The sequence below is a fragment of the Polyangium fumosum genome, from assembly GCF_005144585.1.
GTDB lineage: Bacteria > Myxococcota_A > Polyangia > Polyangiales > Polyangiaceae > Polyangium > Polyangium fumosum.
In genome coordinates this window covers 114981-171523 of record NZ_SSMQ01000020.1, presented here as the reverse complement: position 1 = coordinate 171523, position 56543 = coordinate 114981, and the positions used below count along the sequence as shown (strand labels likewise).

The following is a 56543-nucleotide window of genomic DNA, read 5'->3' as shown; positions in this document are numbered from 1 at the left end:
TTCGAGCGTCGTCTGCGCCGCGGCGCGCGCGGTCACGCCGACGAGGCCGGCTTCCTGCCGGTCGGTGGCGAGGCGCAGCTCTGGGTACGCGAGGTCGAGCGTGGTGAAGATGTCGCGCACGCCCGGCACGGTCCGGGCGACCTCGGCGACGGCGCGGGCCTGCTCGTCGAGCTCTTCGAGGTTCTCGCCGCGCACCTCGACGACGAGCGGGGCCATGTATCCATTCGAGAAGACGCTCGACACGAGCCCGCCGGGCGCCTGCAAGAACTCCACGCCGGGGAAACGGCGCGCGAGGATGGCGCGCATCTTGTCGGCGATCTCGCGCTGCGAATGCGAGCGTTTCTCGGGTGGCACGAGCGCGACGCGGAGAAACCCCATGTGCGGGCCGGCGTTCGGGCTGTTCATCTTCGCGCGGGCCTTGCTCGGGGCCCCGACGTTCATGAGCACGAGCTCGACCTCTTCCTTGGGCAATTCGTCCCGCAAGGCCTGCCCGATTTCCTGGAAGATGCGCGTCGATTCTTCGAGCGAGGTCCCGGGCGCGAGGCGCACGTAGACGCGCTCCATCGATTCGTCGATCTCCGGGAAAAATGTGCTCGGGAGGCGGGAGGCGCCGTAGGCGCTGGCCACGACGAGCACGAGGGTCGCGAGGACGACGGCGCCCCGGTGTTCGAGCGCCGCCCGGAGCGCCGCTGCATACGCCCCCGCGAGCCTGTCGACGACGCGTTCGAACGCGCGCGCGAGTTTCCCCGGCTCGCTGTGGCCGAGCAGATAACGGCAGGCGACGGGCGTCACCAGCATGCTCACGAAGTATCCGGCGACCATCGCCGAGGCGACGGTGAGCGCGAGCGGGGAAAAGAGCTTTTTCGCGAGTCCGGTCAAGAGGACGACCGGCAGGAGCACCGCGATCGTGCAGAGCGACGCGGCGAGCGCGGGCCCGGCGACGAGGTTTGCGCCTCGGAGCGCGGCCGTCGCGTCGTCCTCGCCGGCGAGCCGCCTGCGGTGGATCGATTCGAGCACGACGACCGAGATGTCGACGAGTGGCCCCATGGCGAGCGTCAGCCCGCCCAGCGTGAAGGCATTGAGGGATTGGCCGGTCGCGTAGAGGACGAGCAGGATGACCGCGAAGCTGAGCGGCACGGAGATGGCCGCGATGAGCACCGAGCGCCCGCTCTGGAGGAAGATCAGGATGACGCCCGCGATGAGGAAAAGGGCCTGCACGATCTCGCGCTTGAGCCCCTTCATCGCGCCCTCGACGAACGTCGATTGATCGAAGATGGGCTGCACGACCATCCCGGGCGGCAGCTCCGGCAGGTGCGCGAGCGCCTCGCGGATCGATTCGACGATCTGCACCGTGTTCCCGCCGGGGATCCGCAGCACGTTGAGGTAGACGGCCGGTTTTCCGTCGATGGAGACGAACTGCGTGGGGAGCGTCCCGCCGTCCTCGACCGTGGCCACGTCGCGCACGAGCACCGGGTGGCCGCCCACGAGCCTCACGACGGCCTCGCCGATGTCGGACACGCGCGGCGCGACCGCGTTCGTGTACACGTTCGCCTCGAAGCCCGCGCCCATGAAGCGGCCCGAGGGCAAGAGCGCGTTGGCCTTGTCCACCGCGGCGGCGATCTCGCCTGCGGTCACGCCACGCGCCTCGGCGCGCACGGGGTCGACGACGACGTTGATCTGGCGCTCGCGGCCGCCGTTCGGCGAGGCGCTGGCCACGCCCGGGATGCCCTCGATGATGGGCTCGACGGTGTTGACCGCGAAATCATAAAGCTGCGGCCCGGTGAGGCCGCCCCCGTGGACGGCGATCTGGATGAGGGGGGCGTTCGAGGGATCGTATTGCAGGACGAAGGGCGGCAGGACGCCGAGCGTCTTCGGGACGGAGGACATCGCGAACGCGACCTGCTGCTGCACCAGCGATTGCGCGGCGTTGAGGTCGGTGCCCCATTTGAGCCACACGTAAATGATGCTGAGGCTGTTTCGGGACTCGCTCTTGATGTGGTCGACGCCGGGCGTGGCCGCGATGAATTTTTCGAGGCGCCAGGTGATCGTCTTTTCGACGTCCTTGGGCCCGAGCCCCGAGGCGAGCGTGCCGACGATGAGCACGGGCGGCGTGAGCTCGGGGAAGGTGTCGACGGCCATCCGCGGCGTGACGACCGCGGAGAAGACCATCAATGCAATGCTGAGGACGAGGACCGCCAGCGGATTTCGGAGCGCGAGGCGCGTCATCGGACCGCCCCTCCCGAGGGCGCCGGCGTGGAGACGGGCACGAGGGACGGCACGGGCGCGGCGGAGCCTTCGACCTTCGCGCGCACCACGTCGCCATTGCGGATCTGCGCGCGGCCTTCGAGCACGAGGAGCGAGCCGGGCAAGATCGAGGGCTCGACGAAGAGGCTCTTTCCGGTCTCGCCGAGGACACGCACCGTGGCCTTTCGCGCGATCTCGCCCTCGAGGATGACGACGGTCGCCTTCGAGCCGCGCACCGTCGCCGCGCGCAGGGGCAGCTCGATGGCGGGCGCGGGCGCGCCGACCTCGGTGAAGACCTCGGCCGTGGTCCCCACGGGCAGCGTGCGCTCCGGGTCGGGCACGTCGATTTCGACGTGCAGCGTGCGGGTCACCGGATCCGCCGCCGGGGAGCGCCGCGCGACACGCGCCGCCATTTCTTTCCCCGTCGCGAGCAGGCGGAGCTTGACCTCGGCGCCCGGCGTGACCGCCTGGAAATCGACCTCGGGGACGTCGGCCGTGACGCGGATGATGGCGCGATCGACCATCGAGACGAGCGCCGTGCCGGGGCGGACGAACGTGCCGGGATCGAGGTTGCGCCGGGTGATCTCCCCGTCGAACGGCGCCTTCAATACGCAATCGTTCACCTCGAGCGCCTTGCCCGCGAGCTCGGCCCGGAGCGCCCGGAGCTGCGCCTCGGCCGCGGCGCTCTGCGCGGCCTTTTGCTCGGCCTCGTTCTTCGAGACGAATCCGTCGTCGACGAGGCCCTGCACCCGCGCCGCCTCGCTCGCGATGGCCCGCTGCCGCTGATCGAGCGCACGCGCTTGCATCGCGACGCTTTGGCTCCCCGTGGACGCGCTCCGGCAATCGAGCGTCGCGAGCACCTGCCCGCGCTTGACGCTGTCGCCCGGCCGCACGAGCACCGTCTCGACATAGGCCGCGACGAGCTGCGGGCCGACGTTCGCCTCCTGCCACGGCGCGAGCGTGCCCACGAAGCGCCGCGTCGGCCGGTACGTCGCCTCGCGCGCCGGCACCACGGTCGCGCCCTTCGGCTGCGCCGAGAGCGGCGTCACGTCCGACGAATTCGCCCGGACGAGCAGCGCCGCGCCTCCCCCGAGCGCCACGAAAAGCGTCGCGCCGAGCGCCCCGATCACCCGCCGATCCATCGGCTTCATCAGCGCACCTCCGCCACGGCCCGCTGGAGCGCGGCCCGCGCCCGGGCCACGGCAAACCCGCCGACCGCCCGCTCGACCTCGGCCTCGACCCGCAAGGCCTCGGCGTCGACGAGCTCCAGCATCGTCCCGAGGCCGGCCTTGAACCGCGCCTCGGCCTGCTCGTGGTTCGCCCGCGCGGCGGCCGCCGCGCGCGAGAGGGCCGCGAGCGCCTGGCGCGCGGCGACGAGGCCGAGGTGGGCTTGCCGCACGGCCGCCTCCTGCATCACGCGCGTCGCCTGGAGCTCCGCCTCGCGCACGTCCTCGACCTCGCGCAGCGCGTCGCGCCGGGCCACGAGCACCGGATCGTAGATCGGGACGCTCAGCACCACGCCCACGTCCCAGTTCGGCACGAGCGGCGCGAAGCCGTGCCCGCCCACGGTCGAGCCGTTCGACGGCGTCGCGCCGCCCGCGCGCCCCGAGATCGCGGCGGTCAGGAAGAGGTCGGGGCGCATCAGCGCCGCGGCCGCGCGCGTCTCGGCCTTCGCGAGGTCGACCCGCGCCTTGGCCTCGTGGATCTCGGCGCTGCCTTCCCGCGCGCGTTCGAGCAGCTCGTCGAGGGCTCCGGGCGCCTCGTCCTCGCTCGCCTCGTCGCCTGCGTCGAGCGCCGCGTCGGGCACGCCCACGACGGCCGCGAACACCGCCTGCGCGGCGGCGAGCGAGCCCTGGGCCCGCACCTTCGCGACCTCGAACCGCGCGACCTCGGCCTCGGCGCGGGCGAGATCCACCGGCGTTCGAAGGCCTGCGCCGACGCCCGCGCGCGCCGCGTCCCGATGCGCCGCGGCCCGGCCCGCGGCTTCGTCGGCGGCACGCGCGACCGATTTCGCCGCGCGCACGGCCCAGTAGGCCTCGGTGACCCGCAAGGCCACGTCGAGCTTGGCGCCCTCGGCCCGCTGCCGTTCGAGCTCGGCCTGCGCGTCGAGGGCCGCCGTCTGCGCGGCGATCCGGCCGAAATCGAAGAGCTCCTGCCGCATGCCCACGGCGACGAGCGTCGAGGCGTAGGGCGTGAAGTCCGGCTCGGCCGAGATGCGGGTCGCGCCGATCCGCGGAAGATCGACGCGAGGGTTCGAAAGGACAGTCGCCGTGGAGTTGTTGACCGTCGAGCCGATGATCTGGGCGGTCGCGCCGACGGAAGGAAGCCACTGCGCCCGAGGCACGAGCGCCGCGGCGCGCGCCGCCTGCACCCGCGCCCGCGTCACGAGGAGATCCGGATTCCGCTTCTCGGCATACGTGATCGCCTCGTGCAGCGAAAAGGCCCGCACGCCCGCCGCTTCGGCAGCGGCGGCGGCCTCCTGCGCGGACGACCCCCGCGGCGCGAGCAGCAGGCCGAGCGAAAGCAGAGCCATCCATCGCCGCCGTACGGCGCGATCCCCGTGAAGCATGGCGGCCGTAGGAGCACCAACGATGCCAACGGGTCTGACGCGCCGAATCGCTGGAGATCCGGAGGTCGACCCTGGCCACGGGATGGGAAAATTTCCCAGCCGGGGTGGGAATTTCTCCCTGCATGCGCTCCCGGTCCCGCGCAGGATAGAGCCCCGCTCCCGGTGGCACGCGCGCTGCACGCGGCAGATCCACCGCGGGAACACGCCCTCGCCATGCGCTCCCCCTCGCCTCTCCTCCCCCTCCGGACGCTCCCCGCGCGGCTCGCGCGATCGATCCGGCGCGGCTGGCTCGTCTGGACGGCGGCGCTCGCGGTCCTCGCGATCACGACGCTCGCGCTGCTCGACGAGCAACGCGAGTACGAAGGCGCGCTCGTCGCCCTCACGCGGCAGCAGCAGATGCTCGCGCTCCTGCTTTCGGACGAGCTCGCGGCGCGGCTCGCGGCGGTGCGGCGTGACGCCCTGCTCGTGGCGGACGACGTCTCGGCCGGCCACGGACCCTCGGAGGGCATGCGAAAGGCCTACCCGAGCATCGAGGTGCGTTCGTCGGAGAGCGCGCCGAGCCCCCACCCGCCGCGGACGATGTCGGTGCTCGTGCCCTCGACCGAAGGGCGCACCGTCGAGCTGACGGTGCCCGTCGCGTGGGTCATGGGCCCCTCGGCGCGGATCGAGCGCCCGGACGAGCTCGTGGTCCTCGTCCGCCCGCCCGACGAGGAGTTATGGCAAGCGGCCGACGGGCGGCAGATCCGGAGTGATCCGCTCACGCGCGCGGCGAACGAGGGCCACGACACGACGCGGATCGAGCGAGACGACGCGGTCGCGCTCGGGCTGCCGGACCGAAGGGCCGTGGCCGCGGTGGACGCCACGGACACAGGGACGCTCGGCCGATGGACCACGGCCGTCGTGGCGAGCGCGTCGCAGGAGCGAGACCGCTGGGAGCGGGCCCGCGGCCGCCTGCTCCTCGGCGTGCTCGTGCCGTGCGCGCTCATCGTCGCGTTCGGCGCGACGGCCCTGCGGCGGCAGCGGCGCGAGCTCGAGCTCGAAAAGCAGCTCGCCCTCGCCGCGCTGGTCCGCACGAGCGACGAGCGGCTCGCGCGGGCGAGCCGCGCCGCCACGACGGGCACGCTGGCCATGGGGATCGCCCACGAGATCTCCACGCCGCTCGGGGTCATCGTCGGCCGCGCCGAGCAGCTCGCGGGCCGCGTCGGCGAGGATCCGAAAGCGGCGCGCGCGGTGCGCACCATAGGCGAGCAGGCCGATCGCATCACCCAGGTCGTGCGAGGCTTCCTCGACCTCGCCCGCGGCGGCTCCCCCTCCTTGCGCCCCGTCGACCCAGGCGACGTCGCGCACGGGGCGTTGCGCCTCGTCGAACACCGGTTCGTCGCCGCGCGGGTCGTGCTCGTGACGGCGGTGGAAGACGATTTGCCCACGCTCGCGGGAGATCTGCGCCTGCTCGAACACGCCGTCGTGAACCTCCTGCTCAATGCCTGCGAGGCGAGCGGCCCCGGAATGCAGGTCGCGCTCTCGGTGCGCAGCGCGGACGCGGGCGTCGATTTCGTCGTCGAGGACCGCGGCGCCGGCATCCGGCCCGAGGACATCGCCCGCGCGACCGAGCCCTTTTTCACGACGAAGGCCGCAGGCTCGGGCCTCGGCCTCGCGATCGTCCACGAGATCGTGAACATCCACCGCGGCTCGCTCGTGCTCGAGCCCCACGAGGGCGGCGGCACCCGCGCGCGCATTCACGTACCCGCCCAAGGCAAGGAGTGCTCCGATGCCTGATCAATCCCACGCCCCGCACGTCGTCATCGTGGACGACAAGCTCGAAATGGCCGAGATGCTCGCCGACGGGCTCGCCGATCACGGAATCTCCGCATTCGCCGTGGCCACAGGCAAGCAGGCCCTCGCGCGCATCGAGGCAGAGCCGGTCGACGCGCTCGTGACGGACCTACGCATGCCCGGGATGGACGGCATCGAGCTCCTGACCGCCGCGCGCCGCGCCGTGCCAGATCTGCCGGTCCTCGTGATGACCGCCTACGGCGCCCTGGAGACCGCGATCGAATCGATCCGGCGCGGCGCATACCATTACCTGACGAAACCCTTCAAGCTCGACGAGCTCGTCGTGTACCTGGGCCGCGCCCTCGACGAGTCACGCGTGCGGCGCGAGGCCCGGACGCTCCGAAAATCGCTGCGCGACGAGGCCACGAAGGCAGGCATCATCGCGCGGAGCCCAGCCATGCGCGCCGCGCTCGACGTGCTCGCCCGGGTGGCGCCGAGCGACGCCCCCGTGCTGCTCATGGGGCCCACAGGCGCAGGGAAAGGCCTGCTCGCCCGGTACCTGCACGCCGAGAGCGGCCGCACGCGGGGCCCCTTCGTGACGGTCAACTGCGCCGCGCTGCCCGATCCGCTCCTCGAAAGCGAGCTCTTCGGCCACGCCAAAGGCGCATTCACCGGCGCAACCACACGCCGCCTCGGCCTCTTCGCCGAGGCCGAAGGCGGGACCATGTTCCTCGACGAGATCGGCGAAATGGCGCCAGCCCTGCAAGCAAAATTGCTCGACGTGCTCGAACGGCGCGTCGTCCGCCCCGTCGGCGCGACAAAAGAGACGCCCATCGACGTACGAATCGTCGCAGCCACGCACCGCGACCTGCGCCGCCGCGTCGCCGAAGGTCTCTTTCGCGAAGATCTGCTCTACCGGCTCGACGTCGTCCCCGTCCACGTGCCCCCCCTGCGCGAGCGTCGCGAGGACCTCCCCGAGCTCGCCGCCGAGCTGCTCGCCAAAGCACGCGCGCGCCACCCCACCTCCCGCGTCGAGCGTCTCTCCCGCGAGTGTCTGCTTTCGATGCTGGACTATCCCTGGCCCGGCAACGTGCGCGAGCTCGCGCACGCCGTCGAGCGTCTCGTCTTGCTCGGCCGCGAGGCCGAAGCACAGTTCGCCGACGCAGCGCTGCCGCACGCAGCCACAGGCGACGCCCAAGCCCCCCATTTCGCCGGCCCCGTGCTGCCCCTGCGCGAATTGCAACAACGTTACGCCCGCTGGGCCCTCACCGAGCTCGGCAGCAACAAATCACGCACCGCCGATCGCCTGGGCATCGACGTCAAGACACTCGCCAAATACCTCGCTGACGACACGTCGGATTGAGGCGGAAGCCGCGGAGCTGGGGCTTTGCCCCAGGCCCCAGCAGGGGCTGTCCGCCCCTGCACCCGGACCAGCCAGGGGCTGGACCCAAGCTCGAGGAACTGCGCGATGCGCAGTTCCTCGAACAGGCCCGGTCAAGACCCGCAGCGGCGTTGCCAACCAAGACAGCCGCGCTGTTGGTTCGGCTGGCGACCTGGGTTCTTCGTCGGCCTGTTTGAAAAACTGCGCGAAGCGCAGTTTTTCAACCCTGGGTCCAGCGCCTCGCTGGTCCGGGGTCGAGGGGGCGGACAGCCCCCCGCGGGGACCGGGGCAGCGCCCCGGCGCAGGCGGCCCCCGTCCCTCCAGAAAATCCGTGCCAACCCGGTGCGTCCTGTGCGAAGGTCCGGGCCGTGCGTCACCGTCCCTTGCACGTAGCCTCACTCCTCGCTGGGTTGCTCGTCGCTTGTGGCTCGTCGCCTCCGGCGGCGACCGTTCCTCCGATCGCTGCGCCTGCCGGTGTGCAGGTGGTGCCTGCCGTGGCTTCGGCTCTCCCGGAGACGCCGCCGGATCCCGATGCGCCCGTTCATATCGAGCGCGTGGGGGAGGCGGCGCCTTGGCTGGAGCGCGAGAGCAAGCGGCAGGAACTCTGGGAGGTCTCACCTCGTGTGAATGGCGTCTCGCATCCCATCAACCCGGTTCTCGGCGAAACGCTGGCCAGAGCCATCGAGCCTGGCGCTATCGTGCTCTCCTCGCGCGTGGGCCAGCTCGTCATGACGAAGGATGGCGTCCGCGGGCTTGTCCCGAAAGGGGTGCGCTTCGTCGGCGTGGTCTCGAGTGGCGAGGTCTTCGCCGAGAAGGAGGGCTTTGCGCCCTTCCGTGCTGCGAGCGCCGACGACCTCGTTGCGGGAAAGCTGACGCCTGTCGCCGGGATCGACCGGGTCTTTGATGCGGCGGGCGTGTTTGTCGTCGCGGCGCGGGGCGGCGTGCTCGTGCAATCCAAGGACGGGGGAAAAACCTTCGTCGATGTGCCGATGAAGGGGGCGGTGGACCGCGCGTTCGTCCGCGCCGACGGCGTCATCCTCGCGGCGGCTGCTTCACGAAAACCCGAGCAGACGTGGTCCACGATCGACGCAAAGGGCAACGTCCAACCGGTGCGCCGTGCGCTCGAGGCTCCATTGCGCTGGGGCGGGTTCATCCTGCATGCGCTCAAGCGGGACGACCAGGGACAACCCGATACGGCGTCTGTCCTCACGAAGGATGGACGCACGTTCGTGTCCCTCCGCCTGCCGGCACAGATCTACGGGGCCGAGTTCATCTCGTTCGACCCGATGTTCCAGGGCGCGCTGATGAATACGGTGCTCCCTTGGGAGGGCGACGTGCTCGCCGCCGCGCCCGACAAGCCGGGCCCGGCGAAGTTTGGTGTCCTGGGCCCAGGGCTCCAAGGGATCGACGTGCCCCCCGAGGACCCATCCGAAGCGTCTGGGATCACCTACGTCGGGAATCTGAGCCGGCCTCCGAAGCGCCCCTGCGAGGGGCTCCAATGCATCAAGGACTTCCGCCGGATCACCCCGATCGCCCCTCCCTCCAGCCTCGTCGGCAGGTTCTTCGACGACGCGCTTTGCAAACGCCTCGCCGACGGACGATGCGAACAAGGCTCCCTTCTCCGCGGGCCGACGATCGGCCTCGCGGACCGGAACACAGGGGCGTTCCTCGTTCGCCCGACGCCGGAGGGGTGCGACCCCCTCTCGCTCACGAGCGTGCGCGGCCTCGTCCTTCTGGATTGTCGCAGCGCCCGCTTCGTGGCCGATGCATCCGGGGTGTTTCTCCGCGAGGGAAAGGTCCACGCCCCCACGAAGGACCTATGGCTCTACGAACCCGCCGAGGATGGGACGATGCTCGCCCTGCACTTCGACCCCAGCGCCACGGTCACCGCAGCCGTGCGGCGTCCCGTGGCCCCAGGCACGGAGGGCGCATGGAGGAACGTGACGAGGCCGGGGGGCGTCACGTACATCGTCCTGCCCCAAGGCGCCGTCCTCATCGCCACGTCGAATGAAGCTGGCAACGAGCTCACCCTCACGCTCGACGCGCCCGAGGGCACCCAGGAGCTCGTCGCAAAGGCCCCCGTGACCCGTCCCGTGCACGCCATCACGGTGGAATCAGGTGATCCCGTGCTCCACTTCTCCGATCCACAGCGTCCGCACAAGGCTCGCATCTCGCGAAGCGGTACGCTGATCGAAGCGCCACGCTGAAGGCCGCAGAGCTGGGGCTTTGCCCCAGGCCCCACCAGGGGCTGTCCGCCCCTGCACCCGGACCAGCCAGGGGCTGGACCCAAGCTCGAGGAACTGCGCGATGCGCAGTTCCTCGAACAGGCCCGTTCAAGACCAGCACCGACCCTGCCAGCCAAAACAGCCGCGCTGCGGGTTCTGCTGGCAACCTGGGTTCTTCGTCGGCCCGTTTGAAAAACTGCGCGGAGCGCAGTTTTTCAACCCTGGGTCCAGCGCCTCGCTGGTCCGGGGTCGAGGGGGCGGACAGCCCCTCGCGGGGTCCGGGGCAGCGCCCCGTCCGGCGCGACGCTGCTGCCTCAGCCTGCGCGTGCCCCTTTCGACCCGAGCTGCCGGATTGCGAAGCCGAGGCCGTCGCGCAATGTGGCCAGCGTCCTCACGCGCGACAGATCGAGGCCGAGGGAAATCATCGTTTGTGCCACGGTTGGCCGGATTCCGGTGATGATTCCTTCGGCGCCGAGCAGCCGCACGGCGCTGAGGATGTTCAGCATGTGCGCGGCGGTCGCTGTGTCGACGACTTCGACGCCTGTCAGGTCGAGGATCGCGAAGCGTGATTGCGTCCGGGCGACGGCGGCGAGCAGGTCGTCTGTCACCCGTGCGGCGCGACGGCTGTCGACGACGCCTACCATCGGGAGTGTCAGGATGTGATCCCATACCTGGATGATCGGCGTCTCCAGATTGAGGATCACCTCCTGCTGCCGCTGGATCAGGGCGAGCTTCGCTTCTAGCTCCAGCTTTGCCTTGTGTGGCTCGCTGACGTTCACGCTCATGCCGATGAGGCCCGTGATGCGCTTGTCTTCTTCGACCGGGATCATCCAGTGCTCCCAGATGACCCCTTCTCCCTCGTCGATCACATGCACGGGGGTGCCCGTGAGCGCGCGCTTCAGGTCGTGAGGGGAATAGATTTCGAAGAAATTCTGCCCGACGAGCTGCCCGCGCTGAAGGCCCGCTGATTCTGCGCCGCGGCCGTCGTGGAACGTGCAGGTCCCTTTGTCGTCGATGGCCCAGACCACCACGTCCAGGTTGTCGAGCAGCCCCTGGAGGATCCGCGCCATCCGGAGCCTCTCTTTTTCGGCGACGATGCGCTGCGCGTCGGCTTGCCGCCGCCGCTCTCGCTCGGCTTCGTATCGTTTCCGCTCGCCCACGTCTCCGAACACCACCACGGCGCCCAGCAGCTCGCCGTCCTTGCCGCGGATGGGCCGGCCGGACACCGACAGGGCCACGCCCTCTGGCACTGCGTGGGTCCGCGCGAGCATCCCCACGCCTTCCGTGGTCTCGCCTCGGAGGGCCCGTTGCAGGGGAAACTCGCTCGACGGGAACGGGGTCACGCCGTCGGGGCGAAAGACGCGATAGGTCTCTGCCCAGTCTGCGGGTTGGATGTGGGCCAGGACTGGCCCCATCATCTTCATCGCTGCTTCATTGCAGTGGACGAGCGTGCCCTCGTGGTCGGAGATGACCACGCCGTCGGCGAGATCTCGAAGCGCCGCGCGGAGAAGCGCGAGCTCCCCTCCTGGGTCGGGGGTGCGCTCCTCCCGCGGCGGGCCGTCCCCGGCTGGTACCGTCGTGGCGAGGCGGGCCGAAAGCTCGGCGACCTGCGCGCGGAGCGCTGCGCATTCCTCTTCCAACCCAGGGTGCGACATGACATCGATCCTCGTGCCCCGGGATGATTTCGTCGTGGGCACATAAGCCCTCGACGCTAGCAGCCGATTTCCTGGATCGTCAACGTGACGGGGGCGCCAGAAGCGTGCCTGCGCCGCGGTTTTCCGCCTTCGGAGCGCGGGTCACTTCGGCGCGGCGGCGTTCACGACTTCGGCGTCGGCGGGCTTCTGCGCCTTGGCGGCCTCCTCGGTCACCTTTTTGAGGTTGGCGAGGCCATTCTCGAAGTCCTTCCCGATCATCGCGTCCATGTCCATGAACAGGCAAAACATCTTCCCGATGAAGTCGTTCTCGCCGCGCATGAACCAGGTGATCTTCGTGTCTTTGCCGGCCGCCTCGACCTTGAATCCATTGTCGGTCTTGGACGCGAAAGGCTTCAAGAACTCGAGGTTGATGTCCACGCGCTCGTTTGGCTTGAGGGCGGCGATGGTCATCTTGCCCGCGCCGACGTCGTCGTTTCCTTCCCATTCGTAGACGGCGCCCACCTCGCCCTGCGTGCCGCTGAACGTCGTCTTCATCTTGGGATCGAGCTTGGCCCAGGGCGACCAGGCCTCCCACGTCCGAAAGTCCTTGACGTGGTTGTACACGAGGTCCACCGGCGCCGCGAAGGTGGCGTGGCGCTCGACCTGATACGCGGACGGGCGCGTCGCGACCACGATCAAAAAGACGACGATCAAAGCCGCGAGCCCCAGCCCCACGCGAATGGCGACCTTTTTCAACGAAACCTCCCTCTGTCGGACAAACCGTCCTACGGCGGCAGGCCCGACGCGTCAAGAATGGAACCACCCCGCGTCTCCTCCCCGCAGGTTCGTCCCGGTAAAACGACGCGTCAGCCGGCCGACGCTCCGCCGCCCCCGCGACGGAGCCGGCGTCGCCTCCCCTCGGCCCAGGCGCGGAACGCAAAACGAAGGGGATGGCCGCCCGTGAGCGCCGACGCCACGTCCCACAACGCGACGATTTCACGCGTGCCCCGCGGACGGACGAACCAGACCGGCTCCCACGCATCCGGGGCGAAGCGGGCGCGGAATGCGCGCAGGCCCTCGAAATCGTAGATGTCATGCCCGAGGCGCCGCAGGATCCGCAACCCTCGCGGCAAAGGCCCCGCGAACGGGACGAGGCCCATCGTGACCCGCCGGCACGAAGCCCCCGCGAGCGCCCGCATCGCCGCGTCCACGACGAGCTCGACCGTCCCGTTCGGCGCGTCGTCTGCGCGGAGGATGTCCTCGAAAAACCAGCCGCCCCGGCCGGGCACCGGCACCGCCACGAGCACGGCGACCAGGCGCTCGTCCCGCTCGGCGACGACGTACAGCCGCTCGGAGGGCCTGGAAAAGAGGTCCACCGAGAGCAAAAACCCCAAGGGGCCGCCCCTCCGCCCCGCGAGCCAGCGCGCCGAGAGCGCCGCCATGGCCGCGCCGAGCGCGCCCCCGAGCTCCTCCCCACGCGCGACACGCGCCCGCACGCCCTTGGCGCGCGCGCGGCGGATCTGCTCGCGCAGGCTCTTGCGCCCCGCGAGCACCCGCTCCCATTGCAGCGGATCCCAGACCGGCTGCCGGCCGAGGGGCAATCGCTCGAAGAAAGGGTCGCGCGGGACCTCCTCGACCGCGCAAAACCCGGCGCGCCGCCCCGCCACGCGCGCGGCCTGCACGAACGCGCGCGCGACGCGCCCCGTCTGCTCGGGCGCGCAGAGCGGCGAGCCAACCGCGATCCACGCCTGGCCCGTGTCCGCGAAGGCGACCCAGGCCCCGGCGCCGTCGCTCCACGCGCGCATCCCCGGCGCGAGGGACTGAAACGCCACCGTCTCGCGCCCGAAGCAAAACACAGCCTCCGCGAGCGTGGAAGGAGCAGAGGCGCGCGTGCGGTCCGGCAGCGCCGAAGGATCAACGCCGGAGATCATTCCTTCCGCCGGCGTGGGCGGGTCAGCTCCGGTTCGAAGAACATAGGCGGAGGCTCCTCGGACGCGCCCATGGCAGCAGCCACGCGCGCAAGGCCCCGCGTGAGGGTCGCAAGCTCGTCCGCAGGCATGTCGGTAAGCGCAGCGATGAGCTTGAGCTGGACAGGCGGCGGGGCCTCACGGAGCAAGGCCCCGCCAGCGGGCGTGATGACGACCTCCGCACGGCGCGCATCGTCCGGAGAGACATGGCGCTCCACAAGGCCACGCTGGACAAGACGCGCGACCACGACGGAAACGGAGCTCGGGTCGGTGGAGGTACGCGCCGCAAGCTCCGCGATGGAGAAGCGCTTGCCACCCGCAAGCTCGCCGAGGACGAAGAGCTGCGCCCCGCTCACGCCGTGCGCCTTTTCCACAGCCGTCGACGAGAGCCGAAGCGCCCGCACCACATGGCGGAGCGCATCAAGCGCCGCAGTCACCTCGGGGTTCCCGGCGGAGGCCGGTTCCGATCCATGGGAGCCCATGCTTTTCCCAACAGCGTAGAGCCGGACGGGCCCTCCTGCAACCGTCGCGATGCGCGGGGGGATTACGTGGGCCTTCAAACGCGCATGTTCCCGGCATGCGCGCCCTCGTCCTGACCGAGCCCCGCCGCCCGCTCGTGCTCCTCGAACGACCGGATCCCACGCCTGGGCCGGGCCAGGTGCTGCTCGACGTGCGCGCCTGCGCGGTCTGCCGGACCGACCTCCACATCGTCGACGGCGAGTTGCCCGATCCGAAGCTCCCCCTCGTGCCGGGCCACCAGATCGTGGGCGAGGTGCGCGCGGAGGTGCCGCGGCCGGGGCATGCGCCTCGTTTTGCGCGCGGGGCGCGCGTGGGCGTGCCCTGGCTCGGGTTTACCTGCGGGACGTGCGCGTATTGCCGCGCGGGGCGCGAGAACCTCTGCGACGCGGCGCGCTTCACGGGGTATCAAATCGACGGCGGGTTCGCGTCGCGCGTGGTCGCCGACGCGCGGTATTGTTTCCCCCTTCCGGAGGGGGTCCCCGATCTCCAGGCGGCGCCCTTGTTGTGCGCCGGGCTCATCGGGTATCGGACGCTGCGCATGGCGGGGGACGCCGAGCGGATTGGCATTTATGGTTTCGGCGCGGCGGCGCACCTCGTGGTGCAGGTGGCGCGCTACCAGGGGCGGCGGGTCTTTGGCTTCGTGCGGGCCTGGGACGAGAAGGGCAAGGCCTTCGCGAGGGAGATGGGCGCGGAATGGGCGGGCGCGTCGAACGAGCCGCCGCCGGTGGAGCTCGACGCGGCCTTGATCTTCGCGCCCGCCGGGGAGCTCGTGCCGGCCGCGCTGCGGGCGGTGCGAAAAGGAGGGACCGTGGTCTGCGGGGGGATTCACATGAGCGACATCCCCTCGTTCCCGTATTCGATCCTGTGGGGCGAGCGCGTGCTGCGGAGCGTGGCGAACCTGACGCGGCAAGACGGCGAGGAGTTTCTGGCGCTCGCGCCCCGCGTGCCCCTCCGAACCGAGGTGAACGTCTATCCGCTGGAGGAGGGCGCCGCCGCGCTCGAAGATCTGCGGGCCGGCCGGTTCTCCGGAGCCGCGGTGCTGGTCGTGGCGAACGACGAGATCCCCGCGGATCGAGCGTAAACGCGGCGTCCCGAAGCGCCAAAGACCGTTCCGAGCGCCCCGCGTCGCCCTTGCACCCGCGCCAAGCCCCCCTCGGACACCCGGACCCGGCTTCGCGCCCGCGCCAAGCCCCCCTCGGACGCCCGGACCCGGCTTCGCGCTCGCGCCAAGCCTACCTCCGGACACCCGGACCCCTCCTTGCGCCCGCGCCAAGCGCTCCTCCGGATGCCCGGACCCCTCCTTGCTCCCGCGCCAAGCCTACCTCCGGACACCCGGACCCGGCTTCGCGCCCGCGCCAAGCGCTCCTCCGGATGCCCGGACCCCTCTTTGCGCCCGCGCCAAGCGCTCCTCGGACGCCCGGACCCCTCTTTGCGCCCGCGCCAAGCCCGTCCCCCGACGCCCGGACCTCTCTTCGGCGCCTCCCCTTCCCCACCCCGCGGCCCGCTGCCATCCTCCCGCCGTGTCTCCGAGGCCGCGACTCGTCTTCTTCGACGTCATGGACACGCTCGTCCGCGACCCCTTCCACGACGTCATGCCCTCCTTCCTCGGGATGACCCTGCCCGAGCTGCTCCGCTGCAAGCACCCCACCGCCTGGGTCGACTTCGAGCTCGGGCACATCGACGAGCCCACCTTCCTCGCCACCTTCCTGCCCGGACGCTCCTACGACGCCGCGGGCTTCTGCCACGTCGTCCGCGAGAGCTACCGCCTGCTGCCCGGCATCCGCGACCTGCTCCGGGACCTCCGCCAAACCACCCCCGGCGTGCGCCTCTACGCGCTCTCGAACTATCCGCCCTGGTACCGCTGGATCGCCGAGCGCTGCGAGCTCGACAAGCTCCTCGACGGCGCGTTCGTCTCGTACGAGACCGGCGCGCGCAAGCCCGATCCCGCGGCCTACCTCGTGCCCTGCCAGAGGCTCGGCGAGCCCCCCGCGGAGGCGCTCTTCATCGACGATCGCGCGAAAAACTGCGAGGGCGCGCGCGCCGTCGGCATGCAGGCGATCGTGTTCAACAGCGCCGAACAGCTCCGCGAGGAGCTCGCGCAGCGAGGGTTGATCACGGCCGCGTCGTGAAACGCGCGCGTGGAATCTTGCCGGCCTTCCACCCCTGCTTCTATGCTGGCGCTGTTCGGGTGGGTTTTGCGCGGAGAGCCATGTACGCGTCGCTGATCGAGCACGTTGGGACGGGGAAGATGATTCGGCTCGAGCGCCGTTTGTCGGGCGAGCCGTCGCTGCACGGATACCTCCTCGGGCTCGGGCCGGAGCTCGGGCTCATCCACTGCTTCGATGACTTCGAGCCAGACGGCTACACGCTCTTTCGGCTGGAGGACGTACTCGCCCACGAGCGCGGCGCCCACGAGGAGCACTGGGACCGGATGCTGGTCGGCGAAGGGCTGCTCGGCGGGCTGCGCTTGCCGTTCGAGGTCGACCTGCGCGGCTTCTCCGCGGCGCTGCGATCGATCCAGGCGCACCACGCGGACGTCATCATCGAGTGCGAGGACGAGGGCGACGACGACGGCGACTTTTACCTGGGTCGGCTGCTCGAGGTCGGGGAGGAGAACGTGCTTTTGCACTACGTGGACGCGCTCGGGCGCTGGGACGAGTCGCCGACGATGATCCCCGCCGAGCGGATCACGAAGGTGCAGTTCGACACGCCCTACCTGCGGCGCTTCATGCGGTACACGGCGCGGTTCCCGACGCACTGAGCCGGCCGTAGAGGTGCGCGTAGAGGCTCGCCGGGCGATCCCAGCCCGGCGCCGCGCGAAGGACACGACGGCGTAGGGACATGGCCCCGGGGCCGCCGAGGTGTGCGAGGGCGCGGCGGACCACGAGGACGAGGGCGTCGGCGCTCAGCGCGTCGAAGAGGAAGCCCGTGCCGCGGCCGGGGTGCGCGTCTTCGTCGAGGATCGTGTCCGCGAGGCCGCCCGTGCGGCGCGCGAGGGGCACGACGCCGTAGCGCTGGGCCTCGAACTGCACGACGCCGCAGGGCTCGAAGCGGGAGGGCATGATCAAGAGGTCCGCCGCAGCGAGGAGGCGGCGCGCGATCAGGTCGGGGACGGCGCCGAGGAAACGCGCATGCGCGGGGTGCGCGGCAGCCGCAGCGGCGAGGGATCGTTCGAGCGGGGCGTCACCGGCGCCGGCGACGACGATGGTCGCGCCGGCGCGGCAGAGGTCGGGGATCGCCGCGGCCACGAGGTCCGCGCCTTTCTGCGGGACGACGCGGCCGAGCGAGGCGATGAGCGGGCGCGCCGGGTCCGTGTCGAGCCCGGTCTCGGCGAGGAAGGCGCGCTTGCAGAGCGCCTTGCCCGCGAGGTCGTCGGGGCCAAAGGGCGCGGCGAGGGCCGGGTCGCGCGCGGGATCCCAGGCGTCGAGGTCGATGCCGTTCGTGATGCCGAGGAGGCCGCGGCCGTCGCGGGAGGCGCGCGCGCGGAGCACGCCGTCGAGCAGCTCGCCGTGCGCAGGATCGAGGATCTCGCGCGCGTACGTGGGCGAGACCGTGGTGACGGCGTCGGCGGCGAGGAGGCCGGCCTTGAGGAGGTTCACGCGGCCGTGGAACTCGAGGGCGTCGGGGTGGAAGTGCGAGGGGCCGAGGCCGAGGAACGTGAGGGTCTCGGGCGGGAAGACGCCCTGGAAGGCGAGGTTGTGGATCGTGAGCACGGTACGCGGGCGCGGGCCTCCGGCCTCGCGGAGGAGGTACGGGACGGCCGCGCCGGGCCAGTCGTGCACGTGGACGACGTCGAAGCCCGAGGCCATCGCAGCGGCCGCGCGCGCGAAGTGGGCAAAGCGGCGCGCAGTCGCATGCTCGCCGTCGCCCTCGCGGCCGTAGGTGCCGAGGTGCGCAGGGACGTCGGGGAGGACGACGACGCGGGCGCGGACGCCAGGCGCGATGGGGATCTCGGGTTCGAGCCGCACGCCCGGCGGCGCAGGGAGGACGACGGTGACGTCGTGCCCGAGGCGCGCGAGGGCACGGGCGAGGCCGGCGACGCCGTCCGCGATACCGCCGACGCGGACGAGGGGCGAAAGCTCGGCCGCGACGTGGAGGAGCTTCAAGGGCGGCTCAAGGCGGGCACTTGCCGCCGCAATCCGCGGGGCAGGTGCACTGGTTCTCGCTCTTCGCGGTGCAGGTGCCATCGCCGCACGTGCCGGTGCAGGCGCCGCAATCCTGGAGGCAGTCCTGGCAGGTCTCGAAGGGCTGGCAGATGCCGTCGCCGCAGAAGCCGACGCAGTCCGCCCCGCAAGTGAGGGTCTCGCTGCAGTGGCAGATGCCGTCGCCGCACTTGGGGCCGCAGTCGCCGACGCAGCTCATGCACGTCTCGCCGGCCTCGCACGTGCCGTTGCCGCAACAAGCGCCGGTGCAGTCCTGCGCGCAGGTCAAGCAGGTCTCGCCGAAGTTGCAGACGCCGTCGCCGCAACAAGCGCCGCAGTCCGCCGCGCAGCTCTGGCAGGTCTCGCCGGTGCCGCAGGACTTGTTGCCGCAAACCTCGCCGCAGTCCTTGGGGCAGTTCGACTTCGTCTCGCCGGCCGAGCAGGTGCCGTTGCCGCAAGCGACAGGGCAATCGGTCGGGCACTTGGCGTTGTTCTCGAAGTTCTGGCAGACGCCGTCGCCGCACGCGGGGCAAGCGCCGCAGTCCTCGACGCACGCGCCGCAGAGGACTTCCTGCGGCTCGCAGACGCCGTTGCCGCAGCAATCGCAGTCGTCGTAGCAGGTGGAGCACTTCTCGCCGAAGTTGCAGGCACCGTCGCCGCAACAAGCGCCGCAGTCCGCCGCGCAGTTCGAGCAGTTCTCGCCGAGGGTCGTGTCGCACTTGTCGTTCGGGCAGCAAGCGCCGCAGTCCGCCGCGCAGTTCGCGCAGTTCTCGCCGAAGCCCATGTCACACGTGCCGTTGCCGCAGCACACGCCGCAGTCGCCAGGGCAATTCGCGCACGTCTCGGTGCCTTCGCAGACGTCGTCGCCGCAGTTGCACGGGCAATCTTCGAGGCAGGTGCCACACGACTCGCCGGGGACACACGCGCCGTCGCCGCAGTTGACCTGCGGGATGCAAGCAGGCGTGCCGCTGCCCGGAGGGCTCTCCTCGCAGGCGTACCCCGTCGGGCAAGGGTGTTCGATGCAAACACACGGCAAGCTGAGCGGGACGACGCCCGTGGTGCCCGCAGGAAACTCGGTGAACATCATCTCCGCGCCAACGGTGTCGTCCTCCCGCGCAAGGTCGAACGTGGCCGACGCGCGATGCTTCGTGCCCTCAGGATCCGAGAGCGAGACACGGCGCGCAATCGGAAGCTCAGCCGCACTCGCAACAGAGATGGTCTCGGTGAAGTCGACACGATCCCCAGTCTCGACCTGCACGGTGACGGAGCGAAGGCGCGCCGCGCATTCCGTGCCGACCCCCATCACGAGCGTGACGTCGGTGGTCGCCGAAGGCGCGACATCACTGCCGCACTGCAAGCCGAACACGGCAAGGAAAGTGGCGAGCGCAGCGACGACGGCGCCACGAAGCGCAAGAGGAGCAGGCACCCGGGACATGTCCCATCGTCGCGCCATTCGCAGGGCAGGCGCAATCCGCGAAGGCAGGCGTCGCGCGCTGGGGCTTCGCCCCAGACCCCACCAGGGGCTGTCCGCCCCTGGACCCGGACCAGCGAGGCGCTGGACCCAGGGTCGATGAACTGCGCGATGCGCAGTTCATCGAACAGCCAGGGGCAAGACCGGCGACGGGCCCGCCAACCAAAGCCGCAGCGCTGCCGGTTCAACGGGCAACGCACACGTCGCCAGGTTGAGAGCCCCCTCCATGGTCTTGCCACCGGCCCGTTGGAAGAACTGCGCGGAGCGCAGTTCTTCCACCCTCGGTCCAGGCCGTGCCTGGTCCGGGGTCGAGGGGGCGGACAGCCCCCCGCGGGGACCGGGGCAGCGCCCCGGCGCGACGCCTCAGCTCAGCTCAGCTCAGCTACCGAGAGCGCACGCGGATGACAGCCTTGTGCCGCAGCACGTCGAGGCCTCGCATACCTGGCCTGTGGTGGAGAGGCCTGCGCCGCAGGAGAAGCCGGGTGCGCATCCACATGAGGACGGGCCCGCGTCGATGTCCCCACCGTCGCTGTCGCCTGCGTCGTCGCCTGCGTCGTCGCCGGGGCCTGCGTCGGCATCGTTGCATCCGCATACGGAGCCGACGTGGAAGACGAGCTTGCGTGTCGCGGCCTCGCAGAAGTCTGTGTCGATGGTTTGCACGTCGCCGAGGATGGGCGGGAGGGGCGAGGGGCAGGCGAACTCCTTGCCTGGCCCTGCGTTTTCTTGGCCCTTCAGGGTGGCGAACGAGAGGACCTCGATGTTGATGCGCTCGGAGGCGGGGTTGCCTGCGTCGCGCTTGAGGACGAAGCTCGCTGGGGCGTCGCCTGTGAGGTTCACGCAGAGCGCGGCGATCTCGGCGCTGCCTTTCGTCACGACGATGCGCGCGGCGCCGGGCTTTGCGGGGGTCTCTACGGGGACGAGCTCCACGAGGAGGTAACTCGGGTCTCCCGTCACGTCGGAGCCGCAGGCTGCGATGAGGGCGCCGGTGGTTGTGACGAGCGATGCGCCTGTGGCGAGGGCGAGGGCCGCGCGCCGGCGAGGACGGGGCGTTTCGCGAACGGCGTCGGGCATCAGAACCTCACGAGGGCGGGGAAGACGCGGTCGACGGTGCTCGGCGGGGGCCCGGCCGTGGTGGGCGTCTCGGGGTTCGTGACCAGCACGATCGTCGTCACGGCGGCTGCGCCGACCACGACGGCGCCGACGGTGCCCCAGAACCAGGGGCGCTTGTAGAAGGGCGGGTCCTTGGGCTTGGGCGCTTCGACGGCCGCGGCGCGTGGCGCGGTGAGCGTGAGGGACGTGTCGCCCTGCGAGACGGTCTTCGTGACCGTGGTCGTGTCGTGGCCCTTGGCGCCGATCACGAAGACGTGTTTGCCGGGGTCGATCTCGGCGCGGCCGTCGGTGGCGAGCTTGATGGGCATGCCGTCGACGGTGACGTCTGCGTTCGCGGGGCTCGTCTGGAGCTCGATGCGGATGATCTTGCCGGAGACCTCTTCGCGGAGCTTGTCGATCTCCGTCTTGAGCGAGGGCTTGATGGGCACCTTGCGTATCTCGGCGTCGGTGACGGCGGCGTCGAGGGTGTCACGTGCCTCGACGTATCGGCCGAGGGCGCGGAGCGAGGCGGCGATGTTGAAGCGGACGCTCGTCGAGGGGCTGATGTCGTCGGACTTGCGGAAGGCCTCGAGGGCCTCGGTCCATTTGCCCTCGTCGCTGAGGGCGAGGCCCTGGTCGAAGAGGGCGCGCGCCTGGCGTTGCTCGGGCGTGGGTTTGGCGGGGCCTGCGCCGAGCGCGATGGGGGCGACGAGCAGACACGCGACGACGGGGGCGACGGCGAGCCATCGCAGGGGCGAACGGGGCATCAGTCGTAGCTCCGGACGAGAGGTCCGCCCTTCTTCGTCGGCGGAGGCGAGGACGTCGAGCCCGCCTTGGGGGCCGTCGCGCCCGCTTTTGCGGCAGGCTTGGCCGACGCGGCGAGCGGGTCCTGCGCGGCCGAGGACGAGGGCAACGCGGCCGGGATCACCGAGGACGAGGGCGCAGGCACGAAGACGATGACCGACGCGGGCGCTGCGGCCGCGGTCTGCGTGTCGTCGCCGCCGCCGCTTCGCGTGCTGAGGAGGACGAATGCGCCGCCGCCGAGCAGGAGCGTGATGAACACGGCGAGGAAGACGTGGAGCATCGACAACGCGCCCCGCGGACGCGCCGACTCCAGACCAAGCGCCTGCGGGTCGCTCTGCGCGACGCCCGGGATCGACGCGCTCGTCGTGCCGCTTTGCTCCGGGCCGATCGCGAACGGCACGTAGCTGCTCGGCGCCGGGGTGTGCCCCTGCGGCCCGGGGATCTGCGGGACCTGCCCCGGCGTGAGCGTCCCGAGGCGCGCGCTCGGCGGGGCGGGCGTCGCGAGCTGCCCGGTGGGGTGCGACGGCGGCGTGAAGGAGCCCGGGGTCAGCGTGTGGATGCGCGGCGCCGAGCTCATCTGCGCGCGCGGCGTGTTGCTCGCCACGCGCGCGAGCAGGGCCTTCCGCCATGCGCAGCGGTCCGGGAAGGTCTCGGCGATCCACGCCGCGGCGGAGGCGGCGTCGTGCGGGGCGCCGCGGGCGCGCGCCCAGGCGCGGAGATCGTTCTCCACGGCGAGGGCCGTCGGATATCGCTCGGCCCGATCCCGCGCCATCGTGCGCATCACGATGGGATCGAGCGAGGCGTGGATCGCGTCGCGCACCTGGCTCGGCGGCTCCACGACCGCGCTCTGGAGCGCCATGATCGTCTCGAGATCCGAGTTCCGCGCGAAGGGCGAGTTGCCCGTGCAGAGCTCGTAGAGCATCACGCCGAGGCTGAAGACGTCGACCGTGCGATCGACGGCCTCGCCGCGGAACGTCTCGGGGGCCATATACGGGAGCTTTCCCTTCAGCTCGCCGTGCGAGGTCTGCACCATGCGCTGCTTCGCCTTCGCGACGCCGAAGTCGAAGAGCATCGGATGGCCCGCGTCCGAGAGGATCACGTTGGAGGTCGAGACGTCGCGGTGGATGATCTCCAGCGACTCGCCTTCGAGGTTCTTCGCCTCGTGCGCGGCGTGCAGCGCGGAGGCGACCTCGGCGCCGATCCACGCGACCATCCAGTCGGGGAACGCCGTGCCGTGGTTCTTCCGGATGTCCCGCAGCATGCGCTGCAGCGGGTCGCCGTTCGCGTAGTCGAGGACGACGAAGTGGTTGCCCGTCTCGGAGCCGACGTCGATCGTCGAGATGATGTTCGGGTGCCGGATGGCCGCAGCGACGTTGGCCTCGTCGTGCAGCATCAGGATGAAGGTCTCGTCCTCGGCGAGGTACGGGTGGATGCGCTTGACCGCCACGGGCTTGACGAAGCCGCCGGGCGCGACGAAACGCGCGATGAAGACCTCACCCATGCCGCCGGACGCGAGTCGCTCTACGATCTCGTAGCGACCGAGGCGCTCGGGGACGTCCTGGGACTCCGACATGGGATCCCGAGGGTACACCTTTGCCGCTCTCGCCACAAACACCCGGCGTTGCGAGATCGGCAGTCTTTCGTTGGTCTGGCTGACCCGGCGGTCAGTGCTTCGCGTCGACGGCGCCGGGGCCGAGCAACGTGCCGCACATGGTCTTGCAGAGGATGTCGTGCGCGGCGCAGGTGCACTGGCCCTGCTTCTTCTGGTCGAGCTTCTTCTGCATCTCGGCGATGGTGAAGCCGGCCCGCTTCTCGACCTTCTGGACGGTCCACTTGTCCCGGATCTGCCACGGCGTGCGCGGATCGGTGGCCTTGCCATCGGCCTCGGCGCAGCAGCGGAAGCTCAGAAAATAATAATAAAAATCCTCGTCGTGTGTGTAGACCTTGGGGCGGCACTGGTTGCGGACGCCCTTGTACCAGGGGCCGCCGGTGTGGACGCTGTCGTAGAGCGCGTGCCGCGAGCCTTTGGGTTGCTCGCTCGCGACGACCTCGTCGGTGTTCGCCGGCATGTCGGCGACGCCAAACGCGCTGATGCAATTCGGCTGCGAGCCGCTCGGGACGCCCTTCCAGAGGCGCGCGAGCTCGTCTCCGTCCCGCGCCGCGACCTTCTTCATGTTGGGATCGTCCCAGAGGTGGTCACCGTTGCACTTGGCCGCGTCGCGCACGTAGCCGTGCGGGAACGGCTTCATCTCGGGGCCCTCGCAGGCGAAGTTCCACTCGGACTCGGTGCACATGCGCTTGCCCACGGAGGCGCACTTGATCTGCGCCTGGTGGAAGCGGTTCATCACCTCGGGCCGCACGCCCTTCTGGTTCGGCCATTCGTAGGTGTCGACGCAGTAGCGCTTCTTCACCTTCTTGCCGACGCATTTGCTCGTCGGCTCGAACTCCTCGCAGACGGTCTTCTTGTTCGATTTGTCGAACCAGCTCTTCTTGCACTTGTGCTCGACCTCGGTGCAGTACTCGCCCTCGACGAGCTGCATGTCGGGCGGGCACGCCGAAGGCTCGGCCGAAGGCACGGGCGTGGGCGCAGGCGTGGCCATGGCGCTCGTCGCCGGCGCAGGCTCGGCCGTCTTGCCGGTCGCGTCCGGGGGCGCCGCGTCGGCGGGCTTTTCGGTGGGGATGGCGGCCGCAGGGGGCGGCGCGGGAGGCGGGGGCGGCGGCGGAGAGCCGCCCATCACGGGCTCGGGAGCAGCGGCGGAACACGCGGCGACGAAGACGAGGGCCGCGACGATCGAAGGGAGGGACGAGACGATCCGCATACCCGCCCTCCCATAGTCGAGCGGGGATCGGGCGCCAGCCTCATTTCGGCGGGACGGGCGGCTCGTCGTCGGGCTGGATGCAAGCCGAGAGGTCGAAGAGCATGAAGAGCAGCGCCTCCTCCTGCGGCGAGAGATCCGTCGTCTTGCACCCGTTCGGGAACGCAGCGCCGATCTCGTCGCCCGAGGAGACGTGAATGTCGCTGAAGACGACGCGGCCGCACTGGTTTTCCTCGGGCACGCCGATGGGCGTGTTGAACGTGAGGTACTGGACCGAGCCCGGGTTTTCTCCGTAGATCCAGCGGCGCGAGACGGCCGGATTGACCTCGTCGACCGTGTGTTGTCCTTCCTTGATGACGAGCTCGCCGGGGGTGGTCGAGGCGTTCACGTTGACGAGCCAGTCGCGGAGCGCGGCGCCCTTGGGGAAGGTGTCGTCGATCTTCGCGGTGAAGGGGTTCGCGAGGTCGGCCTGGTGGTTGAAGACGGCCGTGTCCGGGAAGGGATCGGGGCCTTCTTCGAGCCAGTAGTTGTGCCAGTGCGAGGCGAAGATACGCCCGCCCTGGGAGGCGTAATCGAACATGGCCTGCCGCGCGGCCTGGGGCTTTTGCGAGCCGTTCTGCGCGGCCTCGCAGGCCATGAGGACGACGTCGTACTTCTTGAGGCTGTCGACGTTGGCCCAGAGCGTGGTGGCAGCGGCGAACGAGGCGCCGCCGTTGAGCGACGCGGCGTACTTGTTCGAGCCGCCCGGGCCGGAGAAGAGCTGGACGCGGCCATTGCCGTCCGCAGGCGTGAACTCGGCGTCGTCGATGCCGATCTTGCGCAGGAGGCACTCGAGCGGATCGGCGCCGCCCGTGGTGAGCGCGATCCGCGGGAGATCGCCCTCGGACTGGTTGCGCGGCAGGCGCGTGACGTTGGCGTCGGTGAGCGGGTTGTCGACGCACTCGACGACGTCGGGCAGGACGATCTGCCGGCGCCACTTGCCAACCTGGATCACGAGCGGGATGTCCTTGCCGACGGGGACGTCCTCCAGAACGAACCTGCCTTGGGTGTCCGTCAGCGCGGTGACCACCGGGTCACCGGAGAGCACGGAGCCGCATTGATCGCAGCTCGCGCCTTCGGGGAGCGGCTTGAGCGGCTCGTTCGGGATGTAGACGGTGACGTTGTAGAGCGGGGTTTTGCCGGCCGGATCGTAGACCTTGCCGGTCACCGTGGTCTTGGCGCCGCCCGCGCAGTTCACCTGCTGGCATTCGAGGTTCGAGCAGGGGGGCCCGCCGCCCGTGAAGATGCCGCCGACGCCGTCGGCGCCGGTACCGCCCTGGCCCATGCCGCCCATGCCGCCCTGGGCCGTGCCCGCCGATCCGCCCGAGCCAGTGGGCGTGGAGCTGCCACCCCCACCACAAGCGCCCGCCGAAAGCCCGACGAGGATCGCCAAGGTCGCGCCGATCCCCACGCAAACCGCGTGTTTGCCTCTCATGTTGCTGCCTCTCTCCCGGCGCCGCGGCGCCAAGCAAAGAACCCGAGCGAGGGCCGAGCGAAGCAGCGATCGCAGCTCACCCGGCCGTCCGCATTCTGCATCAGCCGGGAGAGCGCTGCATCGCCGTCACGTGACGGACAGGAGATGCGACCTTCGGAGGACGCCGCCTCGAAGGGGAGGCAACGTCCGGGGAGTGAATCGTAGTGCCCAGGGTCGGAATCGAACCAACCACACGCGGATTTTCAATCCGCTGCTCTACCAACTGAGCTACCTGGGCGAGGTCCGCGTTCGCTCTGACGAGCTGCGCAGGCCGCGTACGTTACGCGGAACGTCACCTAAGTCAAGCGTCCAATCGTTCTTCCGCGACAACTTTTTCATCTGCGGGGACGGGCAGCAGGTTCGGGGCCTCCGTCGAAGGGTGTTTCGCGGGGTGTTTCGCGGGGTGTTTCGCGGGGTTTTCCGCGGGGGTTTCCACAAGGGCGTCGATCGGCGCCGGGGGCTCGGCGTCGTCGTCGGCAGGAGATGCGGGGAGCGAGGCCGGGACGACAGGCTCGTTCGTGGTGGGAGTTTGGGAGGGAAGCTCGGCTTGTCCGAGCGGAGCCCCCAAGCGTTGACGAGGGAGGACACGATCGACGTGGCGGATGGCCGACGCGAGCCAGGAGGCGCGGAGGAACAAGACCGCCAGCACGGATGCTTGGTGCACCAAGAAGGCGGCGAAGACCTGCGCCTTGCGCTCGACGCCGATGCGGGAGCCGAGGACGACCGCGGCGCCGAGGAGCACGGCGCCGAGCGCAGCGCGCCAGGACCAGCCGGCGAGGAGCGCGAGCGGCGCGCTGCGAACGGCTTCGAAGGCGCGCTTGATGGAGGCGCGCATGCCGAGCTCACCACGGACGGCCGCGGCACGCGCGATGTCGTGGAAGACGGAGACGAGCAGGACGAGGACGATCGCGGCGGCGACGAAGCCGATGCGCACCTGATCCGCGGCGCGCAGGTCGATCGTCTCGCGGCGCGCGACGGCGTTGCCGATGGCGATCAGCACGCCGCCGAGGAGCGCCTCGACGAGCGCCGCAGCGCCGAGCAGGAGCGAGAAGGTGCCGAGGGGGCGGAGCGCCCACGCGCCGAGATCACGGGCAGCGACGCGGCCCTTCGCGCCGAGCGCGCCGAGGAGCGCAGCGAGCGGCAAGAGGCCGAGGAAGCTGACGAGGACGAGGAGCAGGAGCGTGCTCGCGGTCGCAGGGCGGAGGCCTCCGCTCGAACGGCGCAACGCTTCGAGGAGGAGCAGGCCGCCTTGATCGAAGAGGACGGCGTCGCCGCGCGGGTAGCCGGAGACGGCGCCGCCGAGCGTGAGGGCGAAGGGCCACGCGAGCAGGAAGGCCGCGACGAGGCGGAAGGCGTAGACGAGCAACACGACGCCGGGGCGCCTGCGCGCGAGAGGTCTCTCTTCGATCGTGCCTTGCGCGTGGTTCATGGTGCTCACGGAGCGAGGAGCCAGAGGAGGAGCTCGGCGCCGAACATGCCACGCTCGAGCACACGCGAGCCGACCCCGCCGCCTCGCTCGTTCTGCGCATTGTTCAAGAGGTCGTCGTCGAGCAGCACGCGATGCTCGGGATCGATGACGGCCCCGACGAGCCGCAGCTCGCCCTCGTAGTCGACCTCGTGCGTGACGCCCTTGCCGTCCCAGCGCACGCGCTTCGTCGAGCCGTCCTCCATCACGAGATCGATGTCGACAGGGAAGACGAGCGTGCCGCGGCGCCGGACGAGGACACGGCCGCGGTAGCCGTACGTGTCGAGCACGGGCGCGGCGGAGGGCTTGTCCGGATCGCCGAAGATGCCGCCGAGCGGCGCCATCCGGTTCGAGCCGATCTCGGCGACGGAGTAGTCGACCCAGCCGCGCTCGAAGATCGCCTGGCGCGCGGTGAGCTCGGCGTCGGGCCCGAGCGTGTCGCGGAGGACGCCGAGGAGCTCCTCGGGCCCAGGGTGGCGGAAGCGGTAGCGGCGCGTGTAACGGCCGATCGCCTCGCGGACGCGATCCGGGCCGTAGACGCCCGCGAGCGTGTTCAAGATGGTGCCCGTGCGCGAGTAGACGAGCGAGCCGTAGTCGCTGCCGCTCGCGAAGCGCGCGGCGGACTGCGCGACGGCCTCGTTGTGCTCGACCTCGGCGGCGGCGACGCGGTAGGCCGAGGGGAGCGCGACGCCGAAGCCCCCAGGCAAGCGCAGCGCCGAGTTGCCGGGCCAGCGCGCCTCCATGGACTCGCCTTCCGCGTACGTGTTGAGGCCCTCGTCGAGGAACGGGAAGGCATGCTCGTTCGTCGCGACGAGCCCGTAGAACCACTGATGCCCGAGCTCGTGGAGGGTCACGCCCTCGATGGCGCGCGCGCCCGTCTCGGGTGTCCACCACGCGCCGCCCGTGGTGATCAGCGTGGGGTACTCCATGCCGCCGGCCTCGCCGGCGCCGCGCGGTGGATGCACGATCGTGACCGTGCCGTACGGATACTTTCCGTACGCCGCGCCGAAGTGCTCGAGGCCGAACCGGACCGCGTCGAGCTCGATCGTCGCGACGCGATCGAAGCCCGGCGGATAGAGGCAACGAAGCGCGACGCCGTCCGCCGTCGTCGCCGTGACCTCGCGGAAATGATCCCACGCGGTGAACGCGAAGTCGTGCACGTCCTCCTGCAGGAAGCGGCGCTCGACGCGGCCGCCGTTCGCGGTCTCCTTGTCGAGCCTGCCGGTCGCGCCGATGACGTAGCCCTCGGGCGCGTCGATCGTGACGTCGTAGTTGCCGTAGTCCGCGTAAAACTCCGAGAAGCGATAGAACGGGAAGTGCGCCCAGCGCCCGTCGGGCTCGATCTTCGCGAGCTTGGGGAACCACTGCGCGACCATGTGGAAGCTGTCGTCGAACCCGGTCCGCAGCGTGACGCTCGGCAGATCGGAGACGAACGCGACGTCGAGCGTGAGCGTCTCGCCCGGCTCGATCGCGCGCGGCAAGGGCACGCGGATGTCGGTTTCGTCGTCGGGATCGCCGGGCGTGTGGCGATCGGCCTTGTCCCAAAGCTCGCTGTCGAGCTCGCGTGCGAAGAGCTTCGAGACGCGGATCCAACCGTAGTCGGCGAGCGCGCCGCCGCCGCGGAAGCCGCGCGCGCGCTGCCGCATGTAGTTCGTCTTCTCGTTCTTGAAGGCGTTCAGGTAGAGGTGCAGCCAGATCTCGCGCTGCGGGATGCGCGAGGCGTTGCGCCAGACGATCGTGCCTTCGCCACGCACCTGGTGGAGCGTCTGATCGAGCGTGGCGCGCAGCGTGTAACTCGCGACGGGATCGGCGTGCGCGGCCATGGGCTCGGCGGCGAACGCAGGGAGCGCGCCGGAGCCAGCGTTGCTCGGAGGGATCACGGCCTCGGCGAGCTCGACGCCCGCCGCCGCGGGAGGCTCTGCCGAGACGCTCGTGGTCGCCGCGAGCGCCGCGCCGTAGGTCGCGCCGAGGCCCACGGCGATGGCGAGGGCCGTCCGGCCCCACCCACCCCGCCCCCCCTGTCGTTGGTTCATCGTCTTCCTCTTGGGAACGTCGCGAGGTCGAGCTTGTGCGCCACGAGCAAATCGTGGACGACCCGCAGCACCTCGATCGTCGGCAGGCCCGTGGCGCCGATGATGTCTTCGATCGAGGCCACGCCGTCGATCGACGCGACGATCATGCGCCCCCGCTCGTCGAGGCCACGCGCGAGCTCCTCGACGGAGGCCTTGAGCCGCGGCACGAGGCTCGTCTCGCCGATGCGCGCCATGTACTTCTGCTTCAGCATCTGCCGCGAGCTCTCGGCGTAGCTGAACGCGCCGATGTTGTCCGGCGCGTCCGCGAGGATCGCCTCGGCGAGCGCGAGCGCGGCGCGATGATCCCCAGCCTCGTAACGTGCACGCACCTCGTTGAGCCGCTCGCTCACGGGCACGCTCGGCACGGGTGAGGAGCGCTCGCCCGACATGAGCGATTCGGCGCTGCGTGATCCCGTCTCGGATCCACGCCTGCGGTGCGACGGACGTCCTGCGTTGCTCGGCGGCGCAGGCGGCGGCGCATCCATCGTGGGCTTCACGGTCCGCGGCGGCGTGAGGCGTGACGCGATGCGCGGACGCTCGTCGATCGGGCGAGGGCGAGGTGTCTCCTCGGGCGTCGGCGTCGGCGTCGGCATCGGCGCAGGCGGGGGCGCGGGCACACGCGCGCGCACGGGTTCGTCCGCCGGGCGTGAGCGCGGAGGTTCCGTCGGGTGCGAGCGCGGAGGTTCTTCCGTCGGGCGCGAGCGCGGCGGCTCGGTTTCGAGCGTCCGCGGCGGCGGCTCGGTCTCGATCGTGTCGCGCGCGCGAAAGAACTCCACGCCGAGCTCTTCGAACACGGCGTCCGCGGTGTCGAGCGCGCGCGCCGTGAGCGACGACGACGACTCGCGCGCGGCGATGCCGCGATAGAGCGGCTCGTGCTCTTCGAGCAGCCCGGGGGCCACGCCCGGGAGCGTGTCCTGATCGAGCATCGGCGGCGGCATCGTGGCGAGATCGTCCTGCCGCATGTCGAGCGTGTCGTCGCCGCGCGGCGGCATCGTCTTCGCGTCGTCCCGCTGCGGCGGCTCGGTGTCGTCGCCGCGCGGCGGGATCGTCTTCGCCTCGTGGAGCGGACGCGGCGGGATCGTGTCGTCTCCGCGCGGCGGGATCGTCTTCGCGTCGTCGCCGCGCGGCCGCACCGTGTCCACGTCGCTCGCCGGCGGCGGGATCGTCTCGGCGGCCGCGGAGCCCGCGCGCGGCTCCTCGCTCGCCTCGGGCCGCATCATCTGCGCGACGAGCTGCTCCATGGGAACGGGCGGCGGCAACGTCTCGCGCTCCTGGATGAACTCCGGCAGCGGCTCGGCGTCGCCAAACGAGACAGAGACGACGGGCTGCGGCGGACGCACGGTGTCGCCGGCGAGGCCGAGGCCCCGCGGCACGACCGGCTTGCGCGCGCCGCGATCCGCGGCGCCCTTGCCTTCCGGGTCCTGTCCCTGGTCTCCGGTCTCTTCGTTCGATCGTTCGGGAGGCTTTTGCGACATCACACCCCGACCAAGCGTCGCGCCGTGCTCACCCTTGCGGCCTGGCGATGACGCCCTTGAACATCCGGTGCGTGCGGGCGAGCGAGTCCATCTGACCACGAAGCGCGGTCAAATCCTTACGGGCGATCGCTTCGCGGCAACGCTCGAGGATGGCGCGCGCCTTCTCGATGGCGTCACGCCCGAAATCGCTGGACTGAACGATGGCCTGTACCTTCGGGAACATCTTCTCGATGTCCGCGATGACCTTCTCGGCTTCCTGCTTGACCCCTTCGAATTCGTCGTTCGAGCGACGCTCGACGAGGTACTCCTTGGCGGCCTCCATCATCGCGCCGACCTCCTCCTTCGTGAGGCCGCTGGAAGCCGTGACCTGGATCGACTGCTGCTGGCCGGTCTCGAGGTCCTTCGCGCCGACGGAGACGATGCCGTCGCTGTCGATGGCGAACGTCACCTCGATCTCGACCTGGCCCTTCGGCGCGCGCCGGAGCCCCGTGAGGACGAACTCGCCGAGCAGCTCGTTGCCCTCGGCCTGCGCGCTCTCGCCCTGCATGACCAGGATCTTCACGGCCGTCTGGTTGTCGCGGCTCGTCGTGAAGATCTTCGACCGGCTCGTGGGCACGGTCGTGTTCATCGGGATGAGCTCATCGAAGTTCGACCCGTGCGTCATGATGCCGAGCGCGTGCGGCGTGACGTCGAGCAGCACCATCTGCTTCGACTCGTCGACGAGCGCAGCCCCCTGCACGGCCGCGCCGAGCGCGACGACCTCGTCGGGGTGCACGCCCTTGCAAGGCTCGCGGCCGAAGAATTGGCGCACGGCATCCTGCACGCGCGGCATGCGCGTCATGCCGCCGACGAGGATCACGTCCTCGATCTCCTCGCGCTCGATGCGCGCGTCCTCGAGCGTCTGGCGGCAGATCTCGATGCAACGATCGACGAGATCGCCGCAAAGCGACTCCATCGAATCACGCGTCAGCGTGCGCTGGAGGTGCAAGGCCTCGTTGCGACCGCTCGAGATGATGAACGGCAGGTTGATCTCGGTCTCGCGCACGCCCGAGAGCTCGCACTTGGCCTTCTCGGCGGCGTCCTTGAGCCGCTGCAGGGCCATGCGATCCTGCCGGAGATCGACGCCCGTCTGATCGCGGAAGCCCTGCACGAGCCAGTCGATGATCCGCGCGTCGAAGTCCTCGCCGCCGAGGAACGTGTCGCCCGCCGTCGCGATGACCTTGAAGACGCCGCCCGCGCCGATCTCCAGGATGGAGATGTCGAACGTGCCGCCGCCGAGATCAAAGACCGCGATCGTCTTCTCGACGTTGCGCTCGAAGCCGTACGCGAGCGCGGCGGCGGTCGGCTCGTTGACGATGCGGATGACGTCGAGCCCCGCGATCTGCCCCGCGTCCTTCGTGGCCTGGCGCTGGCCGTCGTTGAAGTACGCGGGCACGGTGATGACGGCCTTCGTGACGGGCTCCGAGAGGTAGTCCTCCGCGAAGAGCTTCATCTCCTGAAGCACCATCGCGCTGATCTCGGGGACCGAGTAGGTCTTGTCGCGGAGCTGGATACGCACGTCGCCGTGCGGCCCCTCGACGATGCGATACGACGCCGAGAGCATCGCGTGCTTGACCTGCGAAGACGAGTACTTGCGCCCGATGAGGCGCTTGGCGGCGTAGACCGTGTTCTCCGCGTTCGTGATCGCCTGCCGCTTCGCGATGTGACCGACGAGGCGCTTGCCGGCCTCGGTGATCGCCACCATCGAAGGGGTCGTCTTGTATCCGCCGCGGTTGGGGATGACGGTCGGTACGCCGTCCTCGACGATGGCCACGCACGAGTTCGTGGTGCCGAGATCGATTCCGATGACGCGCTCCATCGATTCAGGTGCTCCGTGGAGGGGGGTGCCGGGGAGAGTCGTGCAAAAGTACGGCGAGACCGCTGCCGCCGGGGATCATTTCTCCGGTTCGCCGCCGTCTGGTTTCTTCATCTGCGCGCGAAGCTGCGCGATCGCCTCCCGCATCCTAGCATCGTTCGGCGAAAGCTCGGCGGCGCGCTCCATCTCGACGCGCGCGGTCGTCTCCAGCCCGGCCGCCATGTAGGCCCGCGCCAGGGTGAGCCTGTACTCGCCGACACCAGGCGCGAGCTTCACCGCGCGCCGGGCGAAATCGATGGCGCGGCGGTTGTTCTGGCCGCTCTTGAGTGTGCAAAACGCTACGCGCTCGTGAGGCCGGGGGTCGTCTCCCCTCGCTTTGCAGACATTCGCGAAGCTCATGGCCGCCTCCGACCAGCGCCCCTGGCTGGCCTCGTACTCGGCCTGCCGCAAAAATCCCTCCGCGAGCTCCGCCGCCGCTTGCTGCTGGGCCTCGGTCGCCTTGCGCACGAGGCCCTCGTCCTCGGGCGCGAGGGCCACCGCGAGCCGGTAGGCGTTCGCCGCGGCCGCGAGATCTCTCCGCTCGAGCGCCACCTTCGCCGCCAGCACGTACCGCTCGAGTTGCAGCCGCCGTGCCTCGTTCCGCGTCGCATCGTAGCGGCGGAAGGGATCCGTCGCGGGCTGGGAAGGCGTCGCGGGCACGGCCGAACTGCCGGCCATGTCGGGCATCGCGCGGCGGAGCGAGTGGCTCGCGAGCTTCGCGCTGAAGGACCGGCGCATCCGCACGCTCTCCGGGCTCCCGCTCGGATCCTCGCCGACGAGGCGCCCGGGCAACGTCGGAGGCCCGCTCCCCGGCGCATCCTCGGCCGCCGCGACGACCGCGGGGATGTCGGTCGGATCGTGCTCCAGGAGCGCGGCCATCGTCCGGTTTCGCCGCGTCTGCTCGAGGTACGCGTCGTACTCCGCGCGGCGCTGCTTCGACGTGAGCACGTCGTGCGCGAGCGTGAGCCTGTCGAAGATCGCCTCGATCCGCTGCTTGAACGTGCCGAGCTTCTTCCGAAAATACTTGTCGGGATGGAACTCCGGCGCGAGCACCCAGTACGCGCTCTTGATCTGCTTCTTGTCCGCGTCGATGGCGACGCCGAGCAGCTCGTAGTGGTTGCGGTCATCGAGCGCGTTGAAGAGCTCGATGACCCGCTTCTTCTTTGCGTGATCGAGATCGACGGGCTCTTCGAGCTCCGGATCGACGATGCGTGGCTGCTCGACCGTGAGGTCAATCGCGCGCCGCGTCGCGGGCGGCGCGTCGACGCCCGTGTCGGTGCCGCTGCGACGCTCGGCCGAGAGCTCGATGCTGCGCCGGGTCGGCGGCGGCAGTTCCGCGAGCGGCTCGAAGCTCCGGCGGCTCGCGGGCGGCGCATCGACCGTCGGCTCGAACCTGCGCGACGACGGCCCTGCGCCGAAGCTGCCTTCGAAGCTGCGGCTCGGCGGACCCTCGGTTCCCCGGCTCGACGCGGTGCCCGAGGCCGGCGCCACGCTCGGGTGCGCGCGACGGGACACCGGGGCCCTCGGCTCGTTGAAGTCGACGGCGCCGAGCACGAAGAGCCGATCCAGCGCAGTCGTCACCTCGGCTTGCGAGAGACCGGTGATGAGCGAGAGCTCACGCTCGCTCACCACGCCGTCGATGCGCGAGAGCAGGTAAGCCTCGTCGGGCCTGAGCGGCAGCGACTTGATGTCGCACCCGGGCACCGGCCTAGGAACACGCACCATGGGGGAACCGGACGTAGCGGACGCGAAACCGAGCGTTCAGTCTAGTGAGGATCGAGCGCGCCCCGCAACGCAGCCGGACGCCCGAGAGACACGAAGCTCCCGAGCCACGCCTCCGGCCATGCTGCAATGCGTCGTTCGAGCTCGGCCGTGATTCTCGTCATGAGAACGTCCTCGGCGCAAGAATCCGGACCAAGATCGTCCAGGGGAACGCGGGAGATCTGGACGATCGGAAGCGACGAACCCGAAGCATTCGACCCCGACGTCGCCGGCGCGCACGTGCCCACGACCACCGCGGCTCGACGCGCGAGCGCGATCCGTGCAGGGCCGATCGGGACGAGGACATCGGCGCCGAAGAGGCGTCGGGTGACCGAGGGTACACGCGCGGGGACATCGACGAGAAATCCCACGGCGCGGCCTTTTGCGAGCTCACGCGCGATGGACAGCGCGACGCCGCGCCGGCCTCGGTAGAGCGAACGAACCCCCCGCGGACGACGCAGCCGCTCGTAGAGCTCGGTGAAGCGCGGGTCGTAGCTCTCGCGCGCGACCGTGGCGACCGGAAATCCCTCCTCGACGAGGAGCGCGGCCATGCGCTCCCAGGGCCCGAGGTGCGCCGCGACGAACACCACGCCGCGCCCCTCCGCGAGCGCCTCCGCGAACACCCGACGTGACGCCGGATCGAGCGAGAGCCGCGCGCCCGCGCGCTCGCCCGGTCGCAGGAGATCGAGCGTGTCGGCGAGCATCGCCGCGACGGTCGTGAAGACACTTTGAGCACGAACGTTCGAGGAACCGAGCCCGGCTTCGAGCCTCGCCGCGACGATCCGCCGCGTGCGCGGGAGGACGACGTACGCGACGAACCCGAGCGCGCGACAAACGGCCCCGAGGGCGCGCCGCGGGAGGAACAACGCGAAGGCCAGGAGGGCGCGCACGAGGACGTACACGACGTCGTTCTTCAGGCGTTGCCGCGGGGTCCACGTCCCTCCCTCGCGGACGTCGGCGACGGGCTCTTCGCTCGCCACGCGCGTGCTCAGCGCGCGCCGCCGTCGTCGAGCGCCGAGGAGATCACCTGATCCTGGATCCGCACGGCCTCGTCGAACGCATCCATCGCGGCCTTGCGCGCGCTCTCGCGATCGGCGCCCTCGGGGAGCGACTTCGCGCGCCGCTCCTCGACAAGACCGCGCACCTCGAAGAGATGGCCACGGAAGTACGTCGTCTCCCGCGCCAGCGCGAGCCCTGCGTCGACGTCGCGCAGCGCCGTGTCGAACTCGCCGCGCGCGCTGCGCAGATCGGCGAGGCGCGCGTACGTGTCCGAGAGGACCTCGCTCGCCTCGGGCAGAGGCGTCGCGCCGCCGGGACGCGCGCCGCCCGTGAGGGATTCGAGCGAGGCGATCGCCCGAGCCACGTCGCCCGAGGCCTCCGCGAGATCGGCCTTGTGGTGCGCGGCGCGCGCCTTCGACAGGAACGCGAGCAGCACCGAGTCGACGACCGGCGCGGCGCCAGGCTCGCACGCCGAAGGCTGCGTCGCTGCGCGCTCCGATCGCGCGCAGCTCACGCCGACGGCGCTCATCACCGCGAGCCCGAGCGCCACGATCGTGATCTTCGCCGAGCGGCGCGTCATCGCACACCCCACAAGGCAAAGCGGTTCTGCCGGAGTTCCGTGGCGCGCGCGCCGGCGATGCGATCGACGCGCGCCGACGCGCCGCCGACGCGCGGGAACGGTGTGTCGAAGAGCTCGCCTGCCGAGCGCGAGCGCTGAAGCTCGGGCGCCTCCGCGACCGTGCTCTCCGTCGAAGGACGCAGCGTGAGCGCGAAGCCCGCAGCCGCCGCGGCCGCCATGACGACCGCCGCCGTCACGACCGAAAGCACACGCCCCTTGCGCGGCTGCGCCGACGTACGTCCGAGCGCACGCGCGATGAGCGCCTCGTTCCGGAGCGGCTCGATCGCGCGTGGCTCGTGCGCCGCGACGAGCGCCTCCGCCAGCTCCGCGAGCGGCGCCCTCCGTTCCTCTCCACGAGGCGCGTCGAGCGCATCACGCAGCCGTGCGGCCCCTGCGCGCTCGGAGGCCGTGGGAGGCGCGTCCTCCCCCTCGACGTGCGCCTCGCTCTTGCCGAGCGCGCGCTCGATCAGCGCGTCGTTCAGCGCGTCGTCGAGCGACGCCGGCGCGCTCGCCGATCGCAGCACCACGGCGAGCGGGTGCTCTCCCTTCTCCAGCGACGCGCGGAGCGCCTCGGCCTCCGCGAGCTCCTCGGGTGACGGCGGCGGCTCGTCCTCGAACGCCACGCGCTCGTCTGGATGAACCAGCCTGAGCTTGTGCTCCCTTTTCATCGCGGAGCCTCCCTCGACGCGAGCTTGCCCTCGGCCACGCGAGGCACGTCGATCGCCTTCTTCAGCGCCGCGAGCGCGCGGTGCAGCACCACGTCGAACGTCGAGACCGTCACGCCGAGCGCGCTCGCCACCTCTTCGCGGGATCGCTCCTCGAGCACGCGCAGCCGGATCGCCTCGGCGTACCGCGGATGGATCGATCGCAAGGCCGCCTCGACCCGCGCGCGCGCCTCGGCGAGGTCGCGCTTCTCGCAGAGCTCTGCCTCGCCGTTCGTCTGTGGATCGGCCTCGGCCGCGTCGATCTCGCGCTGCAGATCGTCGGGCTCGTAGAGCGTCTCGCGCTTGCGGGATCGCAGGATGTCGTACGCGATGCGCAGACCCACGACGCGCAGCCACGGGTAGACGCCCGCGTCTTGCCACTGGAACTGATGGAACCGCTCCACGACGCGCGCGTACGTCTCGGCGAGCGCGTCCTGCGCGAGCGCTTCGCGCCCGAGACGCGGCAGCAGCACCGAGCGGTAGAGGATCGGCCCGTAGCGACGCAGGAGCTGCCCGAGCGCCGCGCGATCCCCGGCCCTCGCGCGCTCGCAGAGCTCGCGCTCTGCTTCGAGATCCGTACGCGCAACGGCCACGGACGCCACCATACCTGGACTCGGCCTCGGCCGCACAGCCTGGACCGGCGACGGCTTCTCCGCGCGCGGCGAGGGCACGGGACGACGACCGAGCCCGACCGCGAGCAGAAGCGCCGCCACCGGATCCTGGGCGGGCGGCGCGAGCGGACGGAACGCGAGGGCTAACGCTTGCACGCCCGGAGAACGGCCTTTGCCGCTCGACCTTACGGGCGATCGCCACCACATTGAGCCCCGGCGCGCGGTCCTGCGCTCCATCCTCCGGCCACGAACGGATTTTCTCGCGGGAAAGGCTGGAGTTTCCACCAAGGGAGCGACGACTTGACCGAAGAAGCTCACTCCTCGCGGACGAAGGCGGTGCCCTGCGCGCGCTGCGGCGCGCTGAACGGAGCCGGCTTCGATCGCTGCGTCCGCTGCGGGCAGGCGCTCTCCACCGTCGCTCGTTCCGTCGATCGCCTCGGCGCGCGGCTCGATCCGGACGCGCTCCTCGCCTCGAAGCTCGTGATTGGGCTCACCGTGCTGGTCTTTGCGGCGCAGCTCTGGGTCGCGCTCCGCGTCCGGGGAACCGAGAACGTGCTCGCAGCGCTGCTCTCTGCGGATCCGATCGACGCCCTTCGGTTCGGATCGGTCGCTGGGCCGCTCGTCTTCGCGGAGCCGTGGCGGCTCGTCTCCGCGATCTTCGTGCACTACGGCGCGCTCCACCTGGTCATGAACATGTTCGCGCTCACGTCGCTCGGCCGCGTCGCCGAGCCTGCCGTGGGCCCGGCGCGCTTCGTCCTCACGTACCTGACCGCGGGTGTCTTCGGGTGGGTCGCTTCGATCGCCTACACGATCCTCTTCGACGCCTCGGGTGGAGGCCAGACGGCGGGCGCGAGCGGCGCCGTCTTCGGGATCATGGGGCTCGTGCTGGGGATGCTGTACCGACAGCGAAACCCCCAGTGGAAGCGATTCGCCGTGCAGGCGGTGCTCTACAGCTTGCTGCTTGGCTTCGCCATCAACCAGGCCCGCGTCGGGATCCTGGTCAACAACATCGCCCACCTGGGCGGCCTCATCGTCGGCGTTCTCTTCGGTCTGTATTTTGCCAAACCAGCGCCGAGTTCCGGCCGCAGCGGCAAGTCGGACCTCGGGCTCAACGTCGCCGCGGCGATCGGCCTGCTCACGTGTGTGGCATCCCTCGTCCTGGCCCAACGTTCGCCCACGTGGCGCGAGCTCGAGCAGTACAGGGAGCGTTCGTCGCGGCGCGCGGTTCAAACCGGGGTTGTCGATTTCCAGACGAAGCGGTGATTGCAAATTCGGCCCCGACCGTCTACCGCCTCGTATCGATTTCTTCCCCAGGAGACGCCATGTCGCACAGCTCGCTTCGGCTCGCCCTTCTCGCCTCCGCGGTCGCCCTTGGCGGCTGCACCGTCTACGTCAACAACCGCCCGCCGACGAACCAGCAGCAGCAGCAAGCGCAGCCGGCGCGGCAACCGTCCCGCGGCATCCGCCGCCCGACGAACGCCCAGAAGCCCCCCACCACCACGACGCCGTCGGGCACACAAACCGGGACCACCAAGCCCGTCGTCGAGCCGCCGCGCATCAACGGCCGCATCGCCTTCGGCAACGGCTCGCTCGGCGCCTTCAAGGGTTACGCGTACGTGATCCCCGACACGACGACGAAGCTGCCGGACCTCTCGAAGATGGTCCCCTTCGCGACGCTCCTCACCGACAGCTTCATCGTCCAGCGCCAGGAGTTCTCCGGCGGCTTCCCCGGCGTCCTCGCCCAGGAAGAGTGGTTCGCGATCCGCTACGAGGGCGCCTTCGACGTCCCGCGCGACTCCCCCTACACGTTCAAGCTCCTCTCCGACGACGGCGCCATCCTCTACGTCGACGGCGAGAAGGTCGCCGACAACGACGGCCTGCACGCGCCCCAGGAGGCCTCGGGCACGAAGACCCTCAAGGCCGGCCGCCATCAGCTCCGCCTCGATTACATGCAGGGCAAGAAGGGTACGGTCGCCCTCTCGCTCTCGGTGGGCGAAGGCAGCGCCGCGCCGCGTCCCCTCGTGGGCGTTCGCTAGCTCGCGCGCGCACGCATCTCGCCACGATCCCGACTCTCTCTCCGCCCTTCGTTCGCCCGACCCCTCGCAAGCGCCTTCGATCCTGCGGCTTATTCGACGCGGCGGGTGGCCATGATGCTATCGTCGCCTCGCGTATGGCGTCGGTGAACCCGCTCTCGCGGGAGCTCGTCTTCAAGATCGTCTATTACGGCCCGGGGCTCGGCGGGAAGACGACCACGCTCGAGTACATCCACGCGACGGCCAAGCCCGAGCACCGCGGCAAGCTCGTCTCGCTCGCGACGCCCGTCGACCGCACGCTCTACTTCGACTTCCTGCCGATGCGCCTGCCGCCCATCCGCGGCATGAACGTGCGGCTGCAACTCTTCACCGTCCCCGGGCAGGTCTACTTCAACGCGACCCGCAAGCTCGTGCTCACGGGCGCCGACGGCATCGTTTTCGTGAGCGACTCGCAGATCGCGCGCGCCGACGCGAACCTCGAGAGCTTCGACAACCTGCGCGACAACCTCGCCGATCAAGGCCGGAACGTCGCGGACATGCCCATCGTCTTCCAGCACAACAAGCGCGACCTACCCGACGTGCTCCCCATGGAGGAGCTCGACAGGATGCTGAACCGCTTCCGCGCGCCGTCCCAGCCCGCGTCGGCGAAGACGGGCATGGGCGTGTACGAGACGCTGGAGCGGATCACGCAGGTCGTGCTCGCGGCGTTCGAGTCGCAGATCCCCGAGTCGGTGCGCGCCGCCGCCGCAGAGGCCTACGACCCGGCCGAAGAAGGGCTCGCCGCAGCGCTGCGCGACGCCTCGCGCAGCGATCGTCCGCCCGTGAGCGCCGCGATGGTCAACCGCGTGGCCCCGAGCCGCGCCTGGGGAAGCGTGCCGCCCGACACGGGCATCGAGGAGCCCGACGAGCTGAAGAGCCCCGCGATGCGCCCGCCTCCCCTGCCCGTCACGAGCTTCCCCGAGGCCCAGGAAGAGTCCACGCCGTCGAGCGCGCAGCTCGCGATCGCGCCGCCCGCCGAGGCGCCGATCCTGCCGAAGACAGAGTCCGTGCGGCCCGCGCCGCCCGCATCCGTGCAGGCCCCGCCCACGGCCGGCAGGCCGCGCGCGCCCGAGTCGGTTCGCAGCCGAACACGTAGCTCCGTCTTCCCTCCGCCGAAGCCGTTTGCGCCGCTCGTCCCGCAAGCGCCGCCGCCCCCGCCTTCGGCGCCGGCCACGAACCAAGCATCCGTGAACATCGCGGCGAAGGCCGACGCGGCCGTGCACGTCGAAGCGTCGAGGGGCGCTGGGCTTTCGTTCGCGGAGCTCTGGCCCGACGGCGATCACGCGCTCGTGCACAACGTCGAAGCGGCCATCACGAACGGACGCTACGCCGAGGCGATCGAGCAGTGTGATGGGCTCGTGGCGCGCCAGCTCGCGAGCGCCGCGAGCTTGTTCGGCGCCTCGGATGCGCCGCGTGATCCCGGCGCAGTGCCGCTCTTGCTCGGGCTCGATGGCCGCCGGTACCTGTCCTTCCGCGCGACCGTGCGCGCCGCGCGCGGAGGCGGAAAGATGACCGCGCGCGACGCGCTCGCGGCCTACGCGTTCGCGGTCGACGTGCGGCTCGCGCGAAGCTCGATTCGCTGAGATTCGCGGAGGGATCTGCTTACAGGCGGTCCGGAGCGGGGACGACCGAGTAGCGGCGCATGGACACGTTCATGAGCAGCGCGACGCACATGAGCATCGTGGTCACGCTGGAGCCACCGTAGGAGAAGAGCGGCAAGGTCACGCCGACGACGGGGAGGATGCCGCAGACCATCCCTGCATTGATGAACGCATGCCAGAAGAGGATCGCTCCGCAACCGACGCCGAGCACGGCGCCGAAGCGATCCTTCGCGAGCGAGGCGATGCGGATCGACCACAAGCAGAGGAACCCGTAGAGCAAGACGAGCAGCACGCTGCCGGCGAAGCCCCACTCTTCCGCGAACACCGGGAACGGGAAGTCCGAGAACTGGTCGGGCAGGAAGTTGAACTGGTTCTGCGTGCCCTTCATGTACCCGTTGCCGAAGAGCCCGCCGTTGCCGATGGCCACGCGCGAGTGATGCGCGTGCCAGCCGGTTTTGAGGATGTCGTCCTCGGGCCGCAGAAAGACGGTCACGCGCGCCTTCTGGTAGTCGAGCAGGACGTAGTTCCAGATGATGGGCGCCGCGGCTGCGACCGTCACGATGAAGGTGAGCACGCTCTTCCACCGGACCCGCGTGAGCGCGGCGATCATGAGGAAGACGAGGACGTGGATCGACGCGGTGCCGAGATCCGGCTGCTTCAGGATGAGCAACGCGGGCACGCCCGTGAGCAGCGCGGGGACGAGGAGGTCCTTCAACGTGCGCCCCTCGCTGCGTGGATCGTCGTGAAGGAACTTCGCCAGCGCGATGACGAGGAAGACCTTCATGAACTCGCTCGGCTGGAAGCGGAAGGACCCGAACTCGATCCAGCGCTTGGAGCCGCGCAGGTCCTTCGCGAAGACGAAGACCAGGATGAGCGAGAAGACGCCGAAGGTGTAAATGGCGTAGCCGAGGCGCTCGAGGTGGCGATAGTCGATGGCGACGAGGATCCCGCCGAGGATCCCGCCGAGCACGAGCCAATAGATCTGGCTGATGTAGAGCTCGGCGCGCACGCCCTGGTAGACGCTCGTCGCGCTGTAGAGGTTGACCACGCCGAGCACGGCGATGAGCGCTGCAGCGATGAAGAGCGGCCAGTCGAAGTGATCCCTCGCCCGCGGCGAGACGTCGCCGCGAATCAAGGCGAACCTCCACGATCGGGCTTCGGTTGTGTGCGCGTACTACCGCCGTTGTTCCCGCCGGCGCGCGGGGCGCGCTCGCGCGAGAGCTCGTTGTAGGCGCGGACGACATCGAAGGCGACAGGGGCCGCGTGCTTGCCGCCTGCGCCGCCGTGCTCGACGAGGACCACGACCGCGACCTCGGGCGCGCGGGAGGGCGAGTAGCCCGCGAACCACGCGTGCTCGCGGTTGAAGTACCACACGCGCTCGGCCTCGGCGCCGCGCGCGAGCTTGTGCGAGACCTGCGCGGTGCCCGTCTTGCCCGCCATGTCGACGCCGAGCACGCGTGCCTTGAAGGCGGTGCCCGCCTCGGAGTTCACGCCCGCGTAGAGCGCCTTCTGCACGAGCGACAGGTTCTCGGGACTCACGTCGATTTGCCGCCGCACACGCGGCGCGAACTCCTGCACCACCGTGCCCGCGCTCGTCTCGACCGCGCGCACGATCTGCGGCTGGTAGAGCGTGCCGCCGTTGGCGAGCGCCGCGTACGCGAGCGCGAGCTGGAGGACGGTCACCGTCGTCGCGCCCTGCCCGATCGCCGCGTTGAGGCCAAAGCCGAGCCGGAACTGGCCCTTGTTGCGCAGGGTCATCCAGGCGCGCGTCGGCATACGCCCCGCCGCCTCCGCGTTCACGCCGAGGCCCGTCCTCGCGCCGAGGCCGAAGCGCTGCCCCATCTCGGCGATGACATCCATGCCGACGCCGAGCTCGGCCGCGAGGCGGTAGAAGTAGACGTTGCACGACTCCGCGATCGCCTGGTGCAGATCCACCGGCCCGTGGACGTGCGTGCACCGGAACGTGCGCTTGCCGAAGGTGAGCGCGCCGCGACAATTCGACGCCTGGCGATGATCGATGAGCCCCTTCTCCAGCGCCGCGAGCGCCGTGAACGGCTTGAAGGTCGAGCCCGGCGGATACGCGCCCGAGATCGTCTTGTCGAGCGCGGGCTTGAGCGGATCCGAGTAGAGCCTGCGGAACGCGTCGCGGATGACCTGCTTGCCCGAGCCGCCCGAGAGGGCGTTCGGGTCGTAGCTCGGTTTTGAGTAGAGGCCGATGATGCGGCCCGTGCGCACGTCGATCAGCGCGACACCGCCCGCGAGCTCGGGGCGCATCGCCTTCTCGATCGCGCGCTGGATGTCGGCGTCGAGCGTGAGCCGCAGATCGCGGCCCGGGATCGGATCGACGCGCCGCGGATCCTCGATGATCCCCTCGCCGCCCGGCCTTCGCCGCCCCCTCGCGTCGACGAGCACCTTCTCCCAGCCACGCGTGCCGCGCAGGTAGCTCTCCCACGCGCGCTCGATGCCCGTCGCGCCGACACGATCGCCCTCGACGTAGCCCGCGCTGCGGAGCTGGTTCAGCTTCTCCGCGTCGACCTCGACCATGTAGCCGAGCGCGTGCGCGCCGACCTCTTCGTACGGGTAATAGCGGACCGGTACGGGCACGACGTCGACCGCGGGGAGCTCCGCGTCGTGCGTGCGCAGCGTGGCCACGGCGTCGCGCGAGATGTCTTCCTTCAGCAGGATCTGCTGGCTCTTCCGGGGCCCGTCGCTCGCGCGGAGCGTGGTGAGCAGCGCCTCGAGCCGCGCGCGCTCGTCCACGCCGACGCCGAGGTACTCGACGAGCTTCGGCCAGACGACTTGCATGTCGATCCGCTCGGGGACGACGTAGAGGTTGTACGAGGGTCGGCTCCGCGCGAGGATCTTGCCGTTCCGATCGCGGATGAGGCCACGCGTCGTCGCGAGCGTGGCGCGACGGACGATGTTCTCGCGGGCGATCGCCTTGTTCTCGTCGCCTTCGATGATCTGGAGCAGGAACAGGCGCCCGATGAGGATGAGCTGGAGCACCACCATCGTGAGCGCGATCCAGCGGAAGCGACGCCTGAACTCGCTGACGTCGGAGCGCTGAACGACGAGGCTCATCGCTGACCTCCTTCCCCGGGTCTCGGCACGTTGATGGTCGCCTGGTGCACGCGCTCGGCGAGGCTGAAGACGAACGGCGCGAAGATCGCCGTGCCGATCGCGTGCGGCGCGACGAGCGTCGCCAGCGCGCGCGGCCTCGCTGTGTCGGTCCCGAAGATCGCCGTGAGCACGACGATGAGCACGCCTTCGAGCAGCGCGAACGCGAAGGCGAGCGCGACCTTGGTCAGCAACGTCTGCGCGGCGAGGCGCACGCCCGCGGCGCGCGCGACGACGAACGTGGCGACCGTGATGAAGGTGAACAGGCCGATGGGCGCGGCCGAGAACAGATCGAGCAGGTAGCCGAGCAAAAACGCGAGCGCCGCGCCGCGCGCGATCGAGTACTCGTGCACGCCCATGAACACCACGAGCGGCAGGAGCAGGCTCGGCGTGATCCCCGCGATCTGCAGCCGCCCGATCAGCCGGTAGAGGTTCGACTGGATGACGAGAAGGGCGATGCCGACAGCGAGAAATGCGGTGTTTCGCATCGTCCTCTCCTCCCCTCCGACCTTACCGCCGTGGCGTGGAAGAGCCAGCCGCGCCCGCCGCGGGCGTCTGGGGCTGGGCCTCCTCCGGAGGCGCGGAGGTCACGATGAGCACCTCTTCGAGCCGCGAAAAATCCACGGCCGGCGTCGCGTACACCTGCTGGTAGATGCCGAAGTCCCGCTTCACGACCTGCGTCACCTTGCCGACGGGAATGCCCTTCGGATACCGCTTCCCGACGCCGCTCGTGACGAGCAGATCGCCGACCTCCACCTCGTCGGTGCGCTGCACGTACTCCACGCTGCAGAGGTACTTCGCCTCGTCGCCCGTCCCGCGGACGAACCCACGCGCGCCCGTCCGCTGCACGACGACGTCGACGCCGCTGCCCGCGTCGACGATGAGCCGCACGTCGATCGTGTCGCCCGAGACCTTGAGCGTCGTGCCCACGACGCCGTCGGGCGAGATCACGGGCTGGCTCGGCCGGACGTCGTTCGACTCGCTGTCGAGCGTGACGCGCGCGACGCGGAAGAACTCGTTCGTGTTCTTGCCCGTGACCACCGCGCTCACGACGTCGGTGCGGACGCTCGTGCGCAGATCGAGCAGGCGCCGGAGCTTCCGGTTCTCCTCTTCGAGCGACTCGAGCTTGCGCACGCGCTCGCGGAGGCGCGCGTTCTGCGAGGCGATGCGCGCGTTGTCCTCCTTGACGTCGACCAGGTAGATGTAGTCGCCCCAGATGTTCGAGAGCCCGCGCGCGAGCGTCGCCGCGGCGTACTGGAGGGGCGTGGCGATCCGGACGATCACCTTGTCGGCGCCCGTGACCTTCCCGGGATCACGCATGCTCGCCCGGAGGAACCAGAACGGCACCGCCAGGGCGAGCAGGACGATGGCCAGGTCGCGGTATCGCTTGAAATTCATGCGTCGAGCGGCGCGGCCGCCGGGAAAGCGGCTCGGGTCACGCGAGGGAGGTCCCCGCTCTTCCCTCGATGCCACGAGAGACGCGCGGACGCTACCTGCACACGCGCTCCGGTCAGCTGATCGTGACTTCTTTCAGCAGCTCGAGATGATCGAGCGCTTTTCCGCTGCCCAGCACGACGGCGCTGATCGGATCGTCACAGACCATCACCGGCAGGCCCGTCTCTTCGCGGAGCAGCACGTCGAGATTTTTCAGGAGGGACCCGCCGCCGGTGAGGACGATCCCCTTGTCGACGATGTCCGCCGCGAGCTCGGGAGGCGTGCGCTCCAGCGCGACGAGCACGGCGTCGACGATCGCGTTCGTTGGTTCTGCAAGGGATTCGCGGATCTCGTCGGAGTTGACGACGACGGTCTTCGGGATGCCTGCGACCATGTCGCGCCCCTTGACCTCCATCGTGAGCTGCTGCTCGAGCGGGTACGCGTTGCCGATCGTGATCTTGATCCGCTCAGCCGTCTGCTCGCCGATGGCCATGTTGTACTTGCGCTTCATGTACGCCATGATGGACTCGTCCATCTTGTCGCCGCCGACGCGCACGCTCTGCGAGTAGACGATGCCGGCGAGGGAGATGACCGCGACCTCCGTCGTGCCGCCGCCGATGTCGACCACCATGTTGCCCGAGGGCTCGGTGATCGGGAGGCCCGCGCCGATGGCCGCCGCCATGGGCTCCTCGATGAGGTACACCTCGCGCGCGCCTGCGCCCTCCGCGCTCTCTTTCACCGCGCGTTTCTCGACCTCGGTGATGCCGAAGGGCACGCAGATGATGATGCGCGGCTTGACGAGCGTGCGGCGGTTGTGCGCGCGGGCGATGAAGTACCGCAGCATCGCCTCGGTGATCTCGAAGTCGGCGATGACGCCGTCGCGCAGCGGCCTCACGGCTTGGATGTTCCCGGGTGTGCGCCCGAGCATCTCCTTCGCCTCACGGCCGACCGCGAGCACCTTCTTGCCGCCGCGGTTGTCGCGCTGCACGGCCACCACGGAAGGCTCGCAAGAGACGATGCCCTTGCCCTTCACGTAGATGAGCGTCGTGGCGGTGCCGAGATCGATCGCGAGATCGTTCGAGAACAGGCCGTAGAGCCAGTCGAAGATCATCGCATCGCCCTTGAAGCTTGAGGTCCGGTCCGCCCGAGACGTGCATTCATGCCGCACGGGCAGGCGGCGGTCCTATCATCCATGGTGGGTGGTCGCAACGAGAGCACCTGCTCAGGTCGGGCACACCCGTTCAGCAACAAGCACGGGTGAACCCATGGCCATGCCATGGATCCACCCGTCAATCACGTTCGCACATGTACAGGCAGATCCGAGAAGGCGATCAGCCCTTCGAGATCTTGCCTTCCTTGTGCTCGTAGTGCTTGCGGCACACCGGACAGAACTTCTTGATGACGAACTTGTCGGACATCGTCCGCTTGTTCTTCGTCGTGTGGTAGTTCGCCCGGCTGCAGTTGCCGCACGTCAGCTTGATGATGTCGCGCATGGCTCTCTCCTGAAACTCACCGGTTTCGCGCCGGCACGGTCACGGGCACGCTCGCGTGAGGCGCCACAAAACCCGCCCTCCACAACCCCGCCGCGACGGGGGGGCCCGAAGGAGGGCGGTAACCTACGGAATTTCCCGCCGCTGTCAACGTCGGCGAGCACGACCTTGGGCAAAGATCGCATAACGAGTCGTGACGGGCGAGCCCGAGCTGACGCTCGGGCGTTCACCGAGCCCGATCACTCGTCGTCTTTTCCGCCGTCCCTCCAGTCGTCGTCGCGGCCCCAGTTCTTGTTGTTGCGACGTCCACCGCCGCCACCCCCAGGGCCGTCCCCGTCGTGGCCACCGCCGCCGCCGCCACGGCGGCGACGATCGTCGAACGTCTTGCGCTGCGGAGGCGGAGGAGGCGCGGGGGCATAGCCGCTCGACCCACCACCACCGCCGCCATAACCGCCGCCGCCACCGCCGCCACCATAACCGCCACCGCCGCCGCCATAACCGCCGCCGCCGCCGGCGTAACCGCCGCCGCCGGGACGCTCCGCGCCAGCCGGACGTTCGCCCTTGGGGTGCGCGAGGTTGACGACGAGACGACGGCCACGCACGTCCACGCCGCGCAGCGCTTCGATCGCGCCCTTCGCCGCCTCGGCGCTTGCCATCGTGACAAAGCCGAAGCCGCGCTTGCGTCCGTCTGCGTCCATCGGCAAGTGCACACGAACGACGGGGCCTCCGCCAGCCGAGGTGATCATCGACTCGACCTCCTCGATGCTTGCGTCGTACGGGAGGTTGCCGACGTAAAGAGTGCGGTCCGGCGCTGCCGCAGCAGGCCCACCGCCGCCCATGCCACCACCTCCACCACCCATGCCGCCGCCCATCGGCCGCGGGCCACCAACGCCGCCTTCACGGCGCGGAGGCTCGGCCTGGAAGGGCCGCACGGAGATCGACTTGCCACCCTGGAACGATCCGTCCAGCGACTCGCGAGCGGCGCTCGCCTCTTCGCTCGTCGCGAGCGTCACGAACCCGAAACCGCGCGGCCGACCCGTCGCGCGATCCTTCGGCAGGCTCACCTCGACGACGTTGCCGCCTGTCGCTTCGAAGAGCCCGCGGAGAACATCTTCGGTAATGGAGTCGGGCAGCCCTGCTACGAACAACTTACGAGAATCTTCAGCCATCGAAAAACCTGCGCACCATCGATCCTAGCGCCTCGCCTCCGAGGCTCGCGCCTTCTTGCTCGCCTCGAACGCTCTCCCCGGGAGGCGCGCCTCGCATCATGGTGGCGAGGACCGAACCTTCTGGGACGAGCTACAGCCCACGATATATGGCCCACTTCCCGCGTCAAGGGAGCCCCTGAAGACCCGTTCGTCGCCGAGCACGTCGATCCCTCCGCGACGGGCCCCTCGAGCCCCTGCCCGACCCGCTGCATCACCCCCTCCCCGCCTCGTCGTTCGCTCGCTGAAATCCGCGTCGCGAAGCGCTCTACGCAGCGAAAAAAACAGGCGAAGGTGCGCTTCGACGCCCGGGCGACCGGGACGGAGGATCCGCTTGCGTCGCCAGACGTAAATCGTGTTACGACCCGTTTCCCGAGGTTCAAAACGCGATGGCGGAGCACTTCAACATCGAGCGCTTGATGGATATGTCCGGCAGGGTCGACCTTTCGGACATTGACTGGTCCGAGGTCCCGAAGCACCCGATGACCCCCGAGGCGATCCGTTGCCTGCGGTATTTCCTGCTGACGGAGAACTCGACGTTTTTTTATGTCAAGGCCCTCATGTCCACGGACGCCGTGTACGAGGAGCCGGAGATCGCGCCTTTCCTCTGCGTCTGGATGTACGAGGAGGAGTTCCACGGACGTGCGTTCCGCAGCTTCATGGAAGCGCTGGGCGAGCCCCTCTCCCCGACGTACCGGCGCGACATGTTCCTGTCGCGTAGCCCCGGCGAGCGGCTCGACGAGTTCGGCCAGAACATGCTCGGGAAGATCTTCCCGGACCACTGGCCTGCCGTGCACATGACCTGGGGCACGATCCAGGAGTTCACGACGTACAGCGCCTACCAGGCGCTCATCGAGCGGATCGATCACCCGATCCTCAACAAGATCTGCCAGCGGATCATGAAGCAGGAGCTGCGGCACTATGCGTTTTACCGCGAGCACGCGAAGCGCCGTCTGCAGCGCGACGCGATGACCCGCAAGGTCGTCTCGACGGCGATCAAGCTCGCCTGGACGCCCGTCGGTGATGGGATGTGCCCCAAGGAAGAGGTCGTCCACGCGATCCGCTTCCTGCTCGACGGCGTCGGCAGCAAGTCGATCGCGCGCATCGAGCAGAAAATCCGCGAGCTGCCCGGGCTCGAGTGGTTCGACATGTTCACGAAGTTCGCCGAGCGCCACGACATCCGGCAAGCGCCCGACGCCTGGTTCCCGCGGAACTTCCGCGCCACGAGCCAGTCGAAGGTCGAAGCCGAGCCCGCGCTCTTCGACGCGGAGTGACGTTCGACAAGTCCACGCGACGCGAGCCACGAGCAACGTGGAACGCGTCGCGTGACGACCGTGCGGCCCTCTAGCTCTCCTGCCCCGCCGCGCCGCTGCTCTCGCCACCCTCGCCGCTCTCCTCCGCAGCCGTGTTCTCCACGGGGCGAGCCTTCTTCTTCCGCTTCTTCTTGCCAGCCGCGGGCGGCGCGCCGTCGCTCGGCGCCGCCTGATTCTTGGCGAGCACGAACGTGAAGTACGCGCCGATGGCGAAGAGGCCGAAGCACGCCCACTGCGCCGGCGTCAAACCGCCGTACCGAGGATCGCCGCCGAGCATGCTCGCTCCCTCTTCCTCGCGGAAGAAATCGAGCACGAAGCGCACGGGCGCATACGCCATGCAGATGATGCCGGTGAAGTAACCCGGCGGCCGCGGGCCCCGACGCCAGAGCAACGTGACGAAGAGCGCGAGCGGGATCGTCAGGACGAACTCGTAGAGGCCGAGGTCGTAGCGGCCGACCCAGCCGCTGCCCATCGGGTAACGAACCGCGAACCACGCGTCGGAGAGGCGGCCCGGATGATCGTGCACGACGGAGCAACCCGCGCGGCCGAAGATCCAGGCGATCGGGAAGGTCGCGACGACGACGTCCGCGTACGCGAGGACTTTCTCGCGCTTGATGAACTTGTAGGCGAAGCAGCCGAGGATCGCGCCGATGAACCCGCCGTAGCTCGACAGGCCGTCCCAGAGCATCAGCAGGTAGAGCGGATCCTTCGCGACGCGCTGCGGGTGGTAGAAGATCGCGTCGAGGACGTGCCCGCCGACGAACCCCGAGGCGACGACCCAGAAGATGAACTCGTTCATCTTCTTCGTGTCGAGGTTGCGCTCTTTCGCGCGGTGCATCGTGATGACCGAGCCGATGTAGACGCCGAGCGCGACGAGCGTGCCGAACGGCTTGATCGACGGCGGCCTCGTCGCGTCGAAGAGCTTGCCCAGGACGGGGACGTCGAGCAGGAAACCGAGCGGGATCTCGGGGAGCGAGATGTAGGGGATCAGCGGCTCTGCCACGTGGACGTGCGTAGCGCAGCGCGCGCGCCGACGCCATGGACGCGCGCAGTGCGCCGGACGCTTCCGCGCCAAAGGCCCCTGCCCCGGCGAAGGGTGACGTCGAACACGGGCTCTGATAAGACCTCGGCGTGCGAGCGCTGTCCTTGCCCGGCTGCGCCTGCCGGGCGGCGTTCCAGTTCGGCGTGCTCTCGCGCCTCGTCGCCGCAGGCGAGCGGTTCGATCTCGTGGCGGGGGCCTCGTCGGGATCCATCTCCGGCGCGGCGCTCGTCGCGGGCCTCGCGGCCGTGGGGCCGGACCTCTGGCGATCGATGGCGAAGACGCCCGTCGTGTCGCGGCGGTACCTGCGAAGCGAGCGGAGCCCGTTCGGGATGAGCGCAGTGCTGCGCGACGCGCTCGAACGGTTTTTGCCGGAAGAAAAGCTGCACGGGACGGAGACCGAGCTGCTCGTGGCGACGACCCACGCGCGGCGCTTCTTCGCGGGAAAGAAGGACGCGCTCGTGGTGCACTCGAACCACGCGCGGCGCGACATGCACGACGTGATCGTGGCCTCCTGCTTCATCCCTGTCGTGTACGCCCGCGTGCCGCGGCTCGACGGAGACGTGCACCTCGACGGAGGCGCCGCGGACAACACACTGATCGACGCGCTCGCCGCGCGCGGCGCGACCGACATCACAGTGATCTCGCCGTTCCCCGGCGGAAAGATCGCGCGCACGCTCTTCTCGCCCGAGGCGCCTCCGACGGCGCCGCCGCACATGCGCCTGCGCCTGCTCTTCCCCGAGCGTCCGCTCAGGCAGCGTCACTTCGACTTCGATCCGGGACCCATGGAAGAGGCGCTCACGATGCCGCACCGCTCGGTCGTCATCGAGCCGAGGAGCCATTGAAAATATGAGCACCAACGAAAAATCCGAAGCCTTCAGGGTCGCCACGTTCACGCTCAGCGACACGCGTACGCCGAACGACGACGTGGGCGGCCGCCTGCTCGTCGATCGCTTGCGCGCAGCGGGCTTCTCCGTCGTGTCGCACGTGATCCTGCGCGAGGAGCCGGACGAGATCCGCGAGGCGATCACGTACGTGTGCGACGCAGATGCCGCGGACGCGATCGTGCTGACCGGGGGGACGGGGATCGCGCCGCGCGACCGCACGATCGAGGTGATCGAGCCCCTGCTCGACAAGACGATCGACGGCTTCGGCGAGGCGTTTCGCAGGCTCTCGTGGGATCAGATCGGGCCCCGCGCGATCCTATCGCGCGCGATCGCCGGCGTGGTGCGAGGCAAGGTGATCGCGGCGCTGCCAGGAAGCCCGAGCGCCGTCGAGCTCGCGGTGGACGCGCTGCTCGCGCCGACGTTGTCGCACGCGATCGCGCTGGCCTCGGGGCGGGGCGGCAAGCACGCCGCGCACGGTCCCCACGGCAAGCACGGGAGGAAGCACTGATGCTTCCCTATCACGACGCTCTCGCGCGCCTGCTCGCCGCGGCGCGGCCCGTGGGCAAGGAGCGCGTGAGCGTCGATCAGTCCGCCGGGCGCGTGCTCGCCGAGGACCTCGTCGCGCGCGCGCCGATGCCGGCGTTCGATCACAGCTCGATGGATGGCTACGCGGTGCGCGCCGCGGACTTCGAGGGTGCCGGGCCGTTCGAGGTGCCCGTCGTCGGAGAGAGCTCGGCAGGCGGCGAGAGGCCCGCGCTCGCGCCGAAGACGGCGTGCCGGATCTTCACGGGCGCGCGGCTGCCCGAAGGTGCGGACGCCGTGATCATGCAGGAGAACGTCGAGCGGCGCGGCGACGTGATCGTGATGCGGGAAGCGCCGCGCGCGGGCGCGTGGATCCGCCTGCGTGGCTCGGATCTCGCCGAAGGCGCGGCGGCAATCACGCGGGGCACGCGGATGACGCCGGGTCACGCCGCGCTCGCGGCGGCGCTCGATCGTCCCTTCGTGCTCGTCGCGCAGCGGCCCGTGGTGACGATCCTGTGCTCGGGCGACGAGCTGCGATCGCCGGGCGAGCCGGGCAACCCCGGATCGATCGCGGAGTCGAACGGCGTGTTCGTCGCGGCGGCGGCGCGGCAGATCGGCGCGATCGCGCGGGTCGGCGCGTATGTACCGGACGACCTCGACGTCGCACGCGCGGCGGTCGTGGAGGCGCTGCGCGGCAGTGATCTCGTGGTGACGATCGGCGGCGTGAGCGTCGGGGATCGTGACGTGATGCGGCCCGCGTTCGAAGCGGCCGGCGTGACGCTCGATTTCTGGCGCGTCGCGATCAAGCCCGGCAAACCGATCGCCGTCGGTCGCGCGGGGGACACGCATGTGCTCGGGTTGCCCGGCAATCCCGCGAGCGCATCGCTCACGTGGTTGCTCTTCGGCGCGCCGCTCGTGCGCGCATTGCAAGGGGATCCGGCGCCGCTCCCACGGCGCGAGCGCGTCGTGGTGGTGGGCGCGTACGAGCGCACGCCCGGACGAGAAGAGTTCGTCCGCGCTCGGATCGAACCGGGCGCGGGCCCGACGCGCGCGCGGATCCTGCCGAACCAGGCATCGGGCGCGGTGACGAGTTTTGCGGAGGCGGAGGTGCTCGTGGTGGTGCCCGCGAGCCAAGGACGCGTCGAGGATGGGAGCGAGCTCGACGCGATCCGGATCGACGCGTTCTGAGGTCAGCGCTTCTCGTCGTGCGCGTGCCCGTGATGCGCATGCCCGTGATGCGCATGCTCGCCGTGATCGGGTGCGCACCGCGCGTCTTCCCAGCCGACCCAATAAGGTCCGTCAGGGCCGTGCTCGCGTTTCCAGATCGGGAGCCTCGCCTTGATGCGATCGATGAGCTCGCGGCAAGCACGGAACGCCTCGCCACGGTGCGGGGCGCTCGCAGCGCAAACGACGGCGGCGTCGCCGATGTGGAGCGCCCCGATGCGGTGCGTGGCCGCGACACGAACGCCGGGGATCTCGCGCTCGATCTCTTCGAGGATCCGCTCGAGCTCGGCCTCGGCCATGGTGCCGTAGGCCTCGTATTCGAGCAGGCTCACGCTGCGGCCGTCGTTCATGTTGCGGACGACGCCGAGGAACGTGGCGATCGCGCCAGCCTCGGGGCGCGCCACGATCTGGATGACCTCATCGAGCGAAAGGGCCTCGCGGCGGATACGCGTCGCGCTCACGGAGACCTCCGGAAATGGCCCGATCGGCCGCCGCTCTTCTCCACCAGCATCACGTCCTCGACGACCATCTCACGGTCGATGCCCTTGAGCATGTCGTACAACGTCAACGCGGCCACCGACGCGGCGACCATCGCTTCCATCTCCACGCCGGTCCGGTCCGTGGCCTCGGCGCTCGCGGTGATCGTCACGCGCGCAGCGGCCTCGTCGACGTCGAGCGCGATCGCCACGTGCGTCAGGGCGATCGCGTGGCACATCGGGATGAGTTCCGGCGTGCGTTTGGCGGCCATGATGCCGGCGATCCGCGCCGTCGCGAGCACCTCGCCCTTCGGCGTGTCGCCACGCGCGAGGCGCGACGCCGTCTCGGGCCGCATGCGCACACGCGCGACCGCGACCCCGCGTCGCTGGGTGGGCGGCTTCTCGGCGACGTCGACCATCCGAACATCGCCGCGCGGGCCGAGGTGCGAGGAGAGGCTCGTCGCGTCGGCGTCCTGCGCAGCCGCGCGAGGGACGAGGACGTCGAGCGCAGCCGCGAGGATCGCCGGGTCGCCGCGCTTCGCCGCGCGGCGGACGCAGTGCACGAGGGAGAACCGCGCGAGGCCCGAGAGCGAGGCCCACGTGCGCGCGTCGATCGCTCGACCTTTCGGCAAAGCTTCACGCAAGCCTTCGGGCAGATGATCCGGGCTCGGGTCGGCGGCGAGCGGCATCGGGAGCGCGGGCGGGTGGGCTCGCTGCACGATCGCGTGGACCGTCGCGACGTCGACGACGGCCTCCGCGCCGGCGCGCGTGATCCGCCTTCGGTCCTCGAACGCGAGGGAGCGCCATCCTTCGAGCGGCAGCCGGAGCCCCGCGTGATCGAGCGCGCGTCGCGCGGCCAAAGGGACGAGATCCAGCGCGGGCCCGATCTCTTCGGTTTCGAATAAAAAAACTTCGTTCACGGCGGCCGGATCCTACCCGCCGATCGCGCGCATGGACACGCCCGCGGCGGTCTCCTCGGTGCAGCCCTTCCAGACCGTCCCGTCGGGCTTCATCGACCAGGCGAGCCCGATGTGCTCGACGATCGTCTCCGCGTCCCCCGCGCGCGCAGGCGCCGCTGCGTCCACGCCGTCGTCCGTCGCAAGGCAAGGCCGCAAGACGCCCGTCGACGAGACGCGCAGGCGATCACAGGTCTCGCAAAACGTGTCGCTCGTGCCCGTGATGAACCCGACGCGGAGCCCCGGATCGTGGCGGGCGCGCACGTACTTCGCCGGGCCGAGGCCCGGTTCGGTGACGGCCTCCTCGGCGAGGAGATGCGCGGCGAGCGCGCGGCGCATCTCGGCCGCGGTGACGAGGTGCTCCGCGACGAGCTTGGCCCCCTCGGCGATGGGCATGACCTCGAGGAAGCGTGGCAAGAGGCGCCTTTCCCACGCCCATAACAGGATGCGCTCGAGCTCGTCGTCGTTCACGCCGCGCAGGACGACGGTGTTCAGCTTGATCGGGGAGAAGCCTGCCTCGATCGCGGCGTCGATGCCCGCGAGGACGGCGTCGAGGTCCCCGCCGCGCGTGACCTCGCGGAAGCGCACGGGGTCGAGTGTATCGATCGAGACGTTCACGCGATGCAGGCCCGCGTCGCGCAGCGGCCGCGCGAGGCGCGCGAGCTGCGAGGCGTTCGTCGTGAGCGCCAGATCCTCGAAGCCGAGCGAAGACAGGTGTGCGACGATCGCGACGATCTCGGGATGCACGAGCGGCTCGCCGCCCGTGAGCCGCACGCGACGTACACCCGCGCGGCGCAGCGCCTCGAACATCGTCTTCCACGCCGGCGTCATCAGGCGCCCGTCGGCGTAGCCATCGTTTCGCGAGGGCCGGCAGTACGTGCAGGCGAAGTCGCACCGATCGGTCACCGAGACACGCACGCTGCGCGGCGGCGGTCCGGCCGAGGCGCGCTTCGGCACGAGCGCGCGCGCGCCGAGCATCGGCAAGGAGCGCCGCTTCTCGACTGCCGGATCGTTCATCGCCGCCATCGCCTCACCCTCCCGCGACGGGCGGGATCAACGCAACCTCGTCGCCCGATCGGACCTGCTCGTCGGGCCGCGCATACGCGCCGTTGACCGCGACGCGGATCGATCGCCGGTACGGCACGAGCGCGGGAAATCGACTGCAAACGTGGTGAAGAAGCTCCTCCGTGGTGCACGGCGCGTCGAGCGGAAAGACGAGCTCCGAGGCTCCGAGCACGTCCCGCGCGCCTGCGAACGCGAGCAGCCTCACCGTGTTCGACATGTTCCGTAACGTAGCATTGTTGGATTGTCGTTGACAGTTCGGGCGCGAAATCTGGCCGGCGCGCCGTCGTGCCGGGCGGCCAGGGCCGCGATATATTCGCCCGTCCGATGAGCGAGCAAACCGGCACGATCGGCAAGATTTTGGCCGGACGGTACCAGGTGAGGAGGGAGCTCGGGCG

50 protein-coding genes and 1 tRNA gene (2 of these 51 cut by a window edge) are annotated in these 56543 nt (G+C 70.1%); 15 read left to right on the top strand and 36 right to left on the bottom strand.

Translation table 11 applies throughout. From position 1 onward, the window contains the following. The 3 genes in view from E8A74_RS20740 to E8A74_RS20730 are tightly spaced (each overlapping or abutting the next) and all read right to left on the bottom strand, a layout consistent with a single transcriptional unit that may run on beyond the window. Window positions 1-2226: the 5' portion of an efflux RND transporter permease subunit gene (locus E8A74_RS20740; RefSeq protein WP_136930769.1), read on the bottom strand. 882 nt of this gene lie to the left of the window's left edge; 2226 of the gene's 3108 nt are visible here — the first part of the coding sequence; its start codon is at window positions 2224-2226; the stop codon falls past the left edge of the window. Next, window positions 2223-3395: an efflux RND transporter periplasmic adaptor subunit gene (locus tag E8A74_RS20735; protein ID WP_136930768.1), complete on the bottom strand. Its 1173-nt coding sequence runs from the start codon at window positions 3393-3395 to the stop codon at window positions 2223-2225. Before E8A74_RS20735 ends, E8A74_RS20740 begins: the two co-directional genes overlap by 4 nt. Beyond that, window positions 3395-4777: a TolC family protein gene (locus E8A74_RS20730; protein WP_170229252.1), complete on the bottom strand. Its 1383-nt coding sequence runs from the start codon at window positions 4775-4777 to the stop codon at window positions 3395-3397. Before E8A74_RS20730 ends, E8A74_RS20735 begins: the two co-directional genes overlap by 1 nt. A gap of 249 nt (window positions 4778-5026) precedes the next feature. Here E8A74_RS20730 and E8A74_RS20725 point away from each other — a divergent pair, with 249 nt between their 5' ends. The 3 genes from E8A74_RS20725 (at window position 5027) to E8A74_RS20715 (ending at window position 10174) form a co-directional block, all read left to right on the top strand. Then, window positions 5027-6589 (top strand): sensor histidine kinase, encoded by a 1563-nt coding sequence (locus E8A74_RS20725; RefSeq protein ID WP_136930766.1) that lies wholly within the window; start codon window positions 5027-5029, stop codon window positions 6587-6589. Beyond that, the gene (locus E8A74_RS20720) at window positions 6582-7949 is read left to right on the top strand and encodes a sigma-54-dependent transcriptional regulator (RefSeq protein ID WP_136930765.1); all 1368 of its coding nucleotides are present in this window, start codon (window positions 6582-6584) and stop codon (window positions 7947-7949) included. The genes E8A74_RS20725 and E8A74_RS20720 overlap by 8 nt, the downstream gene beginning before the upstream one ends. A gap of 512 nt (window positions 7950-8461) precedes the next feature. Continuing rightward, window positions 8462-10174: a hypothetical protein gene (locus E8A74_RS20715; protein WP_136930764.1), complete on the top strand. Its 1713-nt coding sequence runs from the start codon at window positions 8462-8464 to the stop codon at window positions 10172-10174. 332 nt (window positions 10175-10506) lie between these two features. On the opposite strand, the gene E8A74_RS20710 is transcribed toward E8A74_RS20715, so the two are convergent. Beyond that, window positions 10507-11667, bottom strand: a complete 1161-nt coding sequence (locus E8A74_RS20710; RefSeq protein WP_232379681.1) for a PAS domain-containing protein — start codon at window positions 11665-11667, stop codon at window positions 10507-10509. Here E8A74_RS20710 and E8A74_RS54870 point away from each other — a divergent pair. Then, complete coding sequence (locus E8A74_RS54870) at window positions 11632-11874, top strand: hypothetical protein (protein ID WP_232379682.1); 243 nt, start codon at window positions 11632-11634, stop codon at window positions 11872-11874. The genes E8A74_RS20710 and E8A74_RS54870 overlap by 36 nt on opposite strands. Before the next feature lie 114 nt (window positions 11875-11988). On the opposite strand, the gene E8A74_RS20705 is transcribed toward E8A74_RS54870, so the two are convergent. The 3 genes from E8A74_RS20705 to E8A74_RS20695 all read right to left on the bottom strand — a co-directional run bounded on the left by E8A74_RS20705 (window position 11989) and on the right by E8A74_RS20695 (window position 14230). After that, window positions 11989-12582: an SRPBCC family protein gene (locus tag E8A74_RS20705; RefSeq protein ID WP_136930762.1), complete on the bottom strand. Its 594-nt coding sequence runs from the start codon at window positions 12580-12582 to the stop codon at window positions 11989-11991. 110 nt (window positions 12583-12692) lie between these two features. Next, window positions 12693-13757, bottom strand: coding sequence for a phosphatidylglycerol lysyltransferase domain-containing protein (locus tag E8A74_RS20700; RefSeq protein WP_136930761.1), 1065 nt, complete (start codon window positions 13755-13757; stop codon window positions 12693-12695). After that, on the bottom strand, window positions 13754-14230 hold the full coding sequence (locus tag E8A74_RS20695) for a MarR family winged helix-turn-helix transcriptional regulator (RefSeq protein WP_232379677.1): 477 nt from the start codon (window positions 14228-14230) through the stop codon (window positions 13754-13756). Before E8A74_RS20695 ends, E8A74_RS20700 begins: the two co-directional genes overlap by 4 nt. 140 nt (window positions 14231-14370) lie before the next feature. Between E8A74_RS20695 and E8A74_RS20690 the strand changes: the two genes are divergently transcribed. The 3 genes from E8A74_RS20690 to E8A74_RS20680 all read left to right on the top strand — a co-directional run bounded on the left by E8A74_RS20690 (window position 14371) and on the right by E8A74_RS20680 (window position 17073). Beyond that, window positions 14371-15393: a zinc-dependent alcohol dehydrogenase family protein gene (locus E8A74_RS20690; protein ID WP_136930759.1), complete on the top strand. Its 1023-nt coding sequence runs from the start codon at window positions 14371-14373 to the stop codon at window positions 15391-15393. A gap of 439 nt (window positions 15394-15832) precedes the next feature. After that, a complete protein-coding gene (locus E8A74_RS20685; RefSeq protein ID WP_136930758.1) occupies window positions 15833-16441 on the top strand; it encodes an HAD family hydrolase in 609 nt (202 codons plus the stop codon). A gap of 119 nt (window positions 16442-16560) precedes the next feature. After that, entirely contained in the window at window positions 16561-17073 is a 513-nt protein-coding gene (locus E8A74_RS20680) for a hypothetical protein (RefSeq protein WP_136930757.1), read from the top strand. Here E8A74_RS20680 and E8A74_RS20675 read toward each other — a convergent pair. The 17 genes from E8A74_RS20675 to E8A74_RS20600 form a co-directional block, all read right to left on the bottom strand. Next, the gene (locus tag E8A74_RS20675) at window positions 17039-18418 is read right to left on the bottom strand and encodes a glycogen synthase (protein WP_136930756.1); all 1380 of its coding nucleotides are present in this window, start codon (window positions 18416-18418) and stop codon (window positions 17039-17041) included. The two genes, E8A74_RS20680 and E8A74_RS20675, sit on opposite strands and share 35 nt — an antisense overlap. 7 nt (window positions 18419-18425) lie before the next feature. Then, on the bottom strand, window positions 18426-19889 hold the full coding sequence (locus E8A74_RS20670; protein WP_136930755.1) for a hypothetical protein: 1464 nt from the start codon (window positions 19887-19889) through the stop codon (window positions 18426-18428). Between the two features lie 414 nt (window positions 19890-20303). Next, window positions 20304-20996, bottom strand: a complete 693-nt coding sequence (locus E8A74_RS20665) for a hypothetical protein (RefSeq protein WP_136930754.1) — start codon at window positions 20994-20996, stop codon at window positions 20304-20306. Beyond that, window positions 20996-21781 carry a tetratricopeptide repeat protein gene (locus E8A74_RS20660; RefSeq protein ID WP_136930753.1) on the bottom strand — a complete coding sequence of 262 codons (786 nt, stop codon included), beginning with the start codon at window positions 21779-21781 and terminating at the stop codon, window positions 20996-20998. The genes E8A74_RS20665 and E8A74_RS20660 overlap by 1 nt, the downstream gene beginning before the upstream one ends. Next, a complete protein-coding gene (locus E8A74_RS20655) occupies window positions 21781-23391 on the bottom strand; it encodes a serine/threonine protein kinase (protein WP_170229251.1) in 1611 nt (536 codons plus the stop codon). The genes E8A74_RS20660 and E8A74_RS20655 overlap by 1 nt, the downstream gene beginning before the upstream one ends. Window positions 23392-23482: 91 nt before the next feature. Then, complete coding sequence (locus tag E8A74_RS20650; protein ID WP_136930751.1) at window positions 23483-24637, bottom strand: SUMF1/EgtB/PvdO family nonheme iron enzyme; 1155 nt, start codon at window positions 24635-24637, stop codon at window positions 23483-23485. A 40-nt stretch (window positions 24638-24677) separates the two neighbouring features. Further along, window positions 24678-26108 carry a carboxypeptidase-like regulatory domain-containing protein gene (locus tag E8A74_RS20645; RefSeq protein ID WP_136930750.1) on the bottom strand — a complete coding sequence of 477 codons (1431 nt, stop codon included), beginning with the start codon at window positions 26106-26108 and terminating at the stop codon, window positions 24678-24680. A 204-nt stretch (window positions 26109-26312) separates the two neighbouring features. Beyond that, window positions 26313-26385: transfer RNA gene (locus E8A74_RS20640), tRNA-Phe, on the bottom strand. Window positions 26386-26448: 63 nt separating this feature from the next. Further along, window positions 26449-27576: a hypothetical protein gene (locus E8A74_RS20635; RefSeq protein ID WP_136930749.1), complete on the bottom strand. Its 1128-nt coding sequence runs from the start codon at window positions 27574-27576 to the stop codon at window positions 26449-26451. Between the two features lie 5 nt (window positions 27577-27581). Beyond that, window positions 27582-29645 carry a M1 family metallopeptidase gene (locus E8A74_RS20630; protein WP_232379676.1) on the bottom strand — a complete coding sequence of 688 codons (2064 nt, stop codon included), beginning with the start codon at window positions 29643-29645 and terminating at the stop codon, window positions 27582-27584. Further along, a complete protein-coding gene (locus E8A74_RS20625; RefSeq protein ID WP_136930748.1) occupies window positions 29642-31159 on the bottom strand; it encodes a hypothetical protein in 1518 nt (505 codons plus the stop codon). The genes E8A74_RS20630 and E8A74_RS20625 overlap by 4 nt, the downstream gene beginning before the upstream one ends. Window positions 31160-31187: 28 nt before the next feature. Further along, on the bottom strand, window positions 31188-33017 hold the full coding sequence (gene dnaK, locus E8A74_RS20620) for a molecular chaperone DnaK (protein WP_136930747.1): 1830 nt from the start codon (window positions 33015-33017) through the stop codon (window positions 31188-31190). Between the two features lie 75 nt (window positions 33018-33092). Then, entirely contained in the window at window positions 33093-34778 is a 1686-nt protein-coding gene (locus E8A74_RS20615; RefSeq protein ID WP_136930746.1) for a J domain-containing protein, read from the bottom strand. A 41-nt stretch (window positions 34779-34819) separates the two neighbouring features. After that, a complete protein-coding gene (locus tag E8A74_RS20610) occupies window positions 34820-35794 on the bottom strand; it encodes a lysophospholipid acyltransferase family protein (protein WP_170229250.1) in 975 nt (324 codons plus the stop codon). Between the two features lie 8 nt (window positions 35795-35802). Then, window positions 35803-36393 (bottom strand): hypothetical protein, encoded by a 591-nt coding sequence (locus E8A74_RS52480; protein ID WP_232379675.1) that lies wholly within the window; start codon window positions 36391-36393, stop codon window positions 35803-35805. Then, the gene (locus tag E8A74_RS20605) at window positions 36390-37100 is read right to left on the bottom strand and encodes a hypothetical protein (RefSeq protein WP_136930744.1); all 711 of its coding nucleotides are present in this window, start codon (window positions 37098-37100) and stop codon (window positions 36390-36392) included. Before E8A74_RS20605 ends, E8A74_RS52480 begins: the two co-directional genes overlap by 4 nt. Then, window positions 37097-37903: an RNA polymerase sigma factor gene (locus E8A74_RS20600; protein ID WP_232379674.1), complete on the bottom strand. Its 807-nt coding sequence runs from the start codon at window positions 37901-37903 to the stop codon at window positions 37097-37099. Before E8A74_RS20600 ends, E8A74_RS20605 begins: the two co-directional genes overlap by 4 nt. Window positions 37904-38047: 144 nt before the next feature. Between E8A74_RS20600 and E8A74_RS20595 the strand changes: the two genes are divergently transcribed. The 3 genes from E8A74_RS20595 to E8A74_RS20585 all read left to right on the top strand — a co-directional run bounded on the left by E8A74_RS20595 (window position 38048) and on the right by E8A74_RS20585 (window position 41402). Beyond that, on the top strand, window positions 38048-39010 hold the full coding sequence (locus E8A74_RS20595; protein ID WP_136930743.1) for a rhomboid family intramembrane serine protease: 963 nt from the start codon (window positions 38048-38050) through the stop codon (window positions 39008-39010). A gap of 59 nt (window positions 39011-39069) precedes the next feature. Continuing rightward, the gene (locus E8A74_RS20590; protein ID WP_136930742.1) at window positions 39070-39783 is read left to right on the top strand and encodes a PA14 domain-containing protein; all 714 of its coding nucleotides are present in this window, start codon (window positions 39070-39072) and stop codon (window positions 39781-39783) included. 134 nt (window positions 39784-39917) lie between these two features. After that, window positions 39918-41402, top strand: a complete 1485-nt coding sequence (locus E8A74_RS20585) for a GTP-binding protein (RefSeq protein ID WP_136930741.1) — start codon at window positions 39918-39920, stop codon at window positions 41400-41402. A gap of 19 nt (window positions 41403-41421) precedes the next feature. Here the strand turns inward: E8A74_RS20585 and rodA are convergent, their stop codons facing one another. The 7 genes from rodA to E8A74_RS20550 form a co-directional block, all read right to left on the bottom strand. Further along, complete coding sequence (gene rodA, locus E8A74_RS20580; protein WP_136930740.1) at window positions 41422-42555, bottom strand: rod shape-determining protein RodA; 1134 nt, start codon at window positions 42553-42555, stop codon at window positions 41422-41424. Beyond that, window positions 42552-44501, bottom strand: coding sequence for a penicillin-binding protein 2 (gene mrdA, locus E8A74_RS20575; RefSeq protein WP_136930739.1), 1950 nt, complete (start codon window positions 44499-44501; stop codon window positions 42552-42554). Before mrdA ends, rodA begins: the two co-directional genes overlap by 4 nt. Then, window positions 44498-45025, bottom strand: coding sequence for a rod shape-determining protein MreD (locus E8A74_RS20570; protein WP_136930738.1), 528 nt, complete (start codon window positions 45023-45025; stop codon window positions 44498-44500). Before E8A74_RS20570 ends, mrdA begins: the two co-directional genes overlap by 4 nt. Window positions 45026-45047: 22 nt before the next feature. After that, window positions 45048-45935 carry a rod shape-determining protein MreC gene (mreC, locus tag E8A74_RS20565; protein ID WP_136930737.1) on the bottom strand — a complete coding sequence of 296 codons (888 nt, stop codon included), beginning with the start codon at window positions 45933-45935 and terminating at the stop codon, window positions 45048-45050. Between the two features lie 112 nt (window positions 45936-46047). Then, complete coding sequence (locus E8A74_RS20560; RefSeq protein WP_136930736.1) at window positions 46048-47082, bottom strand: rod shape-determining protein; 1035 nt, start codon at window positions 47080-47082, stop codon at window positions 46048-46050. A 220-nt stretch (window positions 47083-47302) separates the two neighbouring features. Continuing rightward, window positions 47303-47464, bottom strand: a complete 162-nt coding sequence (rpmG, locus tag E8A74_RS20555) for a 50S ribosomal protein L33 (protein ID WP_136930735.1) — start codon at window positions 47462-47464, stop codon at window positions 47303-47305. A gap of 236 nt (window positions 47465-47700) precedes the next feature. Then, a complete protein-coding gene (locus E8A74_RS20550; protein WP_136930734.1) occupies window positions 47701-48630 on the bottom strand; it encodes an RNA recognition motif domain-containing protein in 930 nt (309 codons plus the stop codon). 425 nt (window positions 48631-49055) lie between these two features. Between E8A74_RS20550 and E8A74_RS20545 the strand changes: the two genes are divergently transcribed. Next, window positions 49056-49940: an acyl-ACP desaturase gene (locus E8A74_RS20545; RefSeq protein ID WP_136930733.1), complete on the top strand. Its 885-nt coding sequence runs from the start codon at window positions 49056-49058 to the stop codon at window positions 49938-49940. Between the two features lie 70 nt (window positions 49941-50010). Here E8A74_RS20545 and E8A74_RS20540 read toward each other — a convergent pair whose 3' ends face one another. Further along, window positions 50011-50982 (bottom strand): prolipoprotein diacylglyceryl transferase, encoded by a 972-nt coding sequence (locus tag E8A74_RS20540; RefSeq protein WP_136930732.1) that lies wholly within the window; start codon window positions 50980-50982, stop codon window positions 50011-50013. A 128-nt stretch (window positions 50983-51110) separates the two neighbouring features. Here E8A74_RS20540 and E8A74_RS20535 point away from each other — a divergent pair, with 128 nt between their 5' ends. Genes E8A74_RS20535 through E8A74_RS20525 form a run of 3 tightly spaced genes read left to right on the top strand, consistent with a single transcriptional unit; the run spans window position 51111 to window position 53615 of the window. Continuing rightward, window positions 51111-51863 (top strand): patatin-like phospholipase family protein, encoded by a 753-nt coding sequence (locus E8A74_RS20535; protein ID WP_136930731.1) that lies wholly within the window; start codon window positions 51111-51113, stop codon window positions 51861-51863. A gap of 4 nt (window positions 51864-51867) precedes the next feature. Then, complete coding sequence (locus E8A74_RS20530; protein WP_136930730.1) at window positions 51868-52413, top strand: MogA/MoaB family molybdenum cofactor biosynthesis protein; 546 nt, start codon at window positions 51868-51870, stop codon at window positions 52411-52413. Then, window positions 52413-53615 carry a molybdopterin molybdotransferase MoeA gene (locus E8A74_RS20525; RefSeq protein WP_136930729.1) on the top strand — a complete coding sequence of 401 codons (1203 nt, stop codon included), beginning with the start codon at window positions 52413-52415 and terminating at the stop codon, window positions 53613-53615. The genes E8A74_RS20530 and E8A74_RS20525 overlap by 1 nt, the downstream gene beginning before the upstream one ends. Window positions 53616-53617: 2 nt before the next feature. On the opposite strand, the gene E8A74_RS20520 is transcribed toward E8A74_RS20525, so the two are convergent. The 4 genes from E8A74_RS20520 to E8A74_RS20505 are packed head-to-tail and all read right to left on the bottom strand — an operon-like array spanning window position 53618 to window position 56365. Next, window positions 53618-54112 carry a molybdenum cofactor biosynthesis protein MoaE gene (locus tag E8A74_RS20520; RefSeq protein ID WP_136930728.1) on the bottom strand — a complete coding sequence of 165 codons (495 nt, stop codon included), beginning with the start codon at window positions 54110-54112 and terminating at the stop codon, window positions 53618-53620. Further along, window positions 54109-55047, bottom strand: coding sequence for a cyclic pyranopterin monophosphate synthase MoaC (moaC, locus tag E8A74_RS55835; RefSeq protein WP_136930727.1), 939 nt, complete (start codon window positions 55045-55047; stop codon window positions 54109-54111). The genes E8A74_RS20520 and moaC overlap by 4 nt, the downstream gene beginning before the upstream one ends. A gap of 12 nt (window positions 55048-55059) precedes the next feature. Further along, entirely contained in the window at window positions 55060-56100 is a 1041-nt protein-coding gene (gene moaA / locus E8A74_RS20510) for a GTP 3',8-cyclase MoaA (RefSeq protein ID WP_232379673.1), read from the bottom strand. A gap of 13 nt (window positions 56101-56113) precedes the next feature. Next, entirely contained in the window at window positions 56114-56365 is a 252-nt protein-coding gene (locus E8A74_RS20505; protein ID WP_136930725.1) for a MoaD/ThiS family protein, read from the bottom strand. A gap of 107 nt (window positions 56366-56472) precedes the next feature. On the opposite strand from E8A74_RS20505, the gene E8A74_RS20500 reads away from it, so the two are divergent. After that, a protein-coding gene (locus tag E8A74_RS20500) for a serine/threonine-protein kinase (protein WP_136930724.1) crosses the window boundary here: on the top strand, window positions 56473-56543 show its start. Its footprint extends 3463 nt past the window's final position; the window shows 71 of its 3534 coding nt (coding positions 1-71); the start codon lies at window positions 56473-56475; its stop codon lies off the right edge, out of view.

What these genes read in the sequence shown, in the direction of transcription:
- E8A74_RS20735 (WP_136930768.1), bottom strand. Translation starts at nt 3,395, where the DNA reads ATGAAGCCGATGGATCGGCGGGTGATCGGGGCGCTCGGCGCGACGCTT.
- E8A74_RS20730 (WP_170229252.1), bottom strand. Translation starts at nt 4,777, where the DNA reads ATGGCTCTGCTTTCGCTCGGCCTGCTGCTCGCGCCGCGGGGGTCGTCC.
- E8A74_RS20725 (WP_136930766.1), top strand. Translation starts at nt 5,027, where the DNA reads ATGCGCTCCCCCTCGCCTCTCCTCCCCCTCCGGACGCTCCCCGCGCGG.
- E8A74_RS20720 (WP_136930765.1), top strand. Translation starts at nt 6,582, where the DNA reads ATGCCTGATCAATCCCACGCCCCGCACGTCGTCATCGTGGACGACAAG.
- E8A74_RS20700 (WP_136930761.1), bottom strand. Translation starts at nt 13,757, where the DNA reads ATGATCTCCGGCGTTGATCCTTCGGCGCTGCCGGACCGCACGCGCGCC.
- E8A74_RS20690 (WP_136930759.1), top strand. Translation starts at nt 14,371, where the DNA reads ATGCGCGCCCTCGTCCTGACCGAGCCCCGCCGCCCGCTCGTGCTCCTC.
- E8A74_RS20680 (WP_136930757.1), top strand. Translation starts at nt 16,561, where the DNA reads ATGATTCGGCTCGAGCGCCGTTTGTCGGGCGAGCCGTCGCTGCACGGA.
- E8A74_RS20670 (WP_136930755.1), bottom strand. Translation starts at nt 19,889, where the DNA reads ATGTCCCGGGTGCCTGCTCCTCTTGCGCTTCGTGGCGCCGTCGTCGCT.
- E8A74_RS20665 (WP_136930754.1), bottom strand. Translation starts at nt 20,996, where the DNA reads ATGCCCGACGCCGTTCGCGAAACGCCCCGTCCTCGCCGGCGCGCGGCC.
- E8A74_RS20660 (WP_136930753.1), bottom strand. Translation starts at nt 21,781, where the DNA reads ATGCCCCGTTCGCCCCTGCGATGGCTCGCCGTCGCCCCCGTCGTCGCG.
- E8A74_RS20655 (WP_170229251.1), bottom strand. Translation starts at nt 23,391, where the DNA reads ATGTCGGAGTCCCAGGACGTCCCCGAGCGCCTCGGTCGCTACGAGATC.
- E8A74_RS20650 (WP_136930751.1), bottom strand. Translation starts at nt 24,637, where the DNA reads ATGCGGATCGTCTCGTCCCTCCCTTCGATCGTCGCGGCCCTCGTCTTC.
- E8A74_RS20645 (WP_136930750.1), bottom strand. Translation starts at nt 26,108, where the DNA reads ATGAGAGGCAAACACGCGGTTTGCGTGGGGATCGGCGCGACCTTGGCG.
- E8A74_RS20635 (WP_136930749.1), bottom strand. Translation starts at nt 27,576, where the DNA reads ATGAACCACGCGCAAGGCACGATCGAAGAGAGACCTCTCGCGCGCAGG.
- E8A74_RS20630 (WP_232379676.1), bottom strand. Translation starts at nt 29,645, where the DNA reads ATGAACCAACGACAGGGGGGGCGGGGTGGGTGGGGCCGGACGGCCCTC.
- E8A74_RS20625 (WP_136930748.1), bottom strand. Translation starts at nt 31,159, where the DNA reads ATGTCGCAAAAGCCTCCCGAACGATCGAACGAAGAGACCGGAGACCAG.
- dnaK (WP_136930747.1), bottom strand. Translation starts at nt 33,017, where the DNA reads ATGGAGCGCGTCATCGGAATCGATCTCGGCACCACGAACTCGTGCGTG.
- E8A74_RS20615 (WP_136930746.1), bottom strand. Translation starts at nt 34,778, where the DNA reads ATGGTGCGTGTTCCTAGGCCGGTGCCCGGGTGCGACATCAAGTCGCTG.
- E8A74_RS52480 (WP_232379675.1), bottom strand. Translation starts at nt 36,393, where the DNA reads ATGACGCGCCGCTCGGCGAAGATCACGATCGTGGCGCTCGGGCTCGCG.
- E8A74_RS20605 (WP_136930744.1), bottom strand. Translation starts at nt 37,100, where the DNA reads ATGAAAAGGGAGCACAAGCTCAGGCTGGTTCATCCAGACGAGCGCGTG.
- E8A74_RS20590 (WP_136930742.1), top strand. Translation starts at nt 39,070, where the DNA reads ATGTCGCACAGCTCGCTTCGGCTCGCCCTTCTCGCCTCCGCGGTCGCC.
- E8A74_RS20585 (WP_136930741.1), top strand. Translation starts at nt 39,918, where the DNA reads ATGGCGTCGGTGAACCCGCTCTCGCGGGAGCTCGTCTTCAAGATCGTC.
- mrdA (WP_136930739.1), bottom strand. Translation starts at nt 44,501, where the DNA reads ATGAGCCTCGTCGTTCAGCGCTCCGACGTCAGCGAGTTCAGGCGTCGC.
- E8A74_RS20570 (WP_136930738.1), bottom strand. Translation starts at nt 45,025, where the DNA reads ATGCGAAACACCGCATTTCTCGCTGTCGGCATCGCCCTTCTCGTCATC.
- mreC (WP_136930737.1), bottom strand. Translation starts at nt 45,935, where the DNA reads ATGAATTTCAAGCGATACCGCGACCTGGCCATCGTCCTGCTCGCCCTG.
- E8A74_RS20560 (WP_136930736.1), bottom strand. Translation starts at nt 47,082, where the DNA reads ATGATCTTCGACTGGCTCTACGGCCTGTTCTCGAACGATCTCGCGATC.
- rpmG (WP_136930735.1), bottom strand. Translation starts at nt 47,464, where the DNA reads ATGCGCGACATCATCAAGCTGACGTGCGGCAACTGCAGCCGGGCGAAC.
- E8A74_RS20550 (WP_136930734.1), bottom strand. Translation starts at nt 48,630, where the DNA reads ATGGCTGAAGATTCTCGTAAGTTGTTCGTAGCAGGGCTGCCCGACTCC.
- E8A74_RS20545 (WP_136930733.1), top strand. Translation starts at nt 49,056, where the DNA reads ATGGCGGAGCACTTCAACATCGAGCGCTTGATGGATATGTCCGGCAGG.
- E8A74_RS20530 (WP_136930730.1), top strand. Translation starts at nt 51,868, where the DNA reads ATGAGCACCAACGAAAAATCCGAAGCCTTCAGGGTCGCCACGTTCACG.
- E8A74_RS20525 (WP_136930729.1), top strand. Translation starts at nt 52,413, where the DNA reads ATGCTTCCCTATCACGACGCTCTCGCGCGCCTGCTCGCCGCGGCGCGG.
- moaA (WP_232379673.1), bottom strand. Translation starts at nt 56,100, where the DNA reads ATGAACGATCCGGCAGTCGAGAAGCGGCGCTCCTTGCCGATGCTCGGC.
- E8A74_RS20505 (WP_136930725.1), bottom strand. Translation starts at nt 56,365, where the DNA reads ATGTCGAACACGGTGAGGCTGCTCGCGTTCGCAGGCGCGCGGGACGTG.